Below are 57,671 nucleotides of genomic sequence, written 5' to 3'. Positions count from 1 at the left end.
CTGGATCAGGTGCCGGCCAAGGGCGCTGTTATTTTCAATATTGTACCCAAAGCGGAGAAAGCTTCTGGTTTCCCAGTCCGGTCTTTTGCCATTTTGCCGTAAAACTAGCTAGATCAAAAGCTGAAATAGATAAATCCGGCACAGAACTCAGAATGATACTCAAGCAGACAGCCGGCTAAATAGTCGGCTGTCTTTCAACTAACGGGCAGAATAGTTGAAAAAGGTATTTTAATTTAAACCTCGAATATTTAATGTAATCGGATAGCTAAAAATTTGATGATAGACAGGAGTTAGATACGATGATATAAGGTTTCGGAGGAGTATTTTGGAGAACTAAGAATCTTGAAGTTATAAAAAAAGGTACAGTGAGGTGTTGAAGATTGACATAGAAAATTGGAATGGGACTGTGATAAAACCCAATTAGGAAATGAGACGATCTTTTCTTTCTTTATCGAGAATGACAGTTATTTTCCAACAGAACAACAAGTGATGTTAAATTTCCAAGTACATAATCTAAACCAGACTATGGAGCATCTCGAACAGATTAGTGTACTTCTTGCAAAGAAAAAAGAGATTAGTGAATTTGGAAAGTTTATTTTGAATGAAGTTCCTGAAGGTCGACTGGTCGAGCTTTGGGAGAAATAACGACATTAATTTTAAGATTAGAACAGATATTCCATAATTTATATTATATATAAGGGGTAAGTGTATGCAGATTAGAGCTTTTCAAGAGTCCGATAAAGATTTCATTGTAAGTCTGGCTTTACGATTTATGGACTTTGAGCTGATGAGCTGGCGTGATCCAGACAAAATGGAAGAATCACAGCTCAGCCTAGCCCAAGAATCAGTAGACAATCTTTCTCCTGGTACGGAGATTTTTGTGGCGGAAGATGAAACAGGAGAGCTACTGGGTTTCCTTGAAGTACAGCCGCAAAAAGATAAATTGAACGATATAGAACAAGGTTATATTGTGGCGATTGCGGTTTCTCCACAAGGAGAAGGAAAAGGGGTCGGCAAGGGACTCATGACCAAAGCAGAAGAGTGGTCAAGGCAAAAAGGCTATCGACAGCTTATACTGAATGTCTTTAACAATAACCTTCGTGCCGTAAATTTCTATAAGCATTTAAATTATGAAATTGAAGTTGTGAAGATGGTAAAAGAGCTATAGAGACCCTTACTTATAAGCTAACGGGAAACGTTAGTTCATAAAGCACGGGGCAGACTGCAGGTTGGCAGGCTGCTCTTTTTTCATTTAGCTAACTGGCAACAGGCAAGTAAGCTTATCAGGAACCAAGTTCAGCTAGGATTTGATTTATTTAGAAGCATAAATGTGTGCTTTGGCAAACTTATGGGTTAAGTCACAACTAACAAAGTCTAAATGATTCACATATGTAAATAGCAAGGGAGGCGTATTCCGCCTCCTTTTTATGTTGTTACTTTTGATCCGAGTGAGGATCTTGATTAAATCTTTGAGAGATTTTTTTTTCTGTTTTCTTACGCCGTATCCAGCGCTTGAGTATGCCTTCTTCTTTGCGTTCTTGCAGTGTTTCCTTCAAACCTTGGATCATAAATTCCGATCTTCGTCTGTCATCCCGACTAATCTCGCGTAATTCTTTAATAAATTTGTCGTCCATATCTGCCTCTCGCTTATTCAGGATAATCTCATTATACCGAACGTACGTTCTTTTATCAAGTTTTTCCATTACGAATGATTTTCGAGATCAATATAGTGAAAAGAAGCACAGGAACAATACGCGGCATGTGTGAGAATGGTACTAGAGGGTTTGAGCATAATCCTCCATATATGAGGTTGAGAAACGAGAGAACGGAAGGAGCAATTCATGATGAAGCAGCGTATAGGCAGATCGTGGTTACTCATGTTGATGCATGGAATGCTGGGGATTGGGGCGATTGTTGGAGGCGTCATTTTAATCATAGACCCATCCGGAAGTATGGTGAATTTGCCCGCATCTTTGTTGAAGCATTCTCCGTTTGCCAGTTTTTTGTTCCCAGGAATCATCCTATTGTTGGTTCTTGGCGTGATGCCCATAATGATTGCTATCTCGCTCTTCCGCTACATTCATTGGGGGCTAGGTGAGAGACTGAATTTCTATTCTGACCGTTACTGGGCTTGGACCTTTTCCTTGTATACGGGCTTTTCTCTCATCATCTGGATTATGGCACAGGTGTACTGGATTCAGGATGTCTCTATCATTCACTTGGTCTATTTTGCATGGGGAGTGGGTATTCAAGTTGTGACCTTATTGCCCGGGGTACAGCGAATCTATTCGCAATAAACTGCTCGCTTGTTGAACAAATGGCTGCCAACGGAATCGCTGAATGATTCTTTCGGCAGTTATTTTTTATGGGCATCGAGATGATACATGTTGTTGTAGTAATGCGTTCCGATCTTTCTTGGACTGAAAGGGAATCGGATATATCATATTGACAAAGAACTATTATCCTCGCATACTTACGTAACACACTTTATAAAGTATGTTTAATAACTATAAGAATAGTCACATGTGATAAGTATCGCAAAATCATAATCCGCATGAAACAGGGAGGTAAGTATGGATGGTCTACGTTATTATGGCAGTTATAATTTGGGCAGGTACCTATGCAAGTATGGCCTTGTCAAAGCAACCGATGGAAGTGAAACCTGTGAAGTCGATGGATGATTTGTTTGAGTGAACAAAGCAGCTCTGCCGATTTCGATCCTTTGCCAGCACGATGGAACTCATGTGTTCGAGTAAGGCATTATGTTATGATATGGTGTGAATGACATGCATACCATTGCTTTGGCTCAATTGAACCAGAGTAGAAACGAGAGGGTTATGAAAAAGGCCAACGCTACAATGATGAAATACATCAATTTGAATAATGTGCGTGAAGTCATGCAGCAGATGGAAACGGCGACCAAACCGCAATTAGCTTCACTAACCAATCTTAGTGTTGTTACCATTAATGCGCTGATTCAGGAATTATGTGATGGCGGAGAGTTGTTCCAGGATAAAGTGGTTCCGTCTAACGGTGGTCGTCCTGCTCAGGCATATCGATATAATTATAATTTCAAGCTTGCTTTGGTTCTTTACATCAAAGAGATGAAAGGTCAGGAGTTAATTTCGGCAACGGTCATGAATCTGGAGAATAAGGTTGTGCTGAAGGAAGAGGGCATCTTGCCTGCTTTTGATAAACAGCATATGTTGCAACTTATCGCGCGTTTCATTAAAGAGTATCCCTCCATTGATATGATCGGCATCGGTATTCCGGGGCAAGCCGTGGATGGGGACATCACGGTGAGCAGTCATGAAGAGCTTATCCATTCACATCTGATACGGGAGATCGAGAGCGAGTTCCAACTGAACGTTCTCGTGGAGAATGATGTGAATGCAGCGATTAGCGGATACTGTGCACAGCATGCGGATATGAAGGAACGGAGTGTAGCGGGAATTTATTTTCCGAACCGATACCCGCCGGGTATGGGCATGATGTTGAATGGACAGATGATCCGTGGGAAAAACGGGATGTTTGGTGAGATCAAGTATCTTCCTTATTCACCTGATTGGCACCGTGACATGAGCAAAGATGATTTTGTAGTGAACGTATGTCACATCCTGCAAACGATTAATGCCGTCGTTGCCCCTCACCAGATTGTCATTTATCAGGAACGGGTGGAGAGAGAAGAGCTGGATATGGCGTGGAAACAGTACGGGAAGGATCACCCCATGCCGTCGTTGCCCGAGATTGTACATCAGGACTCGTTCCAACATGATTTTGATGCTGGGTTACGAAGAATGGTGCTTCAGGCGTTGAAGTCAGGCATTCTATCAGAAGCCTTATAACCCACAGGCCATGTCTGTGGGTTTTATTTTATAAGCTAACTCTTGTAGAGGAGGATTCATGATGCGTGAAGAAGAGAGAATCATGAAGGGCGTATTGTTCAGTCCAAGTGATCCGGAATTAAAGGCCATCAAAAGGCGAGCCCATAATCTCAGTCAGCGTTACAGTCAGACCTTTGAAGAACAGACTGAGGAAAGGAATCAGATATTGCAACAGTTACTGGGAGAGATTGGAGAAGGCGGATTCATGCAAGGCCCCATCTTCTTTCATTATGGTGTGCATACCCGAATAGGCGATCACTTCTTCGGTAATTACAATCTGACGATACAAGATGACGCGCAAGTGACGATCGGGGACTATACCAGTTTTGGACCCAACGTTACGATTGTTACCCCCATTCACCCCATGATTGCCAGCGAGCGGAGACAGATGGTGGACCAGAACGGTGATGTGAAGGCGCTATGTTATGCCAAACCGGTCACGATTGGTAACGATGTATGGATCTCGGCAAACGTTACAGTATGCGGGGGCGTAACGATTGGAGACGGCTGTGTGATCGGAGCAGGTAGCGTGGTGACTCGTGATATTCCACCGCATTCTTTTGCAGCAGGCGTACCGTGCAGAGTTATTCGCAAAATTACTGATGCGGACAGCATGCGAAATTATCCCGATGTTATGGCCGATTGCCGTGTGCTGGAAGAATAAAAAAAGGTTGCCATCAGGATCAAATAGATGATCCTGGTGACAACCTTTTTTTTGTTATACGTTTACTTGGAAGCGTTATAATTGTTCAAGAATTCTTTTACTTTTGCAGGATCAGCTTTCAATTCATTCCCGGTCTGAACGAGCGGGCTTACTGTAGAGTATGCTTTGAGTTTGTTGTTCTTGTAGAAACTCAAAATCTCATCTTGATTGATGGAGTACAGCACGGCTTTTCTCAAGTCACTGCTCTTGGCAACTTCACGATTGGCCGTGTTGAACAACAGATAGGAGACAGCGTTACTTGGGAGACTTTGCAGTTTCAGTTTGCTGTCATTTTCAATGATGTCATACTTGGTTTCAGGTACACCGTAGTATAAGTGGATTTCACTGCTGCGAAGAGCAGAGAGGGCGCTATCTGCATCCGAGATGAATCGGACGTTAACCTGAGCGATTTTCGGCTCATCTTCCGTACCTTTACGGTAGGCCGGGTTTTTCAAGAATACACCTTCATAGTCATTTTTATAAGACAAAATATAAGGGCCACTCGTGTAAAGGGTGTTATTGTATGCTGCGCCTTCAGTCACCGTGTTCTGGTCACCGTAAGGAATATCTTTGTTGACGTCAAAGGAAGCCACATCATACGTGTTGATGCTCTCCACCTGTTTTTTGGACACGATCCCAGCAGATTGGTGAGCCAGGTAGTTCAGTACTTGCGGGAAAGGTTCAGTTGTTGTCAGTTTAACGACCTGATATTTCCCTGCACTATTATCTGCTTTGGTTTTGTCAGTCACGAGTTCTGTAATTTTACTACCCAAGCCTTGTTCCAATTCTTCCAGGATGGTTCCATTACCGCTGGATTGTTTAACAGATTGCAATGCACTCAGATCCGTTACAACCTCAGCTTCTTTGATGTGTTCATGCAAACTGTACGTCCGGTGATCCGGAACGGAATCTTTATTTTTAGCACGATCCAGGGAGAAGATCACATCATCTGCACCGACACGTTCTCCTGTATCTACAGCTTTTTTGTTATCAATCTTCGCAAAGTTGATATCGTCTCTGAGAATGAAGTAGTAGTCCGAATTTCCTTCAGCAATACTGAAGTTATGGGACAGTGATCCATCTGCTGTCAGCTGATCGTCATCTGTCAAGTTAACGAGACGTACATACATATTGGTGTTCAACTGGTTGATGGAGCCGTCGTTTCCTTTGATGGGATCAAGGGAAGTCAGTACGGATGCACTTTGCGTCAGAATCAACGGGTCTGTGGCATTTTTGGAGCTGTCCTTGAACTCAATCGGTTCCCAAGCCATGGCGCGGGATTTGGAGAGACGAACGGTGTCGACATTCAGAATGTCTTTGTTCACAGCCTGACTTTTCAGGGAAATGTACAAAGGAGCGATATACGCCTGATCCGTTACCAAGCGATCTTCCAATTGTTTGTACGTGTCTTTGTACTCATCTGGAGTTTGAGTAGCGGCCTGATCAATGAGTTTATCAATCTCCCCATCGGCAAGGATACTGTAATCTCCACCTGTTTTGAAAAGGGAACGCACTGCATAATCGGGATTTCCCGTTACCGTTGTCCAGCTGGACAAGGCAATGTCATAATTCCCTGCATCCTGCTGGGATTTGAAGCTGCCGTAATCTGGCTGCAGGTTCAGTTTCACATTGAAGCCGTTTTTAGTCAGCTGGTCGCGCACAATGTTTACATCATTTTCGGAAGAACTCATGGCGAGCAGTTCAATGTCTGCCGGTTTTTGTGCAGTTTCTGTTGTGTCCGCTGGTGCGGTCTCCGCCTGGGATTCGGTTTTCGTTTTTACACTGCAGCCGGAAATCACAATGACGAGAATTAATAGCAATGAGATTAGTGTACGTTTTTTCATGGGATTACCCTCCATATCTTGAATGTGTGATGTGTGAATCAATTTCATAATACCTTTAGCTGCTTCAATCAGGGCTAGATATAGATCAAAACGATTCAATTTGTCTATATCTAGTTACAGAAATCCATTTTTAGTGAGTTATGAAATTGATTCGTGTGAATTCTTTTTTCTGTATCCGTTCAACGATTCGTTTATGCTTTCTCCAGCTTGGGATCAAGCGCATCACGCAGGCCGTCACCGAGAAAGTTAAACGAAAGAACCAGTAGAATAATAGCCAAGCCTGGATAAATCGCCAGATAAGAGTGGGTCTCCAGGTATGTACTGCCGAGCTTCAGAATGTTACCCCATTCTGGAATATGCGGCTCTACACCGAGTCCCAGATAACTCAAGCTGCTGGTAGCGATAACCGCTCCACCGATCGTGAGTGTGGATTTGATAATCATGGGCGCAAGCGAGTTAGGAATAATGTGTTTGAAAATAATCGTACGATTGTTGTACCCCAGTGCACGTGCAGCTTCCACGAATTCAAATGTAGATACATAGAGTACACTGGCTCTCATGGTACGGGCATACGTTGGAATCGAACCCAGACTCAGCGCCAGAATGAGATTGACCGTATTGGCTCCGAACGCCGCAATAATGGCAATGGCGAGCAGAATACCCGGAATTGCATAGAGAATATCGAGCAGCCGCATGATGATGTTATCCGTATGCCTTCCGTAGAAGCCGGAGAATGCTCCGAGGACTCCGCCGATCAACACAGGAATGATGGTTGACATGCAACCTACGATCAAGGAGATCCGGGCACCGAATACAATCCGGGAAAATAAACATCGTCCGAAGTCATCCGTTCCCAATGGATACGCAAGGGAAGGCGGTTGAAGCAGAGCCGAGTAGTTATTTTCCACAGCCATACTGTAGTCAAAGGTAAAGAAACTGCAGATCGATATCGAGAACAGAAAAATGATAAAAAACAAACCGGACATGGCAGTCATATTCGGAGCAAGGCGCTCCCACAGATCGTTCCAGAAGTTTGATTTTTGTTTCCCCTGTCTGCGAATTCGTCCGATAATGGAAATGCCGAGCAATAGTGCAAATACATTACCTGTGATCGAGGTAAGAATTAGTACTACACTGACACCGATCATCCAGCGAGGGAGGATAGAGGTCGCATTGTATCGGGATACGATAAGCAGTATGACCAGGTCGATGACCAGAATGAATATCAGCACCGCCATGGCTGGCAGGAAGTTGTCAGCCACATAGGGTTTGAAAACATTTAACGCCGATACACCGATCACGAACAGCTGGGTTAACAGCATGTACACCGCAAAGGTATACTCCACGTTCCTGGATTTTCGAATCAGATGAAAGGCTGCCGTTACGATAAATATATTGCCTGAAATGATAGCAAGTAGCTGAACCCAGGCTAACCTGCGAGTCAGGGCAGAGACCGTACCGGTACGGATCAAGTCTTTTCGAATCCGAAAGGTGATAACACTTTGGACCAGTGTGAAGAATGTATAGATCCCAAGTATCGTTAGCAGAAATGGTTTGAACGTCTGCCCGCTCCAGTCATAACTGTTGAACAGCAATAATGCAGTCAAGAGAAGGGACGTGATCCAGGCAAAGCTTGCCTGACTGTATTCTCGAGAAGACTTAAGCCGGAAACGCATTTCTTGTGTTAAGGATTTTGTCGTCATAGTACACCTGCTTTAATATTGTTTCATCTTGGAACGCACTCTTGGATCAATAAAAGCGTACAGCAGATCAACCGCTACATTGATAATGGAGATCGTAATTGCGGTGTAGATTACTCCGCCCATGATACTCGGAATATCGGGGATAAATTGCTTATCCACAATATAGCTGCCGAGACCGCTGATATTAAACACTTTCTCCGTTACCGCTGCCCCGCCCAGCATGGCACCGAATTGAAGTCCAACCACAGTTACGATTGGGATCAATGCATTACGTACAGCGTGTTTCAGCATGACCTGACGTTCGCTTAACCCCTTGGCGCGGGCGGTCATCACATAATCTTCATGAATGACTTCCAGTGTGGAAGATCGAGTCATACGTGCCACCGCAGCCGTGAGTCCCGTGCCCAGCACAATGGTTGGCATAATGATCGATAGCCAATTTTGCGGGTTGAAGGTAGCGGGAAGCCACTGCAATTTGATCGAAAAGTTCAGAATAAAAATAAGTCCTTGCCAGAAATTCGGGATCGATAATCCAATCAGAGCGATAAACATAAACGTATAATCGAACCATGAATTAGGCTTAATCGCTGAGATGATACCGATGGGCAATGCAATGACAAGTGCTAATAGCAGGGAGATGACCGCGAGGGTCAATGTGATCGGAAACTTCCTTGCGATCGTTGCTGTGACATCTTCATTTCCCGCAAAAGACTTGCCAAGATCGAAGAGAGCAACTCCCTTAATATTGTTCCAGAGCTGTGTAAGATAAGGCTGATCCAAGCCATACACCTGATTGAATGCTGCAATCTGTTCCTGCGTTGCTGTCTCTCCGAGAATGTTAGCTGCCGGGTTAAACGGAGACAGATACAAAATCGTAAATACGAGTGTTGCTACGCCCAGAATGACGAATACCGTCATCAGTATTCTTTCAAATATGTACTTTAGATAAGGATTGCCATACAAAAACAGAATGCTATACATCAGACAGCCTGGAATAATGGATATCGCGAAAAACCATGGTTTGTCGATAAGGGTGTGGAACGTATCGGCCAGTGTAAGTCGTTGATTTCCTTGTTCCAGAAGTATGCGGGACGTCCGCTCCTTCAACTCTGTCTGAACACTTTCTTCCAACCATTCCTCGGTCTGACGTGTGAATTCTACCTCACTGACCTGCTGCTGGAAAAAACGATGTTTGCGACGCAGCTGATCTTCCACTTCCAACTTAAGCTTGTTCCTGTAGGAAGAAGCGAGCAGTTCTTGCTCAGCCGCCTGCCTGGCAGCTACCCAGCCGTCATTTTTTCGATTCGAACGCCAAATTAGAAATACGACCAAATTGATCGGTAATCCAAGAATGAACAGAACATATCGGTAGGAAGGATGAAGCAGCATTTTGCCATAAATAAAACTTAAATTGTGTACCAACCGCGAGAGTCTGCTGCTTTTTGCAAGATTCAAACCAAGCGTGCCTCCTTTCATTCAGGTTTAAATTGCATTATTCCGATTGATATAGTATATATTATTTAGGGTCTAAACAATTGTCAAGGAATTAAATGGTATACATATGAGATGAGTAAATGTGAAATATGGATGAGAGCTGGTGATGGCATGGAACCTTTACTGAAAGTTAATGATTTATCTGTCTCTTTTCACTCTGGAGAGAGTGAGTTTCAGGCAGTGCGAGAAGTGAGTTTTGAAGTACGAAAAGGCGAGACGCTGGGCATTGTAGGAGAATCGGGCAGCGGAAAAAGTGTAACAGCACGCTCCATTATGAGGCTACTTGCATCGCCGCCTTCGCAGATGAAAAATGGAGAGATTCTATTTAAAGGGGTCGACCTGGCCAATAAAACGCAGAAAGAGATGGAGAGCATTCGTGGGCGTGATATTGGCATGATCTTTCAGGACCCGATGAGTTCCCTTAATCCGACCATTAAAGTAGGTAAACAGATCTCCGAGAGTCTGATCAAACACCAGAAGGTGTCCAAAAGGGAAGCCAAGAAGCAGGCGATTGCCATGATGGAGCGGGTGGGGATAACTCGCAGCGAAATACGCTACAACCAATATCCGCACGAATTCTCCGGAGGCATGCGTCAGCGGGTCATGATCGGTATTGCACTTGCTTGTCGTCCTGAATTGCTCATTGCCGATGAGCCGACAACCGCACTGGACGTTACGATTCAAGCTCAGATTCTGAATTTGATGAAAGATATGCAGGACCAACTGGGCACATCGATTATCCTGATCACGCATGATCTGGGCGTAGTGGCAGGCATGTGTGATCGGGTTGTAGTTATGAAGGAAGGACAGATTGTGGAAACCGGGACAACGACAGAGATTTTTGCTAATCCCAAGCACCCGTATACCATCAGACTCCTGAATGCATTACCACGTTTGGATCAGAAGAAAAAGCCAAAACCGGTATTATTGGTCCCGAGAGATCTGGAGGATGATCAGCCGTTGCTTGAGGTGAAATCACTCAGACAACATTTCAATCTGGGGAAAGGCAATATCTTAAAGGCCGTGAATGATATCAGTTTCCATATTCGTCAAGGAGAGACGCTTGGCGTTGTAGGGGAATCCGGCAGCGGAAAATCAACCACGGGCCGTGCCATTCTACGATTGCATGAGCCAACGGGTGGAGATGTACTGTTTAAGGGAGTTCCGCTTAATCGTCTGTCGGCTTCGGAGATGAAAACGATGCGCAGACATATGCAGATTATTTTCCAAGACCCCTATGCATCTCTGAATCCCAAAATGAGGATTATGGATATCATTGGAGAAGCGCTTGATATCCATCAACTTGCAGGTAATGCCGCTCAGCGGGAGAAGCGGGTGGAGGAATTACTGGAGATGGTAGGTCTTGATCCCACCCATGCGCAGCGTTATCCACATGAATTTTCGGGTGGACAGAGACAGCGGATTGGTATTGCGCGAGCTCTGGCTGTGGAGCCGGAATTCATCGTATGTGACGAGCCATTGTCTGCACTGGATGTGTCGATACAAGCACAGATCGTACAATTGCTTGAAGAGTTGCAACAGCGACTGGGCTTGACGTATCTCTTTATCGCGCATGACTTGTCCATGGTCAAACATATCAGTGATCGAGTGGCTGTCATGTATAATGGGAAAATTGTGGAGCTTGCAGAGAGCGAAGAACTGTATTCTAACCCGCAACATGCCTACACCAAGGCGTTGCTTTCTGCTATTCCTGTACCTGATCCGGCGGTAGAAGCGAAGAAAAAGAGACATGTTGTAAAAGAAACAACAAGAGAAAATGTTGAAGTAGAGGACCGTTATAATCTGGAACATTCCAAGTGGGTAGAAGTCAAGGAAGGACACTGGGTAGCCATATCTAGCTAAAGGAATATAGCGCTTTGTAACTACAAAAGAACCCCGACGATGATCTCCATAGATCGTTATCGGGGTTGTGTTATATGTGTTTTGTATAATAGCAGTCATCGAAAGCGATTATTTGAATTGGACCGATTTTTTGATGGTATCAATCTCAGCTTTGGTCTCATCATCCATGTAAGTGAAGATGAAGTTGAAAGCATACCCTTCAATAATCGTACTATAGTAGTCCTGGGTAACGGTTGTACCGTCACCTGCATCCATCGTGATTTGCATGAGATCCATCTCTTTACCACCGATGGTTTCCGTTGTCATTTCTTTGTAATCGTAAGGGAACTGGCTATCTTCCATGAATTTTTTGGTTGCTACCAGGTAGTCTTTACCTGTACGAATACCTTGCAGCAAGCTTACTTTCTCAGCAACCGCAATTGCGGAAGGACCAACTTGGCCTGCATCTAATGGATACTTTGAAGCCATAAGCAGATTCAATGTTTTGGTCTGAGACAGTTCAATTTGTTTTTTCTTTGTTTCATCATCACCAGCAATCGCCTCGGATGAAGCACTTGTCAGCTCATTCATGCCTGCAGCATCCTGGAACTCCCATGCTTCCGGGAATTTCAGCGATACGCCAAAATAATCATTGGTGTAAGAACCTTTTTCTGTAGTCCCCAGCTCAACGTCTTTGGAATTATCAGTTTCCTTGGACTCTTCGCTTGCTGGTTCTGTGTTCTCTGTTTCTTCTGTATTCGCTGGTTCAGAATCAGTACCCGTCGTTGTTTCTGTCGGGGTAGGCTCTTCTGTTGCGGCTGTGTTATCTGCTTTGTCACCGCAAGCGGCTGCAACCAGCATAATCATGATGAGCATGGCGAATAAAGAAACTTTTTTTGGAATTGTCATATTACCCTCCTGAAATGTGTGTGTTTTTCTCTCTCTACATGTTGCCTGCTTTCTAAATTGTGGCACAAACGTTCTCATATACTACCTATAGGAATCTATAGGGGTCTTCTATACATAAGACATTCGGCTGGCAATTGAAACAGCTTCTGTGCTGGATTGCACACCTAATTTGTTGAAAATCACTTTTTTGTGATGATTCACGGTGCATTCCTTGATGAGGACCAAAGTCCTGCCAATGGACGCTACTAATCGTGAAGTTGATTTTGCAAAATAGATATGTTACGCTTACATTACAAGAGCAAACACAACAGAATATGCAATAACATCTTTTGATGGATTGTAACTGTGAAGACAGGCAAAACCTAAACTGATGGTGAAATGAAGGCCCCTTTTTTTGGTGCTATTTTACCTTGAGTTTAGGTTTTTCTTGTTTTCTGCTCTGAATTACAGTTTTTAACCTGGAAAAACCAAAATAAATTTCGAAAAGAGGTTGTTGTTCATGACCACGGCAAAAAAAGGATTCCCCGAAAACTTCCTATGGGGCGGCGCTACAGCTGCCAATCAATTGGAGGGTGCATTCGATAAGGACGGCAAAGGCCTCTCCACAGCGGACATGATCGCTCATGTTCCAAAAGAGAAGCGTACAGGCGGACATGCCATGGAAATTTCCTCTTCCCGAATTGAAGAGATCCTCTCCGGCAAAATCGAAGAACGTTTCCCGAAACGTTTTGGTATCGATTTCTACCATCACTTTAGAGAAGATATTGCATTGTTTGCTGAAATGGGCTTCAAAGTATTCCGTTTGTCCATTCACTGGGCACGTATTTTCCCGAACGGTTATGATCAAGAGCCGAATGAAGCAGGCTTGAAATTCTACGATGAAGTATTCGACGAATTGTTGAAATATGGCATCGAGCCGCTCGTTACATTGTCTCACTATGAGACACCGCTTGGCTTGACGCAAAAATATAACGGCTGGGCTGGCCGTGAAGTAATCCAGCACTATGTTCGATATGCAGAAACGGTGTTCAACCGTTATAAAAATAAAGTGAAATACTGGCTGACGTTTAATGAAATTAACGTAATGCTGTTCAGCCCGTACACTGGCGGCGGCATTCTGATCGATAAAGTGGACAACAAGCTGCAAACCACTTATCAAGCACTGCATCACCAATTTGTAGCAAGTGCATTGGTAACGAAGCTTGCTCACGAGATTATGCCTGGTTCCCAAGTGGGTTGTATGCTTGCTCGTATGGAAACTTATGCGGCAACATGTAATCCGGTAGATGTTCGTCTGGCTCAACACGAGAATCAGATTAACCTCTTCTTCACGGACATGCATGCTCGTGGTAAATACCCGAACTACATGGCTCGTTATTTTGAAGAAAACGACATCGTTATTCAAAAAGAAGCAGGCGATGATGAGATCTTGCTGAACAATACCGTTGATTTCATCTCCTTCAGTTACTACATGTCCGTAACCAAATCTGCATCCGCAGACAAGGAAGAAACATCGGGTAACCTGACTGGCGGCGTGAAAAACCCTTATCTGGAAGCGTCCGACTGGGGCTGGGAGATTGATCCGATCGGTCTGCGCGTAACGCTGAACAACTTCTGGGATCGTTACCAGAAACCATTGTTCATCGTAGAAAATGGTCTGGGTGCATATGACCGTGTTGAAGAAGACGGTTCGATCCATGACTCCTATCGTGTGGATTACCTGAAAAAACACATCGAACAAATGAAAGAAGCGATCAAAGACGGTGTGGATCTGATTGGATTTACAGCATGGGGCCCGATTGACCTTGTGAGCATGTCCACTTCCGAAATGTCCAAACGTTATGGTTTCATCTACGTGGATCTGGATGACGAAGGTAACGGAACACTCAAACGTTCCAAAAAAGATTCATTCGACTGGTACAAAAACGTAATCTCCAGCAATGGTGAGCAACTGTAGTTCTCTCCTTTCCAGGATTGTTACCGCATAAAAAGCGGGCAAAACCTAACACGAAAGTTGGCATGGAAGGAATCTAATATTCCTGATGGCCCTTTTAGTTGGAGATTGTCCGCTTTTTCCTGTCGGCAAAGGATAGAGTAATGCGTTTAGACAAAGAATGAAAATACCGTTAATTAGAGAGGAATGATTGACATGACAACACCATTTCCGAAGGATTTCCTATGGGGCGGCGCTGTAGCAGCCAACCAACTTGAAGGAGCTTATAATACAGATGGCAAAGGCCTGTCTGTCCAAGACGTAATGCCACACGGGATTACAACGCCTAGAACGGAAGCACCTACAGAAGATAACCTGAAACTGATCGGTATCGATTTCTACAACCGCTACAAAGAGGATGTTAAACTGTTTGCTGAAATGGGCTTCAAAGTATTCCGTACATCCATCGCTTGGTCCCGTATCTTCCCTAAAGGCGATGAATTGGAGCCGAATGAGAAAGGTCTGCAATTTTATGATGACCTGTTCGATGAGTGCCACAAATACGGCATTGAACCACTCGTAACGATCTCTCACTATGAGACACCGCTGCATTTGTCCAAAACGTATGATGGCTGGGTTAACCGTAAAATGATCGATTTCTACGAGCGCTATGTAACAGTGCTGTTTAATCGTTTCAAAGGCAAAGTAAAATACTGGCTGACGTTCAACGAAATTAACTCTATTCTGGAAGAGCCATTCATGAGCGGTGGAATCTACACGCCAAAAGCAGAACTGTCCAAACAGGATCTGTACCAAGCGATTCATCATGAATTGGTAGCTAGTGCCTTGGCTGTTAAACTGGGACATGAAATTATGCCTGAAGCCAAAATCGGCTGTATGGTACTGAGCATGCCTACGTATCCGCTGACTCCGAATCCGGATGATGTGGTTGCAGCGATGCATGCTGAACAGCGCAATGATATCTTTGCTGATATCCATGCACGTGGTTACTATCCGAAATACATTAATCGTTATTTCAAAGCGAATAATATCAATATTAAGTTTGAAGATGGCGATGCTGAAATTCTGAAGCATACCGTAGACTTTATCTCGTTCAGTTACTATGTAAGTATCTGTGAGACAGGTGATCCCGAGAAACGTATCGAAGGAAAAGGAAACCTGTTCGCAGGTGTACAAAACCCTTATCTCAAAGCGAGTGAGTGGGGCTGGCAGATCGATCCGCAAGGACTGCGCGTAACCTTGAATAAATACTGGGACCGTTATCAAAAACCATTGTTTATTGTCGAAAATGGTCTGGGTGCAGTGGATGAGCTGATTACCGACGAAAATGGCAATAAAACGGTGAACGATGATTACCGTATTCAATACTTGAATGACCATCTGGTACAGGTGGGTGAAGCTCTTGAGGATGGCGTAGAAGTGATGGGTTATACGTCATGGGGCTGTATTGACCTGGTAAGTGCTTCAACAGCAGAGATGAAGAAACGTTATGGCTTCATCTATGTAGACCGCAACAATGATGGTTCAGGAACACTGGATCGTTACAAGAAAAAATCATTCCACTGGTACAAAGAAGTTATTGGTACGAATGGCGCAAGTCTTAAGAACAACAACGAGTAAATACTAGTTCTTCAAGCATAGTTGTACAAGTACCTTCTTATGTCACATTAACGCACATTAACCGCTTTCACAAAAACATTGTCATATGGATAATTATATGGTAAGATGGGCCTAAGGCTAATGAATACTGGATTGTTACTGTTCAATCAGGCAAAACCAGAAGCAGGGCATATTTCGTGACCTGCTTTGGTTTTGCCTTTTACTACTTTGACGGTGCAAGGTGATGTGAAGAAATGAAAATTGAGAAGGTGCTGAACAACAACGTAGTTACCGTAATTGATCCGGGAGGAAACGAACTGGTCGTTATGGGACGTGGAATTGCCTTCAAAAAGCATACTGGTGAATCGATAGACGAGAGTCTCGTCGAAAAAATATTCTCGCTTGAAAGTAAGGAAGTATCACAGAAACTCAAAACACTTCTGTCTGATATCCCGGTTGAATATGTCGAGTGCTCGGATGAGATTATCCGTTATGCCGAGACGGTGTTAGGTGAGAAGCTGCATGAAAGCATCTACATTTCACTGACGGATCATATTCATTTTGCCATTGATCGACATCGTCAAGGATTGCAGATCCGTAACGCACTGTTTTGGGAGATCAAGCGCATGTACCGGAAGGAATATGCCATTGGACTCAAGGCGCTACAGATTATTGAGGAAACGTTAGGTGTCCTGCTTCCCGAAGACGAATGCGCATTCATTGCGATGCATCTGGTTAATGCCCAGATGAACGGTGAGATGAGGGAAACCATCAGCATTACGAATATCGTTAAGGACATACTTAACATTGTAAGACGTAGTTTTGTAATCGAGCTTGATGAAGATTCATTGAGTTATTATCGATTTTTAACTCATCTGAAGTTCTTTGCCCAACGTGTGTTGCAAGGAATGGCGATTGAAGATAAAGAAGAAGATAATCCGCTTCATGACTTGGTGAGCAAGCAGTATCCGGAAGCACATGCATGTGCAGTAAGGATCAGTGACTATACTCGTAAGATCTATAATCGGGTGTTGTCCAAGGAAGAGATATTGTATCTGACGATTCATATTGAACGAGTTGTCAGAAATGAACAAACAATCGAATAAATTTGGGATTGTTACTGCTAAAAAGGCAAAACCTAAACGTTGAATAATGATAAGCTTATCTGCTTTGTCATTATTCAGTGTTTAGGTTTTTTTTTAACCTTCATTACACATAAAAGGAGCAAAACACAATGGATACACAACAATTGTCCAAGGATATTTTGAAACTTGTTGGTGGCGAAGAGAACATCGATCAAGTTACACACTGTATGACAAGACTCAGATTTAACCTGAATGACAACAAAAAAGCGGACAAAGCGACGCTGAAAAATACACCAGGCGTTATGGGTGTCATGGAGAACGGTGGACAGTTCCAGGTTATCATCGGTAACGATGTACCTATCGTGTATAACGCATTAGTTGGCAACATGTCCAAATCCCCAAACGCAGATAATGCATCATCAAGCGCTTCAACTGGAGAAAAGAAAAAGAGAAATCCAATAAGTGCGCTGTTCGACTTTATCTCAGGTATGTTTACACCAATCCTGCCTGCGATTACGGGTGCAGGTATGATCAAAGGGATCGTGGCTATCCTTGTCGCAGTTGGATGGTTGTCCGATACCAGCTCGACCTACATCATTTTGTCTGCAATCGGTGACGGTGCATTCTACTTCCTGCCAATCATTCTGGCGATTAGTGCTGCACGTAAACTGGGTAGTAATATGTATATTGCTGCGGCGCTTGCTGCCGGCATTATGCACCCGACCATTACAGCATTGCTGGCCGATGGTCACAACTCATCGTTTATGGGGATTACAGTCATAGCGGCAACGTATTCTTCTACCGTTATTCCGATTGTTCTGGCCGTTTGGATTGCTTCATATGTGGAGAAAGCCGTTGATCGTGTTATACATGCTTCACTTAAGTTACTCATTGTTCCAACAGTTACCCTGTTAATTATGGTTCCACTGACGTTGATGACGGTTGGACCACTCGGTACTGTTCTTGGTAATGGTTTGTCTGGTGGTATCTCGTGGTTGTTCGACAACATGTCCATCTTCGCAAGTATTCTGATTGGTGGTACGATGTCACTGCTGATCATTACAGGTATGCACTATGCGTTGTTGCCAATCGTTGTAGGTTCAATGACAACACTGGGTTACGACTTTATTATTCCACTGATGTTTGCAGCTAACTTGGCACAAGGTGGTGCAGCATTTGGTGTGGGTCTCAGATCGAAAAATGCTAAAACCAAATCGCTTGCTTACTCCACAGGTCTTACGGCTATTATGGGGATCACGGAACCAGCGATGTATGGTATCAACATGAAGTTTAAAAAACCATTTATCGCAGCTCTCAGCGGGGGTGCAATTGCTGGTGCATTTATGGGGATCTTCAATGTTAAATCGTATGTTATTACAGGACTTGCGGGTCTGCCGAGTATTGCGGCATTTGTCAGTCCAGCAATTAGCACATTGATTTATGCTCTGGTTGGTGGTTTGATTGCCATCGTAGCAGCAGCGATCATTACGTATTTCTTGGGCTTCCAAGAAGAAAATGCATCGGAGCCAGTAGCTGCACCAGCAGCTGAGCCTGTAACACCAGCAACAACTTCTGCTTCTACTGTAACTGAAGAAGTAAAAGCACAAGATGAGCAAGTATTCAGCCCGATCACTGGTGAAGTTAAACCGCTGAGCGAAGTGCCAGACCCTGCATTCTCTGAAGAGATTATGGGTAAAGGATTCGCGATTCAACCAACTGAAGGCCGCGTTGTTTCTCCGATCAACGGAACTGTGTTCTCGTTATCGAAGAGTGGACATGCCATTGGTCTGGTAAGTGATACAGGCGCAGAGATGTTGATTCATATCGGGATTGATACCGTGAAGCTGAAAGGTCAGTTCTTCTCTCCTAAAGTTCAAGCAGGTGCGAAGGTTGCCGTAGGTGATGTACTGATGGAGTTCGACCGGGAACAGATCGAAAAAGCCGGTTACACAACGATTACACCAGTCATTATTACGAACATGCATCAATATGAGTCCATTGAGTCTGCTGGTCGCACTACGATCAAAGAAAAAGACTTGTTGTTCACAGCTAAAGTTTAATCATAAGAACGAAACAGCAGCTTTACCGGAATGTAATCCGGTAAAGCTGCTGTTTTTTTTGCTTATAAATTTTTAGACCACGGGAAGCATCCCCTGAACCAATTGCACAAAGTGTTGTGCAGGCTTGGACAGATATCGGTTCTGCAGCCAGACTAGCGCCGAGCCAACCGTGGAATGCTGATCTTGAATGCGGTATACGTGGAAAGGATGATCTTGATATAGCTGCAGCACCGTGTGAGGCACGATTGAACTGGAGAAGCCGAGTCGGACCAGCTCCAGCAACATATTAATGTCAGAGCACTCGCCCATGATGGAGGGCGTGACCTGATTCTCCCGGAACTTGTCCAGAATCAGCTCAAACATACCGAGTCCTTCTGTACTTGGAAGCAGCAGAGGAATACCCGTAAGCTGCTCAAAATAAGTCCCTATCTCCGCCCCTAGAACCATCTCCTTCGGGCTATCCAACGGTGTTGAAGAAATATAGAAAAGGGGCTCCTGGGGCAGGTGCAGCACCTCATAGCGTTCGGTCTGGACAGGCATGCGTACACAGGCGAGTTCAACTTTGCCATCTTCCAGTAATCGGCATAATTGCGCAGATTCATTTTGCTGAATTTTATAGGTAACCTGTGGGTGGGTTGTGCGGAACTGCTGAAGTGCTTGCGGGATCAGGCGATCCGATATGGTATTGATGCCGATGGTAAGTTTACCCCGTATGCCGTGACGGAAACTTTGCATCTCCATTACAGCTTCCTCCATATACTTGGTCAAGGTAACCGCATAATCATAGAAGCTGCGACCCGCCTGCGTTAGTTCCATCATGCGCCCTTTGCGTTCAAACAAAATTACGCCAAGCTCTTCCTCCATTAGCTTAAGCTGCTGGCTTAAAGGTGGTTGAGCCATGTGCAGTCTTCGAGCAGCCGCTGTAATCTGTTTCTCCTCGGCAATGGCAATGAAATAGCGACATTGTTTGATATCCAAGTGATTGTCTCCTTTGCCTGCAATGTATATGTAATTCGTATGGAAAGCCAACAAAACATGTATTTTTAATATACTACGATCTTATGTTACCATACATTAGATTTGCATACCTGACTAACAGGGCACGGTTTCTATATGAATATTACTGCACGAGAAAGACCTTGAATTGGAGGATGAAGCAACTTGGTTAGAACAATACATGATGCCGCTCACGCAGGGCATACCGATGAGGTCATTCGATTTATTGCACAGGGTAGCCGATTGAATGAACAGGATGCATCAGGGAGAACAGCTCTGATGGCTGCAGTACATGGTAACAAGATAGACACGGCAAGAATGCTGGTTGACGCCGGAGCGGACATTAACCTTCAGGATGCCCGATTGGATAACCCGCTGTTATACGCGAGTGCAGAGGGAATGTATGACATGGTGGAATTGGCGATTACAGCAGGTGCAGATACAAGGTTAACCAATCGTTTCGGCGGTACAGCCCTTATTCCTGCAGCGGATCGTGGCCATGTGAACATCGTCGAGCTGCTGCTGACACGCAGCGATGTGGATGTGAATCATATTAACAATCTGGGTTGGACAGCGTTGCTGGAAGCGGTCATTCTGGGAGATGGTGGAGTACGTCATCAGGAAATTGTCGCTTTGCTTTTGCGATATGGTGCAGATCCAAAGATCGCGGATCGGGACGGGATTACACCGCTTGCACATGCGCGCAAGCATCAATATACCGAAATGGAACGACTATTAACCCAAGTCTGAAGCGACTTATACATTTATGATACAGAACAGTGAAAGGATATTCCTAACGAATGAACAGACATCTAGAGCAGTTTTCACAAAAGAATATGAAGGACATATCTTCACTGATTTTGGCGGGCATACAGTGGTTTTTCTTTCTGTTTACCAATACCGTTGTTGTTCCGTTATCGATTGGACATAATTTTCAGCTGTCCCCGGATGCGATCGCTGCCTCGATGCAGCACGCATTTATACTTACCGGAGCAGTGTGTATTCTTCAAGCTGTATTCGGTCACCGATATGCGGTCATGGATGGTCCGTCAGGATTATGGTGGGGATTAACACTAAGCTTGACGGTATCTGCTTCATCGGCCGGTATGAGTCTGGAGCGTATTGGTGGTGGGCTGGCTGCAGGTTTTCTGTTAGCGGGACTGACAATGATGATTCTGGGCTGGCTGGGGGCAGCGCGAGTGCTGCAAAAGCTGTTCACACCTATGGTGAAGAGTGCCATGCTATTTCTGATGACGATTCAATTAACCATGAATTTTTTTAAAGGTATGATTGGATATACGGAGTTTGGCCGCTTCGATCTGCCTGTCGCCGCATTATCCGTTGTCATTGCATTTCTGGTGGCATGGATTCAATTGAAGGGCAGGGGGAAACTGGGGAACTACGCAATCTTGATTGGCATTGTGGCAGGCTGGATCGCTTATAGTCTATTGTTCCCTGGACAGCATAGTGGACAGCCGAATCAGACAACAACAGGCCTCACGCTGTTTCCATGGGGAGCACCCAGATGGGAACCGGGCATCGTCATTACTGCTTTCTTTGTGGGACTGGTTAATATGACGAATTCGATCACCACCTTAAGCACAGTCGAGAAGCTATATCGGGCAGAGACGACAAGCCGTCAATATCGGCGCTCATACGCGCTAACGGGTCTGTTCACGATGCTGTCAGCCTGTGTGGGTGTGCTGCCCTTTGGTTTATTTGCATCTTCAATCGGGTTCCTAGAGAGCACTCGCATTCTGCGCCGTGCTGCCTTTATTATTGGAGCGGGTATGTTATGTATGATGGGTCTTACACCTTCGGTTACAGCCTTTTTTGCACAAATACCACCAAGCGTCGGAAGTGCTGTTCTGTTCGTGGCCTATCTGCAGATGTTCGGCACGGCATTAAGAACGCTTGAAGGTACGACGTTTAATTCGAAAACGATCTATCGTGTAGCGTTGCCGGTACTTACTGGAGTTGCTGTAATGAACATTCCTGCAGAAGCCTTTCAAACGTTGCCCATGTATCTCATTCCCATTATAAGCAATGGTCTCGTGATGGGAGTGTTGGTATCATTATTACTTGAAAAAACAGTGAACTGGTCCAAAATGGAACAACCAGTGACAGCTAGTAAAGCGGCATAAAGAGTCTAAATAATGCAACAGTCCAATTCGCTTGGGCTGTTTTTTTTGTTTTGTTATCAGGCTATTCCACTATTTCACAATAATTTTTCCTTGTCCTGCAAGCATTCGCATCTCTCGGGAGAGACGGTCCTGGTTTCCATCCTGCATTTCGAGTTGAACACCATAGTGCCATGAGGTATTTTTTTCGTGACCCCAGCGGAGAGTACCTTCCATATATAGAGGGTCTTCAAAGAGCAACATATTCATTCCAATTCGAATATCGTTATTCTCTACAGGAAGGGACAGCGGAAATGACAGTTGACAGCCGGATCGACTGATATCACACAGCTCGGCCTGAATGGGCTTGGGTGGTGCATTGACTCCATTGATACTGAGAATATAGATCTCAAAGCTGATCGGTTCCTTCAATGTGTAGCGAAAGGGTTCTTTTCTATTGTTAATTGACATGGCTTCCTCCATCAGGTTCAAAAAAGTCAGTTATGCTTATATCGACCGTTTGGAGCGATAAATGAAGAGTTGCGAAAGCAGAGATGGTCCATGGGTTCCTTTTACACGTGTACCCGGCTTGATATAATGATGGAATATATTTCTGAGCTCAGACCTGAATCAGACAGAAGGGACGGTTGAATATGCGAGGGACATTTCAAATGGTTACAGATACGGCAACAATGTGCTTGTATGATCTGGCGGCGTTAAAGCATCGTGCCCAGGATACTTCGGATTGGTGGTCCATTCCGGCGGACGAGCTGGCTGAGGTGAATGCAGGCCATTGTCTGTTCCTTAACTTGGGTGCGGATGGAGTGTATGAGGTGGAATGGAGCCTGGAGGATGTAGAGGTAGATGTAGATCCAGGACGTGTAGCAGAACTTGGAAAAGTGTATCATTTGCAAGTTCCGTCGGGCAACGTCTATCTAGGAGCAGCAGATGATGTCAGTGGCGGTGAATTGGAGCCGGATGAGACGTGTGAAGGGGTTCTGTTTCAGTTAAAGCCCGGAAATTATGCGTGTATCGTCTCCAGAGAAGCCAGTCGGATCGCGATTGTCATGACACCAAGTATACAGGGAAATAACACCTTGGATGAATTAATTCGGATGTAGTGTACATATGTGAACAGGAGGCATTTCATATGCAGGATTGGAACGACACAACCATGATGAATGCAGATACCCTGCGTAAACGGATGAGAATACTTGCTGCATTGGATATCATCTTTTCGGAGGAAGAATGGTTACGCGTGCATCATTATGAAGCTGAACTTCAGCCAGGTGTGGCATGGGGAAGCATCAATAACGGCGCAAGTGATCATCTGCATGTCTTGTTTACGAACTCAGGCACGTTGATCAAGGGATTTGATCATGAGTCACCTTTGAGCCCGCATGCTCGTGAGGATGGTGAGATCTACCCAGGCATGTACGATGAAGTGCCTAAGACGTTGATGGCTGTACTGCGAGATCATGAGGAAACGTTGGATATGGAGGATGTGACCTTTTGCCTGTGGCAGGAAGGGGACGACTTGCAGTGGAAGGTTGGTAACTGGATTCAGCAGGCGATGGCCGAGGAAGACGAAGCGGACGCCAGAGGTGGTGCAGAATTTTTACTTGGATATATAGAGAAGAACTCGGACGATTACGTTGATTGGGCAAAAGGGTACTACGACTTGCTGGATCTGCCTTTGGAAGCCGTAGCTGAAGTATATGAAGAAAAACCGGTGACTGCCAGTCTGATCAAGCAGTTGTGCCCTGAACGAGATGTGGCAGCAGCACTGGATGAGTTGCAGCAACGCGGGTACCCCGTGGAACAAACGTAATGGAGTAGCAAAGGAGGAAAGTAGGCCATGCACAATGTACAACTGGAACGTATGCGTGAAAAGTTGATCACTCTCCGAAGTCTGGACCCGGATTTGGACCTGTTTGGTGCAGAAAACCATGAATATGAATTGGAGCCTGTGTGGACGCAGGAGGATATCACGCAATTTGAACAGAAATGGCAAATTAAGTTGCCGGAGGAGTATAAGGCATGGCTTCTTCATATGGGAACGGGTGGTGCAGGACCTTATTATGGTCTGGAGAACCCGGATGACGGCGTATATGCTGTGCTTGGTTATGATGATGAGCTGAATGCGATCTCGGACCCTTTTCAATTCACGGGAGCATGGAACTGGAACTATGACTGGTTCGATGACAGTAAAGAAGAAGAGGAATGGGAAGCGCTGGAACATGAATATCTTGATCCGAAATGGTCGGCAGGCATGCTGCGCATCAGTGATTACGGCTGCGGAATTTCAATCAACCTGATCGTGAAGGGTACTTCCTACGGAGAGATCTGGATTGATGATCGGGCGAACCAAACTGGAATTCACCCCGATCACTATGGTGGCAATACGAATCGACTACATTTTCTGGACTGGTATGAATTATGGTTGGATCGTTCGATCCATCAAATGCATGAACAAAAGCAATTATCTGGAGCGAACGAAGTCTGAAGGAGGTTGTACATATGGGCTGGGAATATGGGATCAGAACAACGCAGCCTGCGATTTTACCTGAAGTTGTGAAGCGTTTGGCAAGTTCATTAAAATTTACCGAAGTGTATAGTTTGGAACACCAACCCAACGGATTTGTATTGAAACGTGAAGATCCTTCCTGGCCTAGAGCCCTTGAGGTGTGGATAGAAGAGGCTTCCGGGTTAGAAGAGATTGTGGATGGGGAGTCGTATATCTACTGTTTGTTTCATATCTGGGGTGAAGAGGCGCGGAGCTGGATGCAACAGATGGAGCGAGAAACCAGACAATTTGACAGCGATTTAATCTGGTTTGAGCTCTGATCGGTAGGAGATTTGCCTGAAACAGGAGGAGCATATATGGCTAAAAAATCAAAGAGAACAATTCCTGCGCTCATATATCAGTATCAGGGTCCACAGCGGAATGTAGGTTTCGTGTTATCCCCTTTATACATACAAGAATCGGTCGAAGTAGAGATGGAAAACATGCTGTTCATATATCATGAAGACTTTGACTACATTCGTCCTGCATTAGATCGCGCCTTTCCATTAACTGACCCGCGAACTGGAGAAGAGCTGAAGGCACTTGATTCCTGCTGGGAGAATCCGATTACAAAGGAAGTGTGGGTGGGGATTTTATCAGAGTTGGATCAACAGGTGGTTGCAGAGCCAGAATTACGGATGTTTTTGAATCAGTTCACGGCTTGGGTGAGAAAGCATCTGCAATTGGCTGATGGGATCGAAGTAACGGGTAATCTGTAAGTTAGATGATCTTGGATTGTTCATGCGTGTAGGTAATCAGTATACCGGCGGCCGAAGTGCTATGTAATCAAGCTCCCTCATGATGATGGCGGAGCTTTTTTTGATGAATTAATATTAAAAACCGTTTGCTTCACTCACCCGTCTTATACCACAGAAAGAGAGAGAAGGAGGGATGCGGGGTGGAAACAAAAGCAGAGATGAACCAGAGGATATATGTACAGACCGAAGATGAGACGGAATTTGTGCAATCCATTATGGAACATCAAGATACGCTCATTAGCATTGCCTACAGTTATCTGCGTAACCGGCAAGATGCGCTGGAAGCGGTACAGGAGATGACGTGCCGGGCTTGGATCAAGCGTCGTACGCTGAACAATGAGAAGGCGTTCAAGTCGTGGATCATTCGGATTCTGATCTATATCTGCATCGATGAGCAGAGGCGGCGCAAGCGGGCGACACCTCTGGCGAAGGAAGATCTGGAGGACAGCATTCCGGCATCTTGGATGATTAGCGTTGATGATAATCGAATCGCTATGGAATCTCTTTTGCAAAAGGTGAAACCGAAATATCGCCATGTATTATTGCTGAAATATTATAACGACATGACATTGACGGATATCGCTTCGATCCTCGGCAAACCGGAAGGTACGATCAAGACCTGGCAGCACAAGGGGCTCCAGCAGTTGCGCAAGCTGATGAAGAACAGGAGGGATTGGAATGACCACTAACCCGGAGGAGAAAGCACTTCTTGCAGATGCATATCAGGTGAAAAGAGAGAAACAGCAATGGAATAAGGCGGATACGACTGCTGCCATTCAACGTGGTCTCGCGAAGGCCAGAACAAGAAGATCAGGTAGGACCGTTCGTGTCCAATGGATCGCGGCAGTGCTGGTCACGGTCCTGGCTGCAGGTTGGTTTCTTATGGGCCCACTTGGGAGCTATGGGCAACAACCAGCAACACATACTGAGCCTGTAACCCACTGGGGAGTACTTGAACCCTTTCGTGAGTTGGCAACTTCGGATATGGACCGTGCAACGATTACTTCAACGCTCAATAATGGTTATGTGCAACTCGTGGATCAGACGGTGACATCAGGAATATATCAGTTTACCGTGAACGCGGTTATGGCGGATGAGAACAGGATAACCGTATTGTATACCGCCAGAACGGATGCTTCGCAAGAGATTTATTCGATAGTCAATACCAAGATGACGGATGCAAAAACAGGTTATGTCCTTGATAACGGAAATATAGGAGGTATGCATTTTTCGAATGATAAACATACCATTTATGGCCGGAATACAATTGAGCGTAATCGAAATAAACCACTGCCTGAGCAAGTGAATCTTCAATTCCAGCTTTCTTCCGTTGTTCCAGATGTGGTGGGAAATTCAGAAAAAGGGGAAAAGGAACGAAAATATAAATATTCAAAAAAAATGAATCTTTCTTTTGCACTGGATCCCAAGTTCTCTATCCCCAAAACGGAAATCATCAACGTTAATCGTACTTTTACCGTTGGGGGTTATGAGGTCAAGTTGTCCGAAGTGGAATTATCACCGCTTGTGACTCAGGTTAGAATTGTTTTTGAGCCGGAGCAAGAGATCGATTACAAAACGAAGTTGTCGATCAGTGAAGTCGTTCAGCCTCTTGAGATTGTAACTACCACTAAAAACGGGAAACAGACCAAGTTATCCATGGTAGGCGGGAGCGGAACGGAAGACGGAATGATGTATTCTTTCAGCAGCAATCTGTTGGACAATCCGAAGTCGATGATATTAAAACTTCGTGGCAAACCAGATAAGGTCTATGATGATTTACAGGAAGCCAAGAATGATGAACTGGGGATCAAAATCAAATAAGATGAACTACTTGGAATAACTCTTATTCGAATTGGGTGGTGTATTAGCCGAGGTTTTTAGTCAGGTTTTCATGCCAAACGATCAAAGTACTTTCGGTACCTTGATCGTTTTTTTGCTGTTTAGTATCTAGGGAAATAAATATGAAGATAAAAAATATCTTCGTCCGTGTGAAACGTTAAAGTTCCGTTGTATTGTTCCGTAATATGACGCATGCTCTTAATACCAAAGCCATGACGATCTGTGTTTTTCTTATTCGTTTGTATCACATCATCTCTAATAATCAGGTCACTATTAAAGTAGTTGGTGATATGAATAGATGTGATACCGCTTTCATTTCCAATTGCAATAGAGATCGTTCGCTTCTTATCATGGGTTACGGATTGGACAGCCTCCAGTGCATTTTCTATTCCATTGCTTAAGAGGGAGTATAGATGAGTGGGTGAAATAAATGATAAACATCGGCCATCAGCCATGCAACTCATTCGAATCTGATTTTTTTCACAATAAAGCTGCTTTTTATAGAGAATTACGTCGAGGATATCACTACCGGTTTTCAACGATGTATCATAGACTTCAATAGCAGCATTCAATGACTCGAGTTCTTGATGTGTCAGTTTATAACTGATATTTGACAATTGTTGACGGAGATCGTGACATTTCATATTAATCAGTTCTATTTCACTTCGCATATTATCAAACTGTTTTTTCTCCACATAGAGTAGTTCATCCATGATTAATAAATCCTGTTTTAGTTTGCTGGTTTCTAATATTCTTGTGCGAAATAATAACGTAAGTAAAGCATACAGAATTGAAAAAATTCGAATGATGAAATCCAAGATACTATTTTCACCCTCGAAGGAACGACTTAACGAGTTAATGATTACAGTGACGAAAATAAAGATCAATGAAAAAATAACAATTAAAACCTTGTTACTTCTATCGTGTTCATAGACTTTGTTTCGACGAAAAAGTAAAGCGAGGGAAATACTAAAAATACAATGTGTCAAGGAGTACACTAACCAATCCCGTAACGGAACCATTTCCTTGAAGGGGGAAAGTGTTTCATACGGATTTTGTTTGAATACAATAATGAATATTTCATAGAACCGACCTACAATCATCTGGATCGCAATTCCGCCACAGAGACAAAACAATAGTTCTGAAAAGTTTTCCTTAAATAGTAAGCATAAAGCACTCAAAACGAAAAGATAGACAACAGTACTTATGACTCCAGGAAATAGATAGGGATAATGATAATTCATATAAGATACCAACAATAGAAGTGGAATCGCCAAGTTAGCCATGATACATAGTTTTAACCAAAACCCTTTTGATTTTTGATAAGGCAGCGTCAAAATGAAAATACAAAACACAAATTCAATCAAACTAGCCGATCGAATGATAATCTGTTTGGAGTAGACAACCAAAAAATCAGAAATCATACTATTCATCTTTTTCTCTCACATATTCCATTAGTTTATTAACAAAGGCTTTTTTTCTGGGCTGACTGATCCGCAGCTCAACGCCTCCATCTAATGTAACAGTGTATCCATGTACTCTTTGCACATACGCCAGATTGACCAAGTAACAATTATTGCATCTGAAGAAATCATACCCGTGCATTTTTTTTTCGATAGATGAGATCGTGGCATACTGCCGGAAGCTATTTTCTACCGAGTGATAAATGACATGATGCCCTTCCGTTTCAACATAGCGGATGCTTTTGGGAGAAACTTTGAGCATTCCTTTGTCCGAAGGGATAAGTATTTCATCTTTGGGATTATCGTTAAGCCTTTGCATGGCCCGTGACATTTTCAAGGCAAAATCAAAGTACTCCACCGGCTTTAACATATAATCAAGCGCTTCCACTTCATATCCTTGAATAGCATATTGGGTAAGATTGGTGATGAAGATAAGAATTACTTTTTTATCAAGTAATCTGATACTACGCGCAGCATCCATTCCGTTCATATACGGTAATTGAATATCCATAAAGATGATATCAAAATTGGACTCGTAATTCTCTAATAGTGCAACAGCTTGAGAGAAATGCACAATATTGAAGGAAAGTCCTTTTTCAGCACTATAGTTCGTCAGATGACTTTCTAACAAACGCGCTTGATTGATATCATCCTCTACAATAGCGATTTTGATAATCATCATTCACCCCTCAGTTTTATCTCTAATGTATGTTCACTATAGAAAGCAAGCATCTCTTTGTCAATAATACAACCCAAAACTCAGCGCAAACTAAAAAAAAACCTCATAAACTAAAAAACCAATCGTGAATTTTCGTTAATTCTTTGAGTTTATGCCAAATACCACAAACAACCGGCGTTACCCCATACAATGAATATGCGCTTGAGAAAGCGTATACAAATACTTGATTAAAAGGGGATAGCAACATGGGGAAAAGAACAGCAAAAACAGCCTTCACAGCAATTTGTATGGTTATGATGTTGGTTGCATTAACAGCTTGCGGAAGTGGAACAGATGGAGAAAAGTCGGGTGCATCCAATAACCCTACAGGGTATTATGCGTCTACGACTAATGTTGCATTCACAAGTGCTTACCCAGAACATACGTTCAAAAGAGCCACTTTCGGCGTTCAATCCATTGAGACATTTGCAGATAATACGTACATCTTAACATCCACAGGTACTTCTTTTTCGGGAGCTTTGCTATTTGAAGATAGCGGCGAATACGATGTTGTACCTAGAGGAGCGGACATCACTAAATATTATGGGACAGTAACGGTAAAAGACGAAGATGGGCTACGTACACTTGAATTATCCCAACCTACATCCGTGATGGTGAATAGTTCATACTCGGCAGGTGCAAACCCAATTGGCTATTTGAATACACTTGCATGGACGGATGAAATGGGGCAAGCAGCTGGTGGAGAAGGAGCAGCCTTAACAGCAGAGCAGTACCTTGAATCTGTATCATTCCCGGCAACTTCTATCATTGTTGACCCTGCAAGAGCAAGCTTCGATTATACGGTACTTAAAGAGAGCGCAGAAGCAACACATTAAGTTAAATAAATGGACTCTGTAGGAGGTAGCTGCATTGAAAAGCAAAAAAAAATTATGGCGCGGATTGACCGCGCTTTCAGCATTCCTTTTAGCCTTTAGTTTATTCATGACGGAGTTGCTAATGAGTTGGAGTGGTCAAGTGAATGTTTTTCTTAAAATCACTCCGCCTGTGATCCAAGCTGATGAGAGCTCCATGTATTATAAAAGCAAATATGAGTTATCTGATCAGGGCCTAGCAGAGATGTTAGTTGATTCAGATAAACATGACGTGCAAACGATGGAAGAAGGAACGGTTCTCTTAAAAAATAACCAATCCTCTCTGCCGTTACGTGCTGAAGAACGTAGTGTTACCTTGTTTGGTCGGGCGACGGCAGATCCGGTATTTAGCGGGAACTCTGGTGGACCCGGTATGGATGAGAAACGTCAGGTTAATTTATACAACGCTTTGAAGGAAGCTGGATTCACCATTAATGACAAGTTGTTGGATGCTTACAAGAACAGTGATGTGGCTAGAGCAAAAGCATCTCCGGATTGGTTCATTGGTGAAGTCGACAAAAACTTCTATACCAGTGACTTGCAAGCAACATACCAAGACAATTTCAATGATGTGGCTATTGTCATGTTGTCCCGTGATGGTGGTGAAGGTAAAGACTTAGCGACAACCGACAGAGACGGTATGTCTTACTTGGCACTTCATAACACAGAAAAAGATCTATTGAAAATGATCAAGGATAGCGGAAAATTTTCGAAGATTGTTGTTCTTATCAATAGTGCATATGCGATGGAACTAGGTTGGCTTGAAGAACAGGAGTACGGAGTCGACGCTGCCCTGTGGATCGGAAATCCGGGTCTTAAAGGCTTTACAGGTGTATCTAATGTATTAGTAGGTGCGGCTGATCCTTCAGGTAGACTCGTGGATACCTTTGCAGCAGATTCCTTGTCTGCACCAGCGGTAAGAAATGCAGGCGATTTTCAATATTCAAATGATAATGGTCATTATATCATCCAGGCAGAGGGAATCTATCAAGGATACAAGTACTACGAAACAAGATATCACGATGCTGTCTTGGGTTTGAATAATGCGGACAGCAGCGCAGGTGCTTTTGTTAATCTAGAACGCTGGAGCTATGCTGACGAAATGGTATATCCATTTGGTTATGGAACGAGCTATGCTAATTTCACTCAGCAGTTAACTTCGGTTGAATGGGACAGAAATGCCAAAACAGTAACGGCTCAGGTTAAGGTGACGAATGAGGGCTATCCTCAGGAATCAGCTTATACAGGAAAGTCCAAATCAGTCGTACAGGTCTATGCTCAACTTCCATATGAAGAAGGGCAAGCAGAGAAATCGGCAATTCAGTTAGTTGGATTCGGGAAAACGAGTGAACTGGCTGCAGGTGAATCTGAAGATGTCACTGTTACCATTGATGACTATTTATTTGCAACCTATGACGAGAACGCTGAAAATGGGGCTGATCCCAGCAAGAAGGGTAGCTATGTCTTTGATCCAGGGGACTACTATTTTGCAATTGGTAATGATAGTCATGACGCTCTCAATAATGTGATGGCGAATAAGCAAGGTGCAGCAGTAGCAGGCAAGCTGTTATTGGCTGATGGTTCAGTGGTAGATGGAGATGCAAATAAAGCAGTCTCTGTACCGTTAGAAACTTTGGACAACGTGACCTACGCAAAATCTCAACAAACAGATGAAGTGGTTTCCAATCAATATGAAGATATTGATTATAATTACTTCGCTGAAAATGCAGTTACGTATTTAACGCGTAATGACTGGGGCACGTACCCTAAAGCATACACCGATGTTGAGGCTACCGATAAATTAAAAGAAGTATTGTATAACGAAAAATATCAAAAGCCTAGTGATGCCCCAGCATATGATAGTTTTGCCCAAGGTGTAGATGCAGGGCTGAAACTGGTTGATATGAAGGACGTTCCGTTTGATGATGATGAAAAATGGAATACGTTTTTGAGTCAATTAACAGTTGCTGAGCTGAGTGCAACGATCGGGGAGAATTTTGGACAACCAGCTGTGAAGTCCATTAATAAACCTGCCAACAAAAATACAGATGGACCTTCAGGCGCCCAATCCAATTATTTATTTAATAATGGTCAACCGTCTACGGCACATGTTAGTCAAATTGTAGCAGCATCAACATGGAACCAACAGCTCATAGCAGAACGTGGTGATTTTATCGCAGAGGATGCCTTGTTCAGTGGAACGACACAGCTGTGGTCACCAGGAGCCAATCTACACCGGACTCCGTTTAGTGGACGTAACTTTGAATATTATTCTGAAGATAGCATTCTGAGCTATATCATGGGTGCAGTTCAGACAGAAGCAATGCAAGCGAAGGGGTTAACCGCTGCCATTAAACACTTTGTTGCCAATGATCAAGAGACGAATAGAAGCGAGTTAGCTACATTTGCAACTGAACAATCCTATCGTCAAGGTCCTTTGAAAGCATTTGAGGGTGCCTTCACCAAAGGAGAAGCGCTTGGTACGATGATGTCATTTTCGCGAATTGGTGCACGATTGGCCTATGCAGATCATGCAACACTGACACAAGTGCTTAGAAATGAATGGGGCTTCAAAGGGGTTACGATTACAGATTCAGTTAAGGGTAACCCGAATATCCCAACTGTGGAATCACTTGTTGCTGGAACAGATACGTTTAATGCGGATACTGCCCGTGCCAGTGAAATTCACAAATACCTTGCAAGTAACAAGGATGGTTACGTATTGCAGGAGTTAAGAAGAGCGAATAAAGGCTTCTATTATTCCTTAGCTAATTCTACTTTGATTAATGGTCTATCCGCCGAAACCGAAGTAGAAGATTTTGTACCATGGTGGCAAACATTTTTGAAAGTTACAAATTATGCACTTGGTGCATTAACGCTGTTGAGTTTAATCCTGTTCATTAGAACTGGCTATGCAAGAAGGATAAAGGGGGTTTAACCTAAATGGTCTTATTTAAAGACAGAACACTGGGTTTTTGGATCGGATTTATGGCTGCAAGTTTGATGCTGGTAGCTAACATTGTGTTTCTCATTGTTAATCATGGTGATCGCACCTTTTCCTTCATCACCTTTGGTTTAATTATTGCTGGCGTATTAGGAGAATTGCTGGTTTTGCTTAAAAACTATTTCTTTGCCCCTATTCTACCAGCCGTTTCTTTTGGAGTGGCATTATCCATGCATTTCTATTTAGGGTTCCCGACATTATCAGATGTTGTGAACGGAGTTAACTTTATTGGAGGGAATCCTCAAGCTGTTCTGGTCTTTGGTATTGCCTTTGCGATTGGAACCATTGCAGCACTGATCTCTTGTTTTATGAAACAATCCAAGTCCGAAGGGTTAAACCATACGGTTCATACTTCAAAATGAAAGCGGAGAAACATAAATGAGAAAAATTAGTATCTGTGATGGATGGAGTTTTGTAGAGAATATTACTGATGAATTTTTCAACTTTACAGGTGAGGGGACAGCCGTAAGGCTGCCCCATACTTGTAAAGAAGTCCCTGTACACTACATGGAAGAGAGCGCTTGTCAGATGATCTGTGGTTATAGACGTCATCTGATCGTTCCGGATTCACTGAAAGGTCAGCGTTTGTTTCTTCAGTTTGACGGGGCCGCTCACGTAGCAGAAGTATTTGTCAATGGCGAGCAGCTAACAACTCACAATGGCGGATACACTGCTTTTCGAGTAGAAGTAACGGATAAACTGGTGTACGGAGCTGAGAACCGAATTGTCGTTCGTCTGAATACACGAGAAGATGCAAATGTACCGCCATTTGGTCATGTCATTGATTACATGACTTACGGTGGACTCTATCGTGAAGCATGGTTGTTAGTTGCTAATGAAAGTTATGTAGAAGATGTTTTTGTTCGAACACCGGAGAAAAACCAAGCACTGATCGACGTTACCATTAGTCATCCTGATTCAACACACGTTGTGGAATTAAGCTTGTTAGATCAACAGCAAACGATAGTTGCCCATACAACCCTGAATGTAACAGGGGCAGAACTTAAAGAATGCAGGATTAATGTTCCTGATAGCAACGTGTGGAGTCCGGAGACTCCTTATCTTTACTCGTTGACAGCAACACTTAAAAAGCATAATGGAGAAATAATCGACGAATATAATGTGTTTTTCGGATTCCGCCAAATTGATTTTCGCTATGATGGATTTTATTTGAATGGTGAAAAATATAAGATTCGCGGGCTGAATCGCCACCAGAGTTATCCGTATGTAGGTTATGCCATGCCTGCGTCAATGCAGGTGGAGGATGCACGAATATTAAAGGAAGAACTACATGTTAACGCAGTTCGCACCTCGCACTACCCTCAGTCCAAGTATTTTCTAGATGCATGTGATCGTTTAGGCTTGCTCGTGTTTACCGAAACACCAGGTTGGCAACATATCAAAGACGATGAAGAATGGAAACAAATCGTTTGTGAAAATGTGGAAGAAATGATTCTGCAGTATCGTAATCACCCGTCCATTATTCTGTGGGGGGTTCGATTGAATGAGTCGCAAGATGATGACGTTCTATATACAAAGACCAACGAAATCGCTCGCCGTTTGGATCATAGCAGACAGACCAGTGGAGTTCGCTTCCTGTGGAGAAGTAATCTGTTAGAAGATGTCTATGGGTTTAATGATTTTTCTCATACTGGAAAGAACGGTGCGCTACTACCTAGGTGGTTGATTTCACCGAGTAAAAACAAAGCGTATTTGATCTCCGAATTTAATGGTCATATGTTCCCAACAAAAGCAACAGATGAGCCTTCTCGCCGTCTTTCTCATGCTATGCGTTACGCCAATGTCTTGAATGAAGTGTATAAAAGAGAAGACATTGCAGGCTCTTTTGGCTGGTGTATGTTTGATTATCAAACTCATGGTGATTTTGGATCTGGGGATCGCATTTGTTATCACGGCGTGATGGACATGTTTCGTAACCCGAAGCTTGCTGCCAGAGTCTACGCCAGTTTCTCAGAAGATGCTCCTGTTCTGGAAGTGGGTTCAGATATGCATATCGGAGATTACCCTGGTGGCGCTGTTGGTGAAAACTATATCTTCACGAATGCGGACCAAGTCCGGCTGTATAAGAATGACATTATGATCCGGGAGTTTGAACCGGTTAACCAAAAGTATCGTTATTTACCACATCCACCGATCGAATTCTATGACACCGTAGGAAACGTGATTGAAGAAGGAGAGAAGTATTCCCGTAAGAAAGCAGATGCCATCAAAGAAAGCCTATTAGCTATCCAGCGCTTTGGGACTGCATTACCTGTAAAGTATATTTTTAAAGCAGTATGGGTCATGTGTCGTCACCTTGTATCGCCGATCACCTTCTATCGTTTGTTTTTCAAGTACATCGAGAATTGGGGAGCTTCAGCGCCTGTCTATCGTTTTGAAGCTGTGAAAAAAGGAAAGGTTGTCGCAGAGGTTGTGAAATCATCTAACGCGAGTATTCATGTGGAAACCACCGTTAGTGCTGCGGGATTAGTCGAAGCTGACACGTATGATATGGCGTCAGTTCGTATTCGAGTAGTAGATGCCAATAACAATAATGCAACCTACTCTCATTTACCTTTATTTCTAAAAGCGGAAGGCGCGATAGAAATCGTAGGACCAGACTGTGTCGTCGCAGAGGGCGGTATGTGTGGTACGTATATCAAGACACACGGAACAGCTGGCGAGGGAATATTGACCATCACCTCCAATCAGACTGAACCTATCCAATTAAGCTTTAACGTGAAATTAGAAGGAAGTGATCGGTATGCAAGCAATCAGGTTGCGCTGGAACAATTATAGAGATAGGCATCCCAAGTTAGCCGAATTTTTAATGTTTCTAATCTTGAGTAATGGCATCACCGTTTTTCAGATGGTCCTTATGCCTGTGTTAAAGGCCATGTTTAGTGGAAGCAGTATGGAAGCCTATACTTTTCAACTTTTTCCGCTAGGTCATAATTTTGACGGATCAGTTTACTATATTTTCAATTATCCAGCGGGTTCAATTGCATCGGGTGGAGGTGGAGGTCTAGCTTACTTCATTGCTGTCCAATTAACCTTGGCTATTGCTCAGATCATTAATTTCTTTGCACAACGCAATATCACCTTCCGATCCAAAGGGAACATTTATAAAGCGGCGTTTTGGTATCTTGTAGCTTATATTTTGATTACCATTTGTGCAGGAGCCCTTCAGGGGTGGTATAAGGAACCGATCTACAGCTTCTTTATCGAACGATTTGGAAGATCGGGTGAGACAACGGCGGATCTGATCACCATGATTATTAATGCCGCCATTTCATTCTGGGTATATTTCCCGATATTGAAAATCATATTTAAAGAGAAGAAAAACAAGATAACAATAGGATAAATACAAGATACTAAGAAGAGGTTTGTTATGAAACTATTATCTTTCGTAATACCGTGTTTTAACTCGCAGGATTACATGGATCGGTGTATAGATAGCTTGCTAATTGACGATGAAGAACTTGAGGTCATTATTGTTAACGATGGATCTAGCGATAGTACCCAAAGGATTGCAGATCAGTATGAGGCGAAGTATCCATCCATTGTAAGAGTCGTACACCAAGAAAATTTAGGCCACGGTGGAGCGGTCAATACAGGTATTAGTTTTGCTACTGGATTATTCTTAAAGGTTGTTGACAGTGATGATTGGATTGATCCGAGTGCCTTCAAAGAAATACTTGCAACACTAAAAACGCTGGTAGCGGAAGATAAAACAGTCGACATGGTTGTAAGTAATTTTGTCTATGAGAAAACAGGGAAAAAGTACAAAAAGGTGATGGAGTACGGAAAAAACTTTCCTGAAGGATGCATTTTCTCATGGGATGATATTAAACCCTTTCGCAAAGGTCAGTATATCTTGATGCACTCGATTATTTATCGCACGAGTCTATTGAAAGAATGCAAATTGAAACTTCCAGAGCATACATTTTATGTGGATAATCTGTTTGTGTTTCAACCGCTGGAAAAAGTGGAGCGCATCTATTATGTAAATGTCAATTTCTACCGCTATTTCATTGGAAGAGAAGATCAATCCGTCAACGAAAAAGTGATGATTGAACGAATTGACCAACAGCTGAAAGTAAATAAACTCATGATCGATCAGATCAATATGGAAGAAATTAAAAGCCTGAAACTTCGTCAATATATGCTGAACCATCTCGAAATAATAACCGTGATCTCTACCATATTATTGATTCGTTCAGGAAAGAAGGAAAATCTAAAAACGAAAAAAGAACTGTGGAAGTACATGAAGGATAAAGATATTGAATTATACAATAGTATCCGGTATGGAGCCATGGGAAGATTGATGAATATGCCGGGTCATTTGGGTCGCACCATGTCAGTAGCTGCCTATAAATTATCACAGAAGATTGTGGGATTTAATTGAAAGTATAATACAACGTTTATCATCTTCAAACCTGTGGATACGTATAGAATCCACAGGTTATTTTATATCAATTGCTTTCTTATACACGAATGAAAGGTAAGGTGAGTGTACATGCAGTACGATTATTTAGTCATAGGTTCCGGATTATTCGGCAGTACATTTGCTTATGAAGCAGCCAAACGGGGAAAACGAGTAAAGGTTATTGAAAAAAGAGACCATATTGGCGGTAATATCTATACGGAACCTATAGAGGACATACATGTTCATAAATATGGGGCGCATATTTTCCACACCAATAGTAAGGAAATCTGGGACTACATCAATCAATTTGCGGAGTTCAATCGATATACGAACAGCCCTGTCGCCAATTATAAAGGTGAAATATACAATTTACCTTTTAATATGAATACGTTTAATCAGTTATGGGGCACGATTACCCCTGATGAAGCCCAATTGAAGATTGCGGAACAGATAAAGGAAACACCGATTAAAGATCCAAAAAATCTCGAAGAACAAGCCATTTCATTAATTGGAACGGATATTTATGAGAAACTGGTGAAGGGGTATACAGAAAAACAATGGGGGCGTAAAGCAACAGAGTTGCCTCCCTTTATTATTAAACGTGTCCCTGTCCGATTCACGTATGATAATAATTATTTTAATGACCGATATCAGGGGATTCCCGTTGGCGGGTATACCCAAATCATCGAAAAAATGTTGTCGAGTGAACGGATCGAGGTAGAACTAAATCAGGACTTTTTTTCCAACAAAGAATTCTATTTAAAAAGCTCCTCAAAAATGGTGTATACAGGAATGATCGATCAATTTTTTGATTATACATTCGGTGAGTTAGAATATCGAAGTTTACGATTCGAATCCACGACTGTAGATCAGCAAAACTTCCAAGGCAACGCAGTTGTAAATTATACCGATTCCGAAACACCATACACTCGAATTATAGAGCATAAACACTTTGAATTCGGCAAGCAGTCCAAGACAATCATAACGAAAGAGTATCCCCAAGCTTGGAGCAAAGGCGATGAACCCTACTACCCTCTAAATGACGACAATAATAATGAAAAATATAGAAAATATCATAAACTTGCAGAGCAATCACCACATGTTATATTAGGTGGACGTCTAGGAATGTATCAATATTATGATATGCATCAAGTGATTGCAGCTGCATTGAATGCAGTCAAGACAGAATTCGGGTAGTCCTATTGAAAGTCGCTATTAAGCGACTTTTTTTGTTTATGATCAACACAACAACAGTCTTCCGTAATATCACTTTGTGCTATAGTATCTCTACATACACAAAATAATGAAAGCGTATTCTAAACTGGGAAGATAGAGATTAGATAGAAAGTGGAGTAGCTGACGCGTTCAGAAATACAAATAATACGGTTAATCAATCTGTACATTGTGAGGTGACACATGAATCCGGACATATTGAAGCGTGCATTTTTAAATCCAGGTCATTCGTTTCGTTCGGTTCCATTCTGGGCTTGGAACGACAAGTTGGAGCAGGAGGAGCTGAATCGCCAGATTGATGGTTTCAAGGAACAGGGCATGGGCGGTTTTATGATGCATGTGCGTGAAGGCTTGGAAACACCCTATCTGAGCCAAGAGTTTATGCATCGGATCAAGGATAGCGTCGCTAAGGCGAAGGAGTCAGGCATCTCTGCCTGGTTGTACGATGAAGATCGATATTCCTCAGGAATGGGTGGTGGAATGGTTGCGAGTAAAGGCGGCGATAAGGTACGTGCCAAGGCACTGACGTTAGATATGAGCCGTACCTTTAAACGAGAAGATACATCCATTGTTGCCATATATCATGCTATCATAACAGGGGGAAGCATCACGGAGCTGAGGCAACTGGCAGAGAATGAGCTCACAGTGGTTCTTCATGCGGAAGATGAGATCTATCTCATCTTCCGTGTAAGAATCGCTGATAAAAACGATTGGTGTCATGGCGACACTTACACGGATCTCATGAATCCTGAGACGGTAAAGTTATTTATTGAGACCGACTATGAACCTTACAGGGAAGCAGTTGGAGAAGAATTCGGAAAAACGGTTCCGGGAATATTTACCGATGAGCCGACGATCCAAGGTTTTGCCGAACGTATGAATGAACCAGAATTGACTTGGATTGCATGGAGCGAAGTGTTTGCGCACGAGTTCGAACTCAGAAGAGGGTATTCCATATGGACGTTGCTTCCATACTTCTTTTTTCAAGGCACTCTTTCTCCACAAATACGTTATGACTACTGGTTGACCGTGACCGAAACGTTCAGCGAATCGTATACGAAACAAATCGGGGAGTGGTGCCAAGAACATGGCATTCAGTTCACTGGACATTTTCATTCCGAAGGTAGCATCGTCGGACAGACTCGTCATAACGGTTCAGTGATGTCTCATTATCGATATTTGCACATACCGGGCATTGATACACTGGGAGAGCAGACAAAAGAACATTTAACGATCAAACAGGTGTCCAGTGTTGCGAATCAGCTTGGTAAGAAACAAGTAATCACCGAAACTTATGGTGTGACAGGCTGGGATTTAACTTTTGAGAGTCGAAGATGGATCGGGGATTGGCAATTTGCTCTAGGTATTAATCTATTGACTCATCATCTATCCTGGTACTCACTCAGAGGATGTCGTAAGCGGGATTATCCGCCATCCTTCAATTATCATATGAACTGGTGGAATCATAATCGGCGCATGGAGGATTATTATGCAAGACTCGGCTCGGTCTTAAGTGAGGGGAAATTAACTCGGAATGTGCTTGTGATTCATCCAGCCTCATCGGTGTGGTCACATCTGGGACAAAATGTGAACATATCCTCATGGAAGAATACAGCCGGTAATGAATCGATGCTGACAGACTACGATAAGTCGTTCAACGAATTCGTTAACCGTATGGTTGAATGGCATGTCGATTATGATCTGGGTGATGAGCTTATAATGAAAGAGTTCGCCAGAGCTGAGAAAGGCCTGCTATACGTGGGTGAAGCAGAATATTCACTCGTTGTTCTACCTTCTCTCCACAATGTAATGTCCTCAACACTTGAGGTGTTGCTTTCATTTATGGATAGTGGGGGTATTGTTGCTGCATTTGGGGAAGTGCCTTACTTAGTAGATGGCAGGTCAGAAAATTTGCATCGTTTGGATGAGCTATATAAGCATAGCCACTATATTCAATTCAAAGATTCTGCTGAACTGATGCCTCTGTTGGACGAGAAAACATCACGTGCCGTAAGCATTCAGGATAAGGATGGCATGGAAGCAAAGCATTTTCTGCACATGCACCGCCAGGTGCAACATGGCTCGACTGTTTTTATTGTAAATAATGATCGGAATAACACCCATCAAGTGGAAATCTGTATCTCAGAAGGGCAACACCTGGAAGAATGGAATGCTTGGTCTGGAGAAATGATTCCACGTCCAGTTCATAAGAAAGATGGCAAAATACGCTTCAGCGATACATTCGGACCAGCACAGTCCAGGCTGTATATTGTGTCATCCACTTCAACCCATCAAGAGACAAATGCAACCGTTATCAACGATGAAGTGCCTGACGTGAATCAGGTGTCGGATCAAGATCATACCATGTTTGAGATAATTAATGAGTACATCTCAGAGCTACAACCTGTCTCGTTTGAAAGAACTGAGCCTAATGCGCTTATTCTTGATCAATGCCAGTTTCGCCTGGGGAATGAACCATGGTCCGAGCCCATGGAGGTGTGGAGGGCCCAACGTATGATTCGTGAACGACTGGGTATGCGTCAGGTATTCCACAACGGAAACCTGCAGAGGTACTTCTGGATTCATGAGGATCATCCGGGCAATGAAGCCCCGCTGGAACTCAGGTTTACATTTGTGGTTGCCGATGTGCCAGCGAATGATGTATTTGTGGTATTTGAAGATGCAGATCGTTTCGATTTTGAGCTTAATGGCAACTGCTTGGATCAAGAGCCAGAAGGATATTATTTGGATCGGCGTATGCAAAAAATTAAATTGTCAGGATTGCATGAGGGCATCAATATGTTAACTGTTCTGATCTCTTATTGTAGCGATATGGAATTGGAGAATGCATATATTATTGGAGATTTTGCTGTCGACCCTAATCGTAAAATAGTGAGTGAGCCTGACAATCTAACTTACGGAGACTGGCGTAAACAAGGCTATCCCTACTATTGTGGCAGTATGAACTATGATTTTGAGATTGAAAAGGGTATCGAATCAGTTAACGGATACAGATTGGAGTTTGGTAAATATGCGGCTGTTCTCCTTGATATCCAGTTGGACGGCACAACAGGTAAGACCATTCCGTGGAAATGCGAGGCATGGTTTGACATAGATCCTACCCTCCTGACGGATCAACAGAATAAAGTCGTGGTTGAAGTTGTTGGAAGTCCAAGAAATCTGTTCGGTCCACTTCATCAACAGGAGGCCCATCCAAACTGGCTTGACTGGTGGTCATTCCATCCCGAAGATGAAGATTATACATTAGAATACCAAGGCACTCCCTACGGTTTATTAGAACCTATTAAACTTCTACGTAGTAACAAGAAGGCTCGAGATTAGTGAGAGAAGGGATGTCCCTCAAGGTCGTAAGCCTTGTGAGACATCCCTTCTTAAATATGACAAGCTACTGATCTTATACAGTTAGAATGTCTACTCCCAGAGCTGGAAGAGTCAACTTCTGATCCAATCTTTCGCTGGTCAACAAGCTGCGATAAGGAACGTCCAGCGTAATTTCTCGTTGCTCATTTGTCAGATTGATCAGGAAGAGGAAGTTTTGCTCCCCCTTCGTTCGAATCGATAGCTCGACACCTTCCGGCAACTGGATTTTGGGCGCCAATTCCTTTTCCTTCAATATGTCTTCAAACAGCTGATAGAAATACGATGGCTCCGGCCAAGTGCCGACATAATACACTTCACCTTCACCAAGCTTATTGACAGTAACCGCCGGTACACCCTCGTAAAAGTCGTTGTCATACCAGGCGATTGGCTCTGCACCTCGCAGTTCCAGTAGATCACACCATTGCTTCGCAGCGAATGTCTTGCCCTCCGCGTTCCGTATGCGATGCTCACTGTTGCCGATGGCATCATATTCACTTACGACAACACCCGCCGCTTCCGCCAGTAGCCCCGGCAGAGGCAACATCCCACATACATTCCTCATGTTCTTCACACCAGTCCGATTGGTGAGAACAACCGTGCCACCCTTGGCTGCGAAACTCTCCAGTCGCTGTGCTACTTCTTCACTTAACAGGAAGAGGGAAGGGACAATGACCAGCTTGTACCCGTCGAGCTCCTCAGTCCAGTTGATAACGTCTGTACCGACGCCCATTTTCAAAAATGCATTATGCATAGAGGACAAGTTGTCTATATAGTGCATTCCCCCTTCCGCCTGCGGCTGAAGGGAAAGCGCCGTATGCTGATCATGCGAATGCAGGATCGCAACCTGGGTAACAATGGTTGAGTCGGCGAGTATTTCTCCTAACTGGTTCACCTCGCGAGTAAGCTCCGCGAATTCCCTGAACCTGCGTCCAGGAACATTGCTGTGGTCGATCAGCCCGTGCCAGAATTGTTCGGCTCCGACGGTAGCACTCCGCCATCGGAAATGGACGACCATATCCGCACCGCGAGCGATTGTCTGCCAAGAGCGAGCTCGGATCAGTCCAGGATACGGGGTGCGCTGAATCGGCATCCAGGCGCCCTGCGCTCCGCTGAGCTGTTCCATTACCCAGAAATTCCGGCGTTTGATACCGCGAACCAAGTCCAACGTGAGCGCTCCGTTCCTTGGAAACCGATCGCCATAATCGCGATACAGCTCATTCGGATAATAATCGACAGAGACGAAGTCTAATTCGTTGTGCATATCATAATAGTCCAGACTATTCGGATATTGCCACATGTTATGCGTCACGAATTGATCTGGGCAGTTACGACGTAAAATCTCAAGCTGCCATCCCAGCAGATAGCCTACGCTGTCGGAACAAAACCGCTTGTACTCCAGAAGATAAGAAGGATTCATCGGTTTGCTGGCACCAAGCGGCGTTGTTACCTCAGCCCAGCTGCTGTACTCCCCACTCCAGACGACCGTACCCCACTCCCGGTTCAACTCCTCCAGATTGGAATAACGCTTTTGCAGCCAAGCGACAAATGCACGATTGCATGTATCACAATGGCACTCCTGGTAGTGCATCTCGTTATCGATTTGCCAGCCGATGACGGCGGGATGTTTACCGTAGCGCTGTGATATCGCTTCCACAAATCTAGAGCCCAGCATTCTCAAGGAAGGGCTGTTGTTGCAACGATGTCCACGCACACCTGGCCGGATGATGTGGCGTTGCTCATCCATGGGTAGCACATCCGGATAACGGGTTGTCATCCAGTTCGGCGGGGTATTGGTTGGGGTGCATAACACAATTTCCATACCACGCGAAGCGAATACTTCTATAGCCGCATCCAGCCATTCAAACTGATAATTACCCTCAGTCGGTTCCATTCGGCTCCAGGCGAACTCCGCCATTCGCACAACTGTAACCCCCGTCTCTTGCATAAGTACGGCATCTTTCTCCCATAACTCCGGTGTCCATTGCTCTGGATAATAATCAATTCCTATCTTAATTGTCATCCTGTATTCTCCTTTATTTATCAATATATTGCGATTATATGCTATATTAATTGGAGTGAATATCTTAAAAAATTAATATGATATAACAATATTAAGATAATAGGAGAGTTTAGTCGTATGCCTCTTCCCAATCGCAATTTCCCGGTATTATCTGCCCGGGACAAGCTGCTCCCTTTTTATTTGCTTGGCATCGGCCTGCATCATGAACAGGAGCACATACGCCGAGACCAAGGCATTCAGGATTATCAGTGGATACAATGTCGCAGCGGTGTGGGCAAGCTCAAGCTAAGTGATACGGAACATATCGTCAAGCCAGGTATGGGCATGCTGTTGTTCCCTGGACAGAAGCATGAATACTATGCGTTATCCGAGAGCTGGGAAGTCGACTGGATCATTTTCGATGGCAGCGGGTCAGCAAGCTTGCTTGAAACCGTGGGCATTGTCGACACATGTGTATACACGCTTGCATCGCCTGAATACCTTCTATCCCGCATGCGGGAGTTGCTGCAAGCTGCCTTAACACCGCAAGAGCAGACATTAAGCAATTACGCCTGCTCCGCTGTCCTCTATACCTTATTGACAGAGATTATTCAACGCGTATCTGTTGAGGGCAGCGATACCGTCGGGCAACAGTATGAGCGATTAAAGCCGGTTCTGGACTATATTGAACAGCATTATGCTGAAGAGATTACTTTGCCAACGCTGGCTGGATTGATCTGTGTCACACCGGAATATTTCTGTCATTTGTTCAAGAAGACGACAGGCATTCGTCCCATCAGCTATGTTAACCAGGTAAGGGTCAACAAGAGCAAGGAACTGCTGCTTGGCAATGTGCAGCGCGGGATGGAGGATATCGCTCGTCAAGTCGGTTTCGAATCTACCAGCTATTATGGAGCCATCTTCAAGAAGCTGGAACGAATCACACCTGGCGCCTTCCGCCGCAACTATCAGAAGTCGTGAGATATTATTAACTGCAAGCGAATGGTTTTTCGTCAGTGTCCAAGTTGTATCTCACAGTACTCGTTTATAGAGCTGCTAATTAGCAGCTCTATTTTGTGTGCAAGAAAGGACTGATTTTGATTTTTCACTATATCTGATCTGCTGTTGCATAAAAGTGATAATTGTTGTCTTTTTGCAATCATTGTATTGTCACAGTCGAAGTTACACGATATAATCGAGTTGTCTTCGAGGATAATATTATAAAGGATGGTGAAATTTTGAAGAAGTTTTCGTTGCTTTTACTCGCGGTAACTCTATTGTTGTTAACGATCTCAACGGCTCCGTCTACATATGGCGCGGCCAGTTATTCAAACACAGGTACGAACGGATTAACCGGTTTTGCAGGTAGTGCCAAGAATGAAAATGGTGTATCCAAGGCAGCCACGACAGGTGGCAAGAACGGTCAGGTGGTTTACGTTAGTAATCTTAATGACCTGAGAACACATATGGCGGGCTCTACAGCCAAAATTGTCGTTGTTGAACAGAATATTTCTTCTTCCTCTCTGCAAAAGGTTGAATTTGGAGCGAACAAGACACTGGTAGGTTCCTTTGACAAACATACATTAACGAATATTCATTTCAGATCTACAAGTAGTTCAAGCAATGTAATTTTTCAGAACCTGACCTTTCAACATTCAGCGAATATCAACGGCAATGATGATATCCAGGTGTACATCACTTCTGGCTCCAATTACTGGATCGATCATGTGACGTTCGCTGGCCACAGTTATAGCTCTGGCGGAAGTGATCTGGACAAACTTCTGTATATCGGTGATCGTGCTGACTTCATTACGATTAGCAATTCCAAATTTGCGAACCATAAGTATGGTGTTATCCTCGGTCATCCGAATGATGGTAACAGCAGTTACAATGGCGTACCTCATGTGACGATGTCTAATAATTACTTCGAAAATTTAAATGTACGTGGTCCTGGACTTTTAAGATATGGTTACTTCCATCTCAAAAACAACTATGCCAACAACTTTAATCAGGCCATCACAATTGGTGAAAAAGCACGTATTTATTCTGAAAACAACTACTTTGGTGCTGGCGCTGAAAAGGGTGGCATCCTGGATGACAAAGGAAAAGGTGAGTTTACGGATACGGGCAGTACGCCGGCTCTGAATAGCCCGACTTCTCCTAAAACGAACTGGAGACCAAGCTCCAACTATAGTTATCAGGTAGAGAGTGCCAGCTACGCGCGTGAGTTCGTCACCAAGTATGCAGGATCATCCAATACCACACTTGTATTCGGAAAATAAGAGTTGCTGCCCATCCATATCATGACCAAAAAGGCCTGTTCTGTACGCCATAACGTATAAGACAGGCCTTTTTGTTTGTAAAATGATATGCATACATATCATTTTACAATTCATATTCATTTTAAATGTTGAATACCGATATACATAAAGTAGCGCTGATTTCATACTTGTGAAGTCAATATGTACTATGCTAAGGCGCTTCGTATTTGCGATTTGCGCATAAGCAGGACCAAAGACTGATAGAAGTAGTACAGTAAGGCCCTACAACTCACAATTAACCTACATAAAAGGACGGGGTATGCATGGATCGTATGGACGAAATTATTTGGAAAAGGAACAAATTAATCGGTATCATTTTGTGGATTATTATTGCCATTGGTATGGGGCTGGCCTTTACGATGCCGAAGTTACTTGTGTCCAATGGAGTAGCTCTGATCTTTGTAGTTTGGATTACATACGCTAATGCGAAAAAGAAACATATTCATCTCATTCCATGGCTGATTACTGTATTACTTACAATATGTGGAGTCTATGTCGGTTGGGGAACGGTCAATTTTGCCTTAAGTTTGGTTATAACCGCAGTTCTACTGTTATTTCCTAACAAGAAATTTTTTGTGGTTGGATTTTCGGTATTACTAGTCAACAGTGTTCTTCAGTTATTTGTTATGAATACCGTTGACTCTGTTGAGCTAATAGGCAATATCGTTAATGTGGGACTATTCGCTCTCACGGGGGCCATTCTGATGCTGGTCTCACAGCTGAATCAAAGGCTCTTCCATGAAAGTGAAGTACGCCAGAATGAGGTAGAGCGCTCGAAACAAAGAGTGGAAACGATGCTGGAACGTGTGAAGGAATCCGTCGATGGTTTGTCTCGTTATACGGATCAGTTGAAGCAAAAGGTGGATGCGACTGGTTCTATCACGAATGAGGTGACGCTTGGTTTCAGTGAAGTTGCCAAAGGTGTTGAGTTCCAGGCGACCAGTGTAGCCGAGATTTCGGAATCTTTGTCTGTGTCGGATCGGCATATCAAAGACGTTGCGTCGTACTCCCAGCAGATGAAAGAGTTGTCTTCAAGTATGGCAACGAGCACGCAAACAGGAAGCACACAGATGGACCAGCTGAACATTCAGATGCAAGAGCTATATGACACGATCAATACAACAGCTAGTGACATGCGAAAGTTCAACGAGGAAAGTGAATCCATGACGCTTATGCTAAACAGCATAGCGGATATTGCGAGTCAGACGAACCTGCTCGCGCTCAATGCAGCCATTGAAGCGGCTCGTGCAGGCGAGCATGGACGCGGCTTTGCTGTAGTGTCAGAGGAAGTTCGCAAGCTAGCCGAGAACTCGGGTCAATCAGCCAGTGATATTTCAACCATTCTGTCTCGATTGAAAGGACAGACGCAGGCACTGACGGATCGATTCGAACGCATTCGTCTTTCGTTACAGCAAGGAAGAGACAGTGTGCAAACGGCAGATGAAGTGTTCCGTACGATCAACAGCAACTCTCAGCATGTATTGAATCAAGCGACAGATATTGAGATTAGTTCGGCTACCATGAAGGAATCTTCCACCAGAGTTGTGAATGAGGTTTCCGAGATTTCGAGTGTAACGGAGCAATCCAGTGCAGCGACAGAAGAGATTCTGGCAAGCATGGAAGAACAGCGCAACCTGACACAGAAGATGGTGGAGAGCTTCGGAGAACTGGAGCAACTGATCGTGGACCTGAATGAGTTAGTCTCGGATCATCAGGCTACTTCCGTTGGGAATAAACTTTAATAATGAATAGTTGAGAGCCTGTCGGTGCGTATTTGGCGTACTGGACGGGCTTTTTTTCGTCTAGAGTACAACTTGATGCATGCATTTTTTTCCTATACAGTGATGTGTAGAGTATGAAGAGGATGGAGGAGAACGAACCATGAATTGGTTGGAGATTAGCAAATCCAAAGATGTGGAACAAGTCAGAGCAGCCGTCGGTGTATTGGATATCAACGAACAGGATGATCGTGGACGTACACCGCTGATGCTCTTTTTGACAAATCGTATGCCGACTGAAGCGATCCGGTGTCTTCTGGAATCTGGCCCGGACTTGGAAGTGGAGGACAAGCTTGGGGATACCGCCCTGAAAAAAGCTGTGAAGTTCAAGCAAATTGAAGCCATTCAGCTATTGATTGAACATGGAGTCAAACTGGACGCGCCCCTTGGAATTCAGGCCAGTGCCTGGAACGCAGCGAGACGTAATCCGGACATAGCGGATATGTTACTGGATACCAAAGGTGCGGTTAGACTCAAGCTGACCCAGGCGGAGCAAAGCATTGTAGATGAAATTTTGTACGAGGAGTCTTCAGACAAGGCAACTGCCCAAATCCGTGCACTGGATTCAGCTGTACTCCTGCATGCCATTGTGAACGGATACAACTGGGATGACAGTCCTGAACCGATGATTGCAGTATGTGAACATCCTGAATGTGCAGAGATTACGCGGCTGGATATGGCAGAACTGCTGGATGCGGACTACTGGCTGGAGATGGATGAAGATGAGGTCAACCAGAGAGAAGACGGACCGGTGTATCGTCAGCTTGCAGAGCAATTATCCGGATAGGGTAGCCATTGAACTGAACTTGGTAGTTAAAGAGAAGATGTTACCTCATGGGGGAGTAGAAGGTTGAAGAATAAAGGAATGAAAGACAGCTCGGCCTGCGATGACCGTACATATGAGATTAGGAATGATAACTGCGCTGAACGCGTGCGTCTATATGATCACCATTTGTTCAAAGACATGGACTGGCCTAATACGGAGGACGGCAGATATGCCAGAGCTTATCTGGAACCTATGATGCAGCAAGGGTCCCGAAGCTTTATGTCCAACGTGGAAACGACATTGCTGCTCGCCCGGATCGATGATCTCGTTATTCCGGTGACAGTGAACGATACAGAGTATGACAATGCTTACGTCTGTTCGCCATACACGCATTACGTGAGTTACGCCAAGCAGGAATTGATCATGTTGCAGAAGCCCATGTTGGAAAAAGGTCTTTCTGCGCTGCTCAGTCTAATCGGTTGGGGAATGAAGCGATCACAGATCAACAAAGTCGCGCATGTGAACAACTGGTTGTTGTCCACCAATCTGTATCCAGCCATGTCTGGTGATCAGGCGGCTTGTTTGCTTGCAGCGGTACAAGAGCGATACCCTGAGCATGTCATTGTGTTTCGCTCTTTGTGTCCGGGACTTCATTCCGATCTGACGGCGAGGCTAACAGAAGCGGGGTGTCGATTGATTCCGAGCCGACAAATCTACCTGTACCGAGCGCATGATCCGAATTTTGGCAACTCGAAGTCGCGCTGGTTGCTGAAGCGGGATTACGAATTATTGGCCAAGCATGGATACGAACTCGTATCCGTAACAGATATGACAGATGCAGATATTCCGCGAATCGTGGAGTTGTACAAGCTGTTATACCTTGAAAAATACTCCTATCACAATCCGCAATTCACCGAGCAGTTCATTGCTGCTGCGATGGCTTCAGGAACACTCAGGCTCTATGGCCTGCGAAAAGAGGGGCGCCTGGACGCGGTCATGGGTTATTTCTGCCGCAATGGAGTTATGACAACGCCGCTGTTCGGTTACGACACAGCGGTGCCCCAGTCTGTTGGACTATACCGCATGTTATCGGCCTGTCTGATCGGACAGGCTCGCGAGAACGGCCATCTGTTGCATGAGAGCGCCGGGGCTGCGCAGTTCAAGCGCAATCGCGGTGCTGTGGCGGATTTCGAGTATTCCGCTGTATATGAGCGCCATCTTCCTTGGGGCAGACGCTGGTGCTGGCTAATGCTTGATCGGTTGTTGAATCGCGTAGGTGTGCCGCTGATGCGCCGCATGAAGCTGTAAACAGACATAAAGCTTACCGATATCACAACATTTTGAGGTAGTGTGTGCATGTATGCAGTTTTAGCTTCACACATGCACACACAACTGGTCATCGTGATACGCACACTTAATGCTTAGTTACACTCGGCTATTAGGTATGCTCTGCGAGTTGTACCTCGAAGCCATCTGGATCTGTAATGTAAATAAACCGCAGATGCGGATGGGGCTGGATGGGGCCACGTAAAATCGGGACATTTAGCTCTGCCAGTCGTTCCATGGCTTCATCCAGCGAGCTTACCTCATAACCGATCGACACGCCAGCCTCACGTTTAAGAATGGATTCACTACCCTCAATCAGTTCCAGCTTGGCTGCATTCTCCATGCCCAGCATGGCAATCTGCCGTCCACGGCTTTCGAATCTGCGCTGAATGGGAAGTCCGAGCATGTCGTGATAGAACCCGAGCGAAGCTTCCAAATTACTGACCCTCAGCGTGATCCAGTTTAATTTGATCAACATGGGTGAATCTCTCCTTATTTGTATCCTATGTATCAATATTACGTCCATTATACGTTAAGCGGGGACAAGCACCTACTCCTTATCAGCAAACAACAAAATAGCTGCCGAAGTATTCGGCAGCCAAATGGTGTAATCTCCAGTCGTTCCAGCAGCTCTAACGAATTATTGTATCAGATCAACGGCTGTCTGTGGAACAAAGGCTTCTACACCGTTATAGACAATGACACCTTCCAAGGCTGTCTTTTTGCCGTTTACTAGTGCAATATTTTTGTAGATTTGCAGTTCCAGCTTAGTGTTGCCTTTTGTAACGAGGATCTTCGGATTTTTGGCATCCGTCAGGTCCAGCTTGTACGTCGCGCCTTTGGCTGTAAATGCCTGTTTGGCAGGTACAAACAATTGTTTGCTCACGCTGTCGAGATCCAGATCCAGTACACGAGCCATATATTTGGCGACATCCGTGTTGTCAATCACACCGAATGGACGGTCATTGTTCGGAGCATATGTGTACAACACGACATCTCCACCTGTATGACCACCGGTTGTCCAGCCGATCCCTGCACGTTTGCTAATCATTGGACCGATTGCATAGTTAAGACTGCCTGGCTCGGCCGCTTTAATGGTGGCAATCTCTTCGGAAGTCAGGTCCGTAATGCCATAGTATTGTTTCATCACTGCTTTGATGTTCGTACGCTTCGCATTCAGCTTCGCTTCAACGCCCTCGCCTGTAAGCTTGGCCTTTTTCAAAGGTCCGATAAATGTGGACAACGGCTCTTTATCGTATGTGCCGCTAGTTGCGTTGTTACCAATGGTGAGTCCACCATTACCATGGTCCGTAACAGCCACAACGGCAGTCTCTCCATCCGCTTTGGCAAAATCCATGGCTACCTTTACGGCATCGTCAAATGCCAGCACGTCACTGATAATACCAATCGGATCATTGGCATGAGCTGCCCAGTCCACTTTGCTGCCTTCGACCATCAGGAAGAAGCCGTCTTCGTCTTTGGACAGAACTTCAATAGCTTTGGATGTCATCTCGGCAAGGCTCGGCTGCTTGGCAGGATCACGGTCCATATTGTAAGCCATGCCTGCGGGTGCGAACATACCCCATAATTTATTTGAATCGGATGCTTTCATTGCCTCCGGTGTAGTGACGTAATCGTAACCCAGTGCCTTAATGGAAGACACCAGATTTTCGCCGTCTTTACGTCCGGCTGGCTCAAGATATTTGCTACCTCCACCCAACACAACATCCATGCCATTGTAGACTTGTTGTTTGCTGAGGGCATCATAGTTTTTACGGTCCGGATAGTGGGCAGAGAAGTCCGCTGGTGTGGCGTGCATAATCTCGGATGTGGCTATAATTCCGGTTGCTTTACCGGCGAGTTTGGATGCTTCCAGCACGGAAGCAACAGGTTTTCTTGCATCTCCAGGCGCAATTGCTTTCTGTCCAGGCATCGTAGCCTTGTCCGGCAGTACCCCGACAAATCCGGTATGCGATTTATAACCTGTTGCAAAAGCTGTTCCGGCAGGAGCCGAGTCCGCAATCGGCGCATCAGCGGAGTGTGTACGAACCATGCCGCTTGCCATGGAGTCCAGTGTTAGGGACGAGCCTTTGTACCAACGAGCCAAAGCAGTCGCATCGTTAGCCATGCCGTCAGGAATGAGTATAATGACATTTTTAATCGGTGATGCAGATGTCGTTGAGGTCGTGTCTTCGACAGCCCACGCTGCACTGCTTCCTCCGAGTGTAGCCGTAACAATCGTTGTCACCGCGAGCATCATTTTGGCTGCACGGACATTAAACCGGTTTAACATGAATGCATCCTCCTAGAATATATGTATAGTTTGTTTTGTCTCCAGAACCCAGTGTATACAACAATTGCTAAACCAATATATGAAATGGATTAACTATATGTAAAATTTACGATTAATGAAGGGTGGTGGAATTCAGGTAAACTGGACAAAATGAGGATCACTCTTGTATGTTAAGGAGAAAATCGGGCTTGGGAAAGACCCTCGTCTAATGATCGGCTTTGAGGTGGTTTGTAATGAAAGAATGGTCAGAAGCCATTCAGTGGTGGAATGAAAATCAGGTGAAGCTCATGGACATTCGTCATCTGGTCTTGAAGCCGGGACAGGTGCTCAAGCCGTATGTTCTGCCAGCCCATGCTTTTTTGCTGATGGTCAGAGGGGAGGCCATTATTCATTTGGGCAAAGAAAAGCTCAGGTCCAACCAGACACAGGTTCTACATGGTGACAAAGGCACAACTATACATATCCATTGTCTGGATATGCCTTTGGAATATTATCTAATTCTATATAAACCCCAGCCAAGCTTTGCAGGTACCGACCCATCGAGAGCGGAAAACGTACAACGGGAGTACGCATTTTCTACGCAGCAGTATCATTTTGCAGCAACCTATCCACTATCGCTAATTCCCATAATGGAGAGAATGCATGAATGCTGGTCAAGCGGCGAAGAACTGCACAGGCTGCAGGTCACAGGACTGTTGTATCAGTTTGTATACGAACAGTTTCGTCAATGGAAGCTGGCGGCTGAGCAGGTGATAGAACCTCCGGAATTGGCCGAGCAGATTGCAGCGTACATTCAAGAGCACTACGCGCATCCCGTGTCCATGGAGGATATGGCGGCCCAATTTCATTACAGCAGTCACTATCTGGCACGGGTATTCAAGCGCAAATTCGGATGCAGCCCCATGGATTACGTCATCCAAACCCGGATGAACCGAGCCAAAGTATTGTTAACAGAGACAGATGTTCAGATTCGTGATGTGGCTGAGAGCGTCGGATATAAAGATCTGTACTACTTTAGCCGAATCTTCAAACGAATGATGGGAGAAACCCCTGCTCAATATAAAATGCATAGTCATCTTCCTAAAGGTTCAAATCGTACCAACAAGAAGTCGGAATCGTTCATTGCTGGAGAGCTCGGACAACGCTATATTGATAATAACGATAATCATTATCAATACAATACTTGGAGCGTGAATGACTTGAATGTTCGTTTTAAGCCTACGTTGGCGGTCAGTTTATTATTTAGTTTATCCCTGCTATTAGCAGCTTGCGGGGGAGGGGCTGATCCACAGTCAACAGCAAATGAAGATGCTTCATTGCCTGCAACCAAAATGTATACCGACGCATCGGGGAGAACGATTGAGATTCCAGCTCAGTCTACCAAACCGGTTGTAATCACATATGGTGGGTATTTGCTGCCACTTGGAATGAAGCCGGCGGGTGCGAATAAGGAAACGCTTGATCTGTACCCGGAAGAGATGGCTAATGTGCCGGATATCGGATCAGGAACGGGGAACGTAGAAGTGGTATCGGATCTGGAGCCAGATCTGATTATCGTACCGGATTATACAAGCACGGAAGTGATCGGCACCTATGAGAAAATTGCGCCGACGATTACAGTAGCCTGGGGTGGTGACCCGGATGTCATCAACACGCTGAGAACGATGGGCGAGATTATGGATCGGAAAGAGGAAGCGGAGAAATGGATTGCTACCTTTGAAGATAAGTTGAAGGGGATTCGGGATGAACTGAACATCAACATTGAACCGGGAACCACGGCCATGTCCTTCGTCATCTACAATAAGGAGGTATTACTTGGGGGAGAAGGCGGCACATTGGGCAAGCTGATATACCAGGATTTCGGATTTGATATGCCTGAACAGTACAAAGCCTATGCAGATGGTGGAACCGTGCTCTCATTGGAGAAGCTGGCGGATAAACCTGCAGACTACTTCTTCACCCAGATGGACGATGAAGAGATGGAGCAGATGATGGAACTATTCAAGGAGCCGGTGTATCAGAGTATTCCTGCAATTAAAAATCATCGGATCATTAATGTGTCTCGCAACTATTGGAATTATGGACCGTATCTGGTCGACAAGGGACTGGATAGCCTGATTGAGCAAGTGAGCAAGCTTCAGGAATAGTGATGATGTCATTCTATAAGTGTGGCTCCAAATCACGTCATATTAGAGCAGGTCATAGGTGAATTCACCTATGGCCTGTTTTGTTATACCAGGGGTTCTGTATATAATTAAAGATTATAACCCACGGAACAGGGAGTAAATGCAAGATTGTAGTAGATCATCAGGAGCAGGCTTAGTGACTCATAACGTTGAATGAGTAGTATGGAACGGTATGCATGATCAAATAGATAGAGGTTGGAGAGAGGGGAATGACACATGATAGATATGATCGCGCTTCGCCGGGATCTGCATGAACATCCTGAACTGGGATTCACGGAATTTCGTACTGCGACCAAAGTGGTGCAGATGCTGACGGAACTGGGGTATAGCGTCACATATGGAAAAGATGCGATCGACGACACATCACGGCGTGGACTGCCCAAACCGGAAGTGTTGGAAGATGCATATCAGCGTGCCCTCCGGGAAGGTGCAGATCCCGTAATCGTGGAGCGGATGCGAGGTGGATTCACCGCCGTTGTCGCTGAACTTCAAGGGGAGCAGGAGGGACCAACGACGGCGTTCCGCTTCGACATGGATGCACTGCCGATCCGTGAGAGCAAGTTGGAACAACATGCGCCGCAAGGGGCACAATTTCGTTCCAGTCATGAAGGCATTATGCACGCCTGTGCACACGATGGACATACAACGATTGGACTAGCACTTGCAGAACGGTTGAGTAACCGGAAGTTTGCCGGCAAGATCCGGCTGTTGTTCCAGCCTGCCGAAGAAGGTGTGCGCGGAGCATATGCCATGGTCGAAAAAGGAATGCTGGAACAGGTGGATCGCCTGTTCTGTATGCACTTGGGTACCGGTGTGCCATCCGGTCATATCAGAGGTGCGTCTGCCGGATTCCTGGCAACGACCAAGCTGGAAGCGCACTTCACCGGGGTATCTTCCCATGCAGGGGCTTCACCGGAGGAAGGACGGAACGCGCTGCTAGGCGCAGCGACCGCCATGCTCAATATTCATGCACTACCCCGGTTCAGCTCGGCAGATACCCGGATCAATGTAGGTATTTTGGAAGGTGGAACAGGGGCCAATATTATTGCTGAGCATGCCCGTATGGTTATCGAGACGCGCTCGACGAGTGAAGAAACAAATCGGGAGCTGGAACGTCGCGTGCGGCACATCATTGAGCATAGCGCAGCCATGCATGAACTGACCGCTACCGTTGAGGTGATTGGAAGTGCTATTCCGATTGGATGTGATATGGAACTTGCAGAACTTGCGGTTCAGCAAGCAGAAGGCATCGCTGGGTTCACCCATGCCGAGGCCATATCGGATAGTGCTTCTCTCGGCAGTGAGGATGCCAGTTATATGATCCGGCGAGTACAGGAGCAAGGTGGCAAAGCTACGTATATGATTGTTGGGAGCGAGTTGCCTGCGCCGCATCATCATCCCGAATTTGATATTGAAGAAGCGGTATTGGCCCCTGCGGTAGAACTGCTGGAAAAGTTGGCACGTACACTGTAAACGACAGGTTGATAGGGCAGCAGATATCCATGGATTGAGAGTTAGCAGTCCAGATCATCATGATGTAAGTTAAGTTTAGACCCGCATGAGAATGCGGGTTTTTAGTGTTAGCCCTGTCAGAGATCATATAAAGATGATTAAAAAAAATATTGCGAACGCTTTCATTCTGTGCTAACATCACCATAACAACAGGATTGTAACCGTGTTTAGGGCAATACCTGTGTCAGTTCATTCGTTGGTTCATTCATCATCAAACGATTGATTGCGTTTACATTTTCATATGGAGTGAACCTCATTCCTCAGGGTTGTTACTGATTGCAGGCAAAACCTGAATTGAGGGCAGTAGACCACGCTAAAGCGATGTCTGTTTGCCTTCGGTTCAGGTTTTTTTATATAAAAAAATGCCTGATGGCATAACCGCAAGCGCCGTAGCAGATATTTTGAGAAGAAAGGAGCGCAGCAGATCATTTTTCCTAAATAGAGATATAGACTCATCCAGACATTGGAATACTGATTCTTAGATACGAATTTCAACTGAACATTTCCAATGAAATTATCCCATCACACACTATTCGACAGCGAGGAGATTTATGACATGAAAACCATTAAACGTTCGATTGCCGTAGCAACAATTCTGGGGTTATGTGTATCCGCTCTACCAGCTTATGCAGCAGGCAATACAGCATCCTCTTCTTCAGCAGCGATGGACAAACTGATCCAATCCGAGCTTATTCGCGGCAGCGGTCAAGGCGTTAATGCGGCTTATCTGAACAAAAAGGCTACACGCATTCAGGCCGCAGTGCTTTACTTGCGTTTGTCCGGATTGGAGAAAGAAGCACTCGCCTATCAGGGAACGGAAACGTATGACGATGCGGCTCAGGCAGGCAAAGTATTGCAACCGGTCGTTGGATACTTGAAGCAGCATCCGTATGTAGCTGAGATCGTAACAGGAACGGAGAAGTTTGATCCTAACGCACCCCTTACAGCAGAAGGTTATGCCGAAATGTTACTGAAGGTGCTCGGATATGAAGCGGGTACGGATTATGAGCAAGGAGCAGCTTCCACCTATGCGG

At 44.4% G+C, this 57,671-nt stretch carries 48 protein-coding genes and 1 pseudogene (2 of these 49 running past the window's edge); 36 read left to right on the top strand and 13 right to left on the bottom strand.

Features of this window, described 5'->3' with window-relative positions; genetic code table 11:
* From HF638_RS17385 to HF638_RS17375, 3 genes and pseudogenes are all read left to right on the top strand, one after another.
* Positions 1–102: the 3' portion of a cyclase family protein gene (locus HF638_RS17385; RefSeq protein WP_169481326.1), read on the top strand. 636 nt of this gene lie to the left of the window's left edge; 102 of the gene's 738 nt are visible here — the last part of the coding sequence; its start codon lies off the left edge, out of view; the stop codon is at positions 100–102.
* 248 nt (positions 103–350) lie between these two features.
* Positions 351–645: pseudogene (locus tag HF638_RS17380) on the top strand (VOC family protein).
* 64 nt (positions 646–709) lie between these two features.
* Positions 710–1,168, top strand: a complete 459-nt coding sequence (locus HF638_RS17375; protein WP_169481325.1) for a GNAT family N-acetyltransferase — start codon at positions 710–712, stop codon at positions 1,166–1,168.
* A gap of 265 nt (positions 1,169–1,433) precedes the next feature.
* On the opposite strand, the gene HF638_RS17370 is transcribed toward HF638_RS17375, so the two are convergent.
* Positions 1,434–1,634 carry a hypothetical protein gene (locus tag HF638_RS17370; protein ID WP_026080945.1) on the bottom strand — a complete coding sequence of 67 codons (201 nt, stop codon included), beginning with the start codon at positions 1,632–1,634 and terminating at the stop codon, positions 1,434–1,436.
* A gap of 207 nt (positions 1,635–1,841) precedes the next feature.
* Here HF638_RS17370 and HF638_RS17365 point away from each other — a divergent pair, with 207 nt between their 5' ends.
* The 3 genes from HF638_RS17365 (at position 1,842) to HF638_RS17355 (ending at position 4,548) form a co-directional block, all read left to right on the top strand.
* Positions 1,842–2,297 carry a hypothetical protein gene (locus HF638_RS17365; RefSeq protein ID WP_169481324.1) on the top strand — a complete coding sequence of 152 codons (456 nt, stop codon included), beginning with the start codon at positions 1,842–1,844 and terminating at the stop codon, positions 2,295–2,297.
* Positions 2,298–2,837: 540 nt separating this feature from the next.
* Complete coding sequence (locus HF638_RS17360) at positions 2,838–3,845, top strand: ROK family protein (protein WP_169481323.1); 1,008 nt, start codon at positions 2,838–2,840, stop codon at positions 3,843–3,845.
* A 58-nt stretch (positions 3,846–3,903) separates the two neighbouring features.
* Positions 3,904–4,548, top strand: coding sequence for a sugar O-acetyltransferase (locus tag HF638_RS17355; RefSeq protein ID WP_248278186.1), 645 nt, complete (start codon positions 3,904–3,906; stop codon positions 4,546–4,548).
* 62 nt (positions 4,549–4,610) lie between these two features.
* Here the strand turns inward: HF638_RS17355 and HF638_RS17350 are convergent, their stop codons facing one another.
* The 3 genes from HF638_RS17350 to HF638_RS17340 form a co-directional block, all read right to left on the bottom strand.
* On the bottom strand, positions 4,611–6,431 hold the full coding sequence (locus HF638_RS17350) for an ABC transporter substrate-binding protein (RefSeq protein ID WP_169481322.1): 1,821 nt from the start codon (positions 6,429–6,431) through the stop codon (positions 4,611–4,613).
* Positions 6,432–6,622: 191 nt separating this feature from the next.
* The gene (locus tag HF638_RS17345; protein WP_169481321.1) at positions 6,623–8,134 is read right to left on the bottom strand and encodes an ABC transporter permease; all 1,512 of its coding nucleotides are present in this window, start codon (positions 8,132–8,134) and stop codon (positions 6,623–6,625) included.
* Positions 8,135–8,146: 12 nt separating this feature from the next.
* Complete coding sequence (locus HF638_RS17340) at positions 8,147–9,589, bottom strand: ABC transporter permease (protein WP_248278185.1); 1,443 nt, start codon at positions 9,587–9,589, stop codon at positions 8,147–8,149.
* Positions 9,590–9,739: 150 nt separating this feature from the next.
* On the opposite strand from HF638_RS17340, the gene HF638_RS17335 reads away from it, so the two are divergent.
* Entirely contained in the window at positions 9,740–11,491 is a 1,752-nt protein-coding gene (locus HF638_RS17335) for an ABC transporter ATP-binding protein (protein ID WP_169481319.1), read from the top strand.
* 108 nt (positions 11,492–11,599) lie between these two features.
* Here HF638_RS17335 and HF638_RS17330 read toward each other — a convergent pair whose 3' ends face one another.
* Positions 11,600–12,379, bottom strand: a complete 780-nt coding sequence (locus tag HF638_RS17330; protein ID WP_169481318.1) for a hypothetical protein — start codon at positions 12,377–12,379, stop codon at positions 11,600–11,602.
* A gap of 108 nt (positions 12,380–12,487) precedes the next feature.
* A complete protein-coding gene (locus HF638_RS17325) occupies positions 12,488–12,604 on the bottom strand; it encodes a helix-turn-helix transcriptional regulator (RefSeq protein WP_248278184.1) in 117 nt (38 codons plus the stop codon).
* Between the two features lie 274 nt (positions 12,605–12,878).
* Here HF638_RS17325 and HF638_RS17320 point away from each other — a divergent pair, with 274 nt between their 5' ends.
* The 4 genes from HF638_RS17320 (at position 12,879) to HF638_RS17305 (ending at position 19,077) form a co-directional block, all read left to right on the top strand.
* Entirely contained in the window at positions 12,879–14,336 is a 1,458-nt protein-coding gene (locus tag HF638_RS17320) for a glycoside hydrolase family 1 protein (RefSeq protein WP_169481317.1), read from the top strand.
* A gap of 192 nt (positions 14,337–14,528) precedes the next feature.
* Complete coding sequence (locus HF638_RS17315) at positions 14,529–15,953, top strand: glycoside hydrolase family 1 protein (protein WP_169481316.1); 1,425 nt, start codon at positions 14,529–14,531, stop codon at positions 15,951–15,953.
* 233 nt (positions 15,954–16,186) lie between these two features.
* Positions 16,187–17,038: a BglG family transcription antiterminator LicT gene (gene licT / locus HF638_RS17310; protein ID WP_145323608.1), complete on the top strand. Its 852-nt coding sequence runs from the start codon at positions 16,187–16,189 to the stop codon at positions 17,036–17,038.
* 128 nt (positions 17,039–17,166) lie between these two features.
* Entirely contained in the window at positions 17,167–19,077 is a 1,911-nt protein-coding gene (locus HF638_RS17305; protein ID WP_169481315.1) for a beta-glucoside-specific PTS transporter subunit IIABC, read from the top strand.
* Positions 19,078–19,149: 72 nt separating this feature from the next.
* Here HF638_RS17305 and HF638_RS17300 read toward each other — a convergent pair whose 3' ends face one another.
* On the bottom strand, positions 19,150–20,055 hold the full coding sequence (locus tag HF638_RS17300; RefSeq protein ID WP_169481314.1) for a LysR family transcriptional regulator: 906 nt from the start codon (positions 20,053–20,055) through the stop codon (positions 19,150–19,152).
* Between the two features lie 183 nt (positions 20,056–20,238).
* On the opposite strand from HF638_RS17300, the gene HF638_RS17295 reads away from it, so the two are divergent.
* On the top strand, positions 20,239–20,823 hold the full coding sequence (locus tag HF638_RS17295) for an ankyrin repeat domain-containing protein (protein ID WP_169481313.1): 585 nt from the start codon (positions 20,239–20,241) through the stop codon (positions 20,821–20,823).
* Between the two features lie 50 nt (positions 20,824–20,873).
* Positions 20,874–22,217 carry a uracil/xanthine transporter gene (locus HF638_RS17290; RefSeq protein WP_248278183.1) on the top strand — a complete coding sequence of 448 codons (1,344 nt, stop codon included), beginning with the start codon at positions 20,874–20,876 and terminating at the stop codon, positions 22,215–22,217.
* A gap of 69 nt (positions 22,218–22,286) precedes the next feature.
* Here the strand turns inward: HF638_RS17290 and HF638_RS17285 are convergent, their stop codons facing one another.
* Positions 22,287–22,664: a PilZ domain-containing protein gene (locus HF638_RS17285; protein ID WP_169481312.1), complete on the bottom strand. Its 378-nt coding sequence runs from the start codon at positions 22,662–22,664 to the stop codon at positions 22,287–22,289.
* Positions 22,665–22,846: 182 nt separating this feature from the next.
* Between HF638_RS17285 and HF638_RS17280 the strand changes: the two genes are divergently transcribed.
* From HF638_RS17280 to HF638_RS17250, 7 genes are all read left to right on the top strand, one after another.
* Positions 22,847–23,314, top strand: coding sequence for a DUF6386 family protein (locus HF638_RS17280; protein WP_248278182.1), 468 nt, complete (start codon positions 22,847–22,849; stop codon positions 23,312–23,314).
* Between the two features lie 29 nt (positions 23,315–23,343).
* Complete coding sequence (locus HF638_RS17275) at positions 23,344–24,024, top strand: hypothetical protein (protein ID WP_169481310.1); 681 nt, start codon at positions 23,344–23,346, stop codon at positions 24,022–24,024.
* Between the two features lie 27 nt (positions 24,025–24,051).
* A complete protein-coding gene (locus HF638_RS17270) occupies positions 24,052–24,699 on the top strand; it encodes an SMI1/KNR4 family protein (protein WP_169481309.1) in 648 nt (215 codons plus the stop codon).
* Positions 24,700–24,713: 14 nt separating this feature from the next.
* Positions 24,714–25,040 carry a hypothetical protein gene (locus HF638_RS17265; protein ID WP_169481308.1) on the top strand — a complete coding sequence of 109 codons (327 nt, stop codon included), beginning with the start codon at positions 24,714–24,716 and terminating at the stop codon, positions 25,038–25,040.
* Positions 25,041–25,076: 36 nt separating this feature from the next.
* On the top strand, positions 25,077–25,478 hold the full coding sequence (locus tag HF638_RS17260; RefSeq protein WP_169481307.1) for a hypothetical protein: 402 nt from the start codon (positions 25,077–25,079) through the stop codon (positions 25,476–25,478).
* A gap of 197 nt (positions 25,479–25,675) precedes the next feature.
* Positions 25,676–26,206: a sigma-70 family RNA polymerase sigma factor gene (locus HF638_RS17255; protein WP_169481348.1), complete on the top strand. Its 531-nt coding sequence runs from the start codon at positions 25,676–25,678 to the stop codon at positions 26,204–26,206.
* Complete coding sequence (locus HF638_RS17250; RefSeq protein WP_169481306.1) at positions 26,196–27,338, top strand: DUF4179 domain-containing protein; 1,143 nt, start codon at positions 26,196–26,198, stop codon at positions 27,336–27,338. The genes HF638_RS17255 and HF638_RS17250 overlap by 11 nt, the downstream gene beginning before the upstream one ends.
* Positions 27,339–27,457: 119 nt before the next feature.
* Here the strand turns inward: HF638_RS17250 and HF638_RS17245 are convergent, their stop codons facing one another.
* Both HF638_RS17245 and HF638_RS17240 read right to left on the bottom strand, forming a co-directional pair.
* Positions 27,458–28,069 (bottom strand): ATP-binding protein, encoded by a 612-nt coding sequence (locus HF638_RS17245; protein WP_169481305.1) that lies wholly within the window; start codon positions 28,067–28,069, stop codon positions 27,458–27,460.
* A 712-nt stretch (positions 28,070–28,781) separates the two neighbouring features.
* Positions 28,782–29,501, bottom strand: coding sequence for a LytR/AlgR family response regulator transcription factor (locus HF638_RS17240; protein WP_169481304.1), 720 nt, complete (start codon positions 29,499–29,501; stop codon positions 28,782–28,784).
* A gap of 242 nt (positions 29,502–29,743) precedes the next feature.
* Between HF638_RS17240 and HF638_RS17235 the strand changes: the two genes are divergently transcribed.
* From HF638_RS17235 to HF638_RS17200, 8 genes are all read left to right on the top strand, one after another.
* Entirely contained in the window at positions 29,744–30,373 is a 630-nt protein-coding gene (locus tag HF638_RS17235) for a hypothetical protein (protein WP_169481303.1), read from the top strand.
* Positions 30,374–30,407: 34 nt separating this feature from the next.
* Positions 30,408–33,347, top strand: coding sequence for a glycoside hydrolase family 3 protein (locus HF638_RS17230; protein WP_169481302.1), 2,940 nt, complete (start codon positions 30,408–30,410; stop codon positions 33,345–33,347).
* A 5-nt stretch (positions 33,348–33,352) separates the two neighbouring features.
* A complete protein-coding gene (locus tag HF638_RS17225) occupies positions 33,353–33,775 on the top strand; it encodes a hypothetical protein (protein WP_169481301.1) in 423 nt (140 codons plus the stop codon).
* Positions 33,776–33,791: 16 nt separating this feature from the next.
* Positions 33,792–36,212, top strand: a complete 2,421-nt coding sequence (locus tag HF638_RS17220) for a glycoside hydrolase family 2 protein (protein WP_169481300.1) — start codon at positions 33,792–33,794, stop codon at positions 36,210–36,212.
* Entirely contained in the window at positions 36,178–36,777 is a 600-nt protein-coding gene (locus HF638_RS17215; protein ID WP_169481299.1) for a hypothetical protein, read from the top strand. Before HF638_RS17220 ends, HF638_RS17215 begins: the two co-directional genes overlap by 35 nt.
* A 27-nt stretch (positions 36,778–36,804) precedes the next feature.
* Positions 36,805–37,821: a glycosyltransferase family 2 protein gene (locus HF638_RS17210; RefSeq protein ID WP_169481298.1), complete on the top strand. Its 1,017-nt coding sequence runs from the start codon at positions 36,805–36,807 to the stop codon at positions 37,819–37,821.
* Between the two features lie 111 nt (positions 37,822–37,932).
* Positions 37,933–39,039: a UDP-galactopyranose mutase gene (gene glf / locus HF638_RS17205; protein ID WP_169481297.1), complete on the top strand. Its 1,107-nt coding sequence runs from the start codon at positions 37,933–37,935 to the stop codon at positions 39,037–39,039.
* 219 nt (positions 39,040–39,258) lie between these two features.
* On the top strand, positions 39,259–42,417 hold the full coding sequence (locus HF638_RS17200; protein WP_169481296.1) for a glycosyl hydrolase: 3,159 nt from the start codon (positions 39,259–39,261) through the stop codon (positions 42,415–42,417).
* Between the two features lie 73 nt (positions 42,418–42,490).
* Here the strand turns inward: HF638_RS17200 and HF638_RS17195 are convergent, their stop codons facing one another.
* Positions 42,491–44,476, bottom strand: a complete 1,986-nt coding sequence (locus HF638_RS17195) for a beta-galactosidase (protein WP_169481295.1) — start codon at positions 44,474–44,476, stop codon at positions 42,491–42,493.
* Positions 44,477–44,593: 117 nt separating this feature from the next.
* On the opposite strand from HF638_RS17195, the gene HF638_RS17190 reads away from it, so the two are divergent.
* From HF638_RS17190 to HF638_RS17170, 5 genes are all read left to right on the top strand, one after another.
* Positions 44,594–45,436: an AraC family transcriptional regulator gene (locus HF638_RS17190; RefSeq protein ID WP_169481294.1), complete on the top strand. Its 843-nt coding sequence runs from the start codon at positions 44,594–44,596 to the stop codon at positions 45,434–45,436.
* Positions 45,437–45,693: 257 nt separating this feature from the next.
* Positions 45,694–46,737, top strand: coding sequence for a pectate lyase family protein (locus HF638_RS17185; protein WP_169481293.1), 1,044 nt, complete (start codon positions 45,694–45,696; stop codon positions 46,735–46,737).
* Positions 46,738–47,039: 302 nt separating this feature from the next.
* The gene (locus HF638_RS17180; RefSeq protein ID WP_169481292.1) at positions 47,040–48,518 is read left to right on the top strand and encodes a methyl-accepting chemotaxis protein; all 1,479 of its coding nucleotides are present in this window, start codon (positions 47,040–47,042) and stop codon (positions 48,516–48,518) included.
* Between the two features lie 139 nt (positions 48,519–48,657).
* Entirely contained in the window at positions 48,658–49,341 is a 684-nt protein-coding gene (locus HF638_RS17175; RefSeq protein ID WP_169481291.1) for a DUF4274 domain-containing protein, read from the top strand.
* Positions 49,342–49,404: 63 nt separating this feature from the next.
* Positions 49,405–50,628, top strand: coding sequence for a GNAT family N-acetyltransferase (locus HF638_RS17170; protein ID WP_169481290.1), 1,224 nt, complete (start codon positions 49,405–49,407; stop codon positions 50,626–50,628).
* 130 nt (positions 50,629–50,758) lie between these two features.
* On the opposite strand, the gene HF638_RS17165 is transcribed toward HF638_RS17170, so the two are convergent.
* Complete coding sequence (locus HF638_RS17165) at positions 50,759–51,124, bottom strand: VOC family protein (protein WP_169481289.1); 366 nt, start codon at positions 51,122–51,124, stop codon at positions 50,759–50,761.
* 162 nt (positions 51,125–51,286) lie between these two features.
* Complete coding sequence (locus HF638_RS17160) at positions 51,287–52,939, bottom strand: alkaline phosphatase (protein ID WP_248278181.1); 1,653 nt, start codon at positions 52,937–52,939, stop codon at positions 51,287–51,289.
* A 233-nt stretch (positions 52,940–53,172) separates the two neighbouring features.
* Here HF638_RS17160 and HF638_RS17155 point away from each other — a divergent pair, with 233 nt between their 5' ends.
* The 3 genes from HF638_RS17155 to HF638_RS17145 all read left to right on the top strand — a co-directional run.
* Complete coding sequence (locus HF638_RS17155) at positions 53,173–55,086, top strand: AraC family transcriptional regulator (protein WP_169481288.1); 1,914 nt, start codon at positions 53,173–53,175, stop codon at positions 55,084–55,086.
* Positions 55,087–55,341: 255 nt separating this feature from the next.
* Complete coding sequence (locus HF638_RS17150) at positions 55,342–56,598, top strand: amidohydrolase (RefSeq protein ID WP_169481287.1); 1,257 nt, start codon at positions 55,342–55,344, stop codon at positions 56,596–56,598.
* 595 nt (positions 56,599–57,193) lie between these two features.
* Positions 57,194–57,671, top strand: partial view of a carboxylesterase/lipase family protein gene (locus HF638_RS17145; RefSeq protein ID WP_169481286.1) — the 5' end (the start) only. It continues 1,766 nt past the right edge of the window; 478 of the gene's 2,244 nt are visible here — the first part of the coding sequence; its start codon is at positions 57,194–57,196; the stop codon falls past the right edge of the window.

Source organism: Paenibacillus sp. SZ31 (genome assembly GCF_012912005.1).
Classification (GTDB): Bacteria; Bacillota; Bacilli; order Paenibacillales; family Paenibacillaceae; genus Paenibacillus.
This window is presented reverse-complemented; position numbering and strand designations above follow the sequence as displayed.

Excerpts from the sequence above, each read along its gene's own strand:
- HF638_RS17250 (WP_169481306.1), top strand. The coding sequence starts at position 26,196 with ATGACCACTAACCCGGAGGAGAAAGCACTTCTTGCAGATGCATATCAG.
- HF638_RS17335 (WP_169481319.1), top strand. The coding sequence starts at position 9,740 with ATGGAACCTTTACTGAAAGTTAATGATTTATCTGTCTCTTTTCACTCT.
- glf (WP_169481297.1), top strand. The coding sequence starts at position 37,933 with ATGCAGTACGATTATTTAGTCATAGGTTCCGGATTATTCGGCAGTACA.
- HF638_RS17210 (WP_169481298.1), top strand. The coding sequence starts at position 36,805 with ATGAAACTATTATCTTTCGTAATACCGTGTTTTAACTCGCAGGATTAC.
- HF638_RS17240 (WP_169481304.1), bottom strand. The coding sequence starts at position 29,501 with ATGATGATTATCAAAATCGCTATTGTAGAGGATGATATCAATCAAGCG.
- HF638_RS17270 (WP_169481309.1), top strand. The coding sequence starts at position 24,052 with ATGCACAATGTACAACTGGAACGTATGCGTGAAAAGTTGATCACTCTC.
- HF638_RS17355 (WP_248278186.1), top strand. The coding sequence starts at position 3,904 with ATGATGCGTGAAGAAGAGAGAATCATGAAGGGCGTATTGTTCAGTCCA.
- HF638_RS17265 (WP_169481308.1), top strand. The coding sequence starts at position 24,714 with ATGGGCTGGGAATATGGGATCAGAACAACGCAGCCTGCGATTTTACCT.
- HF638_RS17370 (WP_026080945.1), bottom strand. The coding sequence starts at position 1,634 with ATGGACGACAAATTTATTAAAGAATTACGCGAGATTAGTCGGGATGAC.
- HF638_RS17305 (WP_169481315.1), top strand. The coding sequence starts at position 17,167 with ATGGATACACAACAATTGTCCAAGGATATTTTGAAACTTGTTGGTGGC.
- HF638_RS17190 (WP_169481294.1), top strand. The coding sequence starts at position 44,594 with ATGCCTCTTCCCAATCGCAATTTCCCGGTATTATCTGCCCGGGACAAG.
- HF638_RS17285 (WP_169481312.1), bottom strand. The coding sequence starts at position 22,664 with ATGTCAATTAACAATAGAAAAGAACCCTTTCGCTACACATTGAAGGAA.
- HF638_RS17225 (WP_169481301.1), top strand. The coding sequence starts at position 33,353 with ATGGTCTTATTTAAAGACAGAACACTGGGTTTTTGGATCGGATTTATG.
- HF638_RS17290 (WP_248278183.1), top strand. The coding sequence starts at position 20,874 with ATGAACAGACATCTAGAGCAGTTTTCACAAAAGAATATGAAGGACATA.
- HF638_RS17315 (WP_169481316.1), top strand. The coding sequence starts at position 14,529 with ATGACAACACCATTTCCGAAGGATTTCCTATGGGGCGGCGCTGTAGCA.
- HF638_RS17150 (WP_169481287.1), top strand. The coding sequence starts at position 55,342 with ATGATAGATATGATCGCGCTTCGCCGGGATCTGCATGAACATCCTGAA.
- HF638_RS17360 (WP_169481323.1), top strand. The coding sequence starts at position 2,838 with ATGAAAAAGGCCAACGCTACAATGATGAAATACATCAATTTGAATAAT.
- HF638_RS17165 (WP_169481289.1), bottom strand. The coding sequence starts at position 51,124 with ATGTTGATCAAATTAAACTGGATCACGCTGAGGGTCAGTAATTTGGAA.
- HF638_RS17255 (WP_169481348.1), top strand. The coding sequence starts at position 25,676 with ATGAACCAGAGGATATATGTACAGACCGAAGATGAGACGGAATTTGTG.
- HF638_RS17215 (WP_169481299.1), top strand. The coding sequence starts at position 36,178 with ATGCAAGCAATCAGGTTGCGCTGGAACAATTATAGAGATAGGCATCCC.
- HF638_RS17260 (WP_169481307.1), top strand. The coding sequence starts at position 25,077 with ATGGCTAAAAAATCAAAGAGAACAATTCCTGCGCTCATATATCAGTAT.
- HF638_RS17160 (WP_248278181.1), bottom strand. The coding sequence starts at position 52,939 with ATGTTAAACCGGTTTAATGTCCGTGCAGCCAAAATGATGCTCGCGGTG.
- HF638_RS17320 (WP_169481317.1), top strand. The coding sequence starts at position 12,879 with ATGACCACGGCAAAAAAAGGATTCCCCGAAAACTTCCTATGGGGCGGC.
- HF638_RS17200 (WP_169481296.1), top strand. The coding sequence starts at position 39,259 with ATGAATCCGGACATATTGAAGCGTGCATTTTTAAATCCAGGTCATTCG.
- HF638_RS17180 (WP_169481292.1), top strand. The coding sequence starts at position 47,040 with ATGGATCGTATGGACGAAATTATTTGGAAAAGGAACAAATTAATCGGT.
- HF638_RS17155 (WP_169481288.1), top strand. The coding sequence starts at position 53,173 with ATGAAAGAATGGTCAGAAGCCATTCAGTGGTGGAATGAAAATCAGGTG.
- HF638_RS17220 (WP_169481300.1), top strand. The coding sequence starts at position 33,792 with ATGAGAAAAATTAGTATCTGTGATGGATGGAGTTTTGTAGAGAATATT.
- HF638_RS17195 (WP_169481295.1), bottom strand. The coding sequence starts at position 44,476 with ATGACAATTAAGATAGGAATTGATTATTATCCAGAGCAATGGACACCG.
- HF638_RS17350 (WP_169481322.1), bottom strand. The coding sequence starts at position 6,431 with ATGAAAAAACGTACACTAATCTCATTGCTATTAATTCTCGTCATTGTG.
- HF638_RS17245 (WP_169481305.1), bottom strand. The coding sequence starts at position 28,069 with ATGGATGAACTACTCTATGTGGAGAAAAAACAGTTTGATAATATGCGA.
- HF638_RS17280 (WP_248278182.1), top strand. The coding sequence starts at position 22,847 with ATGCGAGGGACATTTCAAATGGTTACAGATACGGCAACAATGTGCTTG.
- HF638_RS17175 (WP_169481291.1), top strand. The coding sequence starts at position 48,658 with ATGAATTGGTTGGAGATTAGCAAATCCAAAGATGTGGAACAAGTCAGA.
- HF638_RS17235 (WP_169481303.1), top strand. The coding sequence starts at position 29,744 with ATGGGGAAAAGAACAGCAAAAACAGCCTTCACAGCAATTTGTATGGTT.
- HF638_RS17330 (WP_169481318.1), bottom strand. The coding sequence starts at position 12,379 with ATGACAATTCCAAAAAAAGTTTCTTTATTCGCCATGCTCATCATGATT.
- licT (WP_145323608.1), top strand. The coding sequence starts at position 16,187 with ATGAAAATTGAGAAGGTGCTGAACAACAACGTAGTTACCGTAATTGAT.
- HF638_RS17275 (WP_169481310.1), top strand. The coding sequence starts at position 23,344 with ATGCAGGATTGGAACGACACAACCATGATGAATGCAGATACCCTGCGT.
- HF638_RS17345 (WP_169481321.1), bottom strand. The coding sequence starts at position 8,134 with ATGACGACAAAATCCTTAACACAAGAAATGCGTTTCCGGCTTAAGTCT.
- HF638_RS17375 (WP_169481325.1), top strand. The coding sequence starts at position 710 with ATGCAGATTAGAGCTTTTCAAGAGTCCGATAAAGATTTCATTGTAAGT.
- HF638_RS17365 (WP_169481324.1), top strand. The coding sequence starts at position 1,842 with ATGATGAAGCAGCGTATAGGCAGATCGTGGTTACTCATGTTGATGCAT.